The 57671-nt window shown below is 53.3% G+C and carries 39 protein-coding genes and 2 pseudogenes (1 of these 41 running past the window's edge); 33 read left to right on the top strand and 8 right to left on the bottom strand.

Going from position 1 to position 57671, the window contains the following annotated elements:
- The 4 genes from PRECH8_RS10155 to PRECH8_RS10140 form a co-directional block, all read left to right on the top strand.
- Nucleotides 1-46, top strand: the final stretch of a protein-coding gene (locus tag PRECH8_RS10155; protein WP_242457529.1) for an adenosylcobalamin-dependent ribonucleoside-diphosphate reductase. It extends 2576 nt beyond the left edge of the window; the window shows 46 of its 2622 coding nt (coding positions 2577-2622); its start codon lies beyond the left edge, outside the window; the stop codon is at nt 44-46.
- A gap of 912 nt (nt 47-958) precedes the next feature.
- A complete protein-coding gene (locus PRECH8_RS10150; RefSeq protein WP_200967003.1) occupies nt 959-2374 on the top strand; it encodes a family 43 glycosylhydrolase in 1416 nt (471 codons plus the stop codon).
- A 37-nt stretch (nt 2375-2411) separates the two neighbouring features.
- A complete protein-coding gene (locus PRECH8_RS10145; RefSeq protein ID WP_200967002.1) occupies nt 2412-3929 on the top strand; it encodes a glycoside hydrolase family 43 protein in 1518 nt (505 codons plus the stop codon).
- A gap of 120 nt (nt 3930-4049) precedes the next feature.
- Nucleotides 4050-4367, top strand: a complete 318-nt coding sequence (locus PRECH8_RS10140; RefSeq protein ID WP_200966992.1) for a hypothetical protein — start codon at nt 4050-4052, stop codon at nt 4365-4367.
- Nucleotides 4368-4438: 71 nt separating this feature from the next.
- Here the strand turns inward: PRECH8_RS10140 and PRECH8_RS10135 are convergent, their stop codons facing one another.
- Complete coding sequence (locus PRECH8_RS10135; protein WP_200966991.1) at nt 4439-4858, bottom strand: cupredoxin domain-containing protein; 420 nt, start codon at nt 4856-4858, stop codon at nt 4439-4441.
- Nucleotides 4859-5002: 144 nt separating this feature from the next.
- Here PRECH8_RS10135 and PRECH8_RS10130 point away from each other — a divergent pair, with 144 nt between their 5' ends.
- The 4 genes from PRECH8_RS10130 to PRECH8_RS10115 all read left to right on the top strand — a co-directional run bounded on the left by PRECH8_RS10130 (nt 5003) and on the right by PRECH8_RS10115 (nt 8413).
- Nucleotides 5003-5536 carry a DUF2249 domain-containing protein gene (locus PRECH8_RS10130; RefSeq protein ID WP_200966990.1) on the top strand — a complete coding sequence of 178 codons (534 nt, stop codon included), beginning with the start codon at nt 5003-5005 and terminating at the stop codon, nt 5534-5536.
- A 12-nt stretch (nt 5537-5548) separates the two neighbouring features.
- Nucleotides 5549-6796: a hypothetical protein gene (locus PRECH8_RS10125; RefSeq protein ID WP_200966989.1), complete on the top strand. Its 1248-nt coding sequence runs from the start codon at nt 5549-5551 to the stop codon at nt 6794-6796.
- Between the two features lie 77 nt (nt 6797-6873).
- A complete protein-coding gene (locus PRECH8_RS10120; protein WP_200966988.1) occupies nt 6874-7182 on the top strand; it encodes a metal-sulfur cluster assembly factor in 309 nt (102 codons plus the stop codon).
- A gap of 247 nt (nt 7183-7429) precedes the next feature.
- Nucleotides 7430-8413 carry a multicopper oxidase domain-containing protein gene (locus PRECH8_RS10115; RefSeq protein WP_242457533.1) on the top strand — a complete coding sequence of 328 codons (984 nt, stop codon included), beginning with the start codon at nt 7430-7432 and terminating at the stop codon, nt 8411-8413.
- Here PRECH8_RS10115 and PRECH8_RS10110 read toward each other — a convergent pair.
- Nucleotides 8348-8698, bottom strand: a complete 351-nt coding sequence (locus PRECH8_RS10110; RefSeq protein WP_200966986.1) for a hypothetical protein — start codon at nt 8696-8698, stop codon at nt 8348-8350. The two genes, PRECH8_RS10115 and PRECH8_RS10110, sit on opposite strands and share 66 nt — an antisense overlap.
- 541 nt (nt 8699-9239) lie before the next feature.
- On the opposite strand from PRECH8_RS10110, the gene PRECH8_RS10105 reads away from it, so the two are divergent.
- From PRECH8_RS10105 to PRECH8_RS10085, 5 genes are read left to right on the top strand one after another with little or no spacing between them, the layout of a single operon-like run.
- Complete coding sequence (locus tag PRECH8_RS10105; protein ID WP_200966985.1) at nt 9240-11273, top strand: alkaline phosphatase; 2034 nt, start codon at nt 9240-9242, stop codon at nt 11271-11273.
- 20 nt (nt 11274-11293) lie between these two features.
- Entirely contained in the window at nt 11294-12280 is a 987-nt protein-coding gene (locus PRECH8_RS10100) for a hypothetical protein (protein ID WP_200966984.1), read from the top strand.
- Entirely contained in the window at nt 12280-13095 is an 816-nt protein-coding gene (locus PRECH8_RS10095) for an ABC transporter ATP-binding protein (protein ID WP_200966983.1), read from the top strand. The genes PRECH8_RS10100 and PRECH8_RS10095 overlap by 1 nt, the downstream gene beginning before the upstream one ends.
- On the top strand, nt 13082-14293 hold the full coding sequence (locus PRECH8_RS10090) for an ABC transporter permease (protein ID WP_200966982.1): 1212 nt from the start codon (nt 13082-13084) through the stop codon (nt 14291-14293). The genes PRECH8_RS10095 and PRECH8_RS10090 overlap by 14 nt, the downstream gene beginning before the upstream one ends.
- A 58-nt stretch (nt 14294-14351) precedes the next feature.
- Nucleotides 14352-14606, top strand: a complete 255-nt coding sequence (locus PRECH8_RS10085) for an SGNH/GDSL hydrolase family protein (protein ID WP_200966981.1) — start codon at nt 14352-14354, stop codon at nt 14604-14606.
- A gap of 52 nt (nt 14607-14658) precedes the next feature.
- Here the strand turns inward: PRECH8_RS10085 and PRECH8_RS10080 are convergent, their stop codons facing one another.
- Both PRECH8_RS10080 and PRECH8_RS10075 read right to left on the bottom strand, forming a co-directional pair.
- Nucleotides 14659-15000 carry a hypothetical protein gene (locus PRECH8_RS10080; RefSeq protein WP_200966980.1) on the bottom strand — a complete coding sequence of 114 codons (342 nt, stop codon included), beginning with the start codon at nt 14998-15000 and terminating at the stop codon, nt 14659-14661.
- Between the two features lie 148 nt (nt 15001-15148).
- Entirely contained in the window at nt 15149-16363 is a 1215-nt protein-coding gene (locus PRECH8_RS10075) for a helix-turn-helix domain-containing protein (protein WP_200966979.1), read from the bottom strand.
- A gap of 273 nt (nt 16364-16636) precedes the next feature.
- Here PRECH8_RS10075 and PRECH8_RS10070 point away from each other — a divergent pair, with 273 nt between their 5' ends.
- Both PRECH8_RS10070 and PRECH8_RS10065 read left to right on the top strand, forming a co-directional pair.
- The gene (locus PRECH8_RS10070; RefSeq protein WP_200966978.1) at nt 16637-18079 is read left to right on the top strand and encodes an MFS transporter; all 1443 of its coding nucleotides are present in this window, start codon (nt 16637-16639) and stop codon (nt 18077-18079) included.
- Between the two features lie 386 nt (nt 18080-18465).
- A complete protein-coding gene (locus PRECH8_RS10065) occupies nt 18466-19635 on the top strand; it encodes an alpha/beta hydrolase (protein WP_200966977.1) in 1170 nt (389 codons plus the stop codon).
- A gap of 152 nt (nt 19636-19787) precedes the next feature.
- Here the strand turns inward: PRECH8_RS10065 and PRECH8_RS10060 are convergent, their stop codons facing one another.
- A complete protein-coding gene (locus PRECH8_RS10060) occupies nt 19788-20990 on the bottom strand; it encodes an MFS transporter (RefSeq protein ID WP_200966976.1) in 1203 nt (400 codons plus the stop codon).
- A 634-nt stretch (nt 20991-21624) separates the two neighbouring features.
- Here PRECH8_RS10060 and PRECH8_RS10055 point away from each other — a divergent pair.
- The 5 genes and pseudogenes from PRECH8_RS10055 to PRECH8_RS10035 all read left to right on the top strand — a co-directional run bounded on the left by PRECH8_RS10055 (nt 21625) and on the right by PRECH8_RS10035 (nt 29681).
- Entirely contained in the window at nt 21625-22170 is a 546-nt protein-coding gene (locus tag PRECH8_RS10055) for an NADPH-dependent FMN reductase (RefSeq protein ID WP_200966975.1), read from the top strand.
- 531 nt (nt 22171-22701) lie between these two features.
- On the top strand, nt 22702-23685 hold the full coding sequence (locus tag PRECH8_RS10050) for a transposase (RefSeq protein ID WP_200966974.1): 984 nt from the start codon (nt 22702-22704) through the stop codon (nt 23683-23685).
- A gap of 189 nt (nt 23686-23874) precedes the next feature.
- A complete protein-coding gene (locus PRECH8_RS10045) occupies nt 23875-25575 on the top strand; it encodes a thrombospondin type 3 repeat-containing protein (protein WP_242457532.1) in 1701 nt (566 codons plus the stop codon).
- A 202-nt stretch (nt 25576-25777) separates the two neighbouring features.
- Nucleotides 25778-27853, top strand: coding sequence for a beta-galactosidase (locus PRECH8_RS10040; protein ID WP_200966972.1), 2076 nt, complete (start codon nt 25778-25780; stop codon nt 27851-27853).
- A 397-nt stretch (nt 27854-28250) separates the two neighbouring features.
- Nucleotides 28251-29681, top strand: a pseudogene (locus PRECH8_RS10035) (ABC transporter substrate-binding protein).
- A gap of 72 nt (nt 29682-29753) precedes the next feature.
- Here the strand turns inward: PRECH8_RS10035 and PRECH8_RS10030 are convergent.
- Entirely contained in the window at nt 29754-30536 is a 783-nt protein-coding gene (locus PRECH8_RS10030; RefSeq protein ID WP_200966971.1) for a helix-turn-helix transcriptional regulator, read from the bottom strand.
- Nucleotides 30537-30602: 66 nt separating this feature from the next.
- On the opposite strand from PRECH8_RS10030, the gene PRECH8_RS10025 reads away from it, so the two are divergent.
- From PRECH8_RS10025 to PRECH8_RS10010, 4 genes are all read left to right on the top strand, one after another.
- A complete protein-coding gene (locus PRECH8_RS10025) occupies nt 30603-33539 on the top strand; it encodes a glycosyl hydrolase 115 family protein (protein WP_242457528.1) in 2937 nt (978 codons plus the stop codon).
- Nucleotides 33540-33748: 209 nt separating this feature from the next.
- Entirely contained in the window at nt 33749-35782 is a 2034-nt protein-coding gene (locus PRECH8_RS10020) for an alpha-glucuronidase family glycosyl hydrolase (protein WP_276569104.1), read from the top strand.
- Between the two features lie 74 nt (nt 35783-35856).
- Nucleotides 35857-36858, top strand: a complete 1002-nt coding sequence (locus tag PRECH8_RS10015; protein ID WP_200966969.1) for an endo-1,4-beta-xylanase — start codon at nt 35857-35859, stop codon at nt 36856-36858.
- A 377-nt stretch (nt 36859-37235) separates the two neighbouring features.
- Complete coding sequence (locus PRECH8_RS10010) at nt 37236-38324, top strand: hypothetical protein (protein ID WP_200966968.1); 1089 nt, start codon at nt 37236-37238, stop codon at nt 38322-38324.
- A gap of 21 nt (nt 38325-38345) precedes the next feature.
- Here the strand turns inward: PRECH8_RS10010 and PRECH8_RS10005 are convergent, their stop codons facing one another.
- Entirely contained in the window at nt 38346-39596 is a 1251-nt protein-coding gene (locus tag PRECH8_RS10005; RefSeq protein ID WP_200966967.1) for a response regulator, read from the bottom strand.
- A complete protein-coding gene (locus PRECH8_RS10000; RefSeq protein WP_207161791.1) occupies nt 39562-41331 on the bottom strand; it encodes a sensor histidine kinase in 1770 nt (589 codons plus the stop codon). Before PRECH8_RS10000 ends, PRECH8_RS10005 begins: the two co-directional genes overlap by 35 nt.
- Before the next feature lie 243 nt (nt 41332-41574).
- Between PRECH8_RS10000 and PRECH8_RS09995 the strand changes: the two genes are divergently transcribed.
- The 9 genes and pseudogenes from PRECH8_RS09995 to PRECH8_RS09960 all read left to right on the top strand — a co-directional run bounded on the left by PRECH8_RS09995 (nt 41575) and on the right by PRECH8_RS09960 (nt 57445).
- The gene (locus PRECH8_RS09995; RefSeq protein WP_242457527.1) at nt 41575-42891 is read left to right on the top strand and encodes an ABC transporter substrate-binding protein; all 1317 of its coding nucleotides are present in this window, start codon (nt 41575-41577) and stop codon (nt 42889-42891) included.
- Nucleotides 42892-42990: 99 nt separating this feature from the next.
- A complete protein-coding gene (locus PRECH8_RS09990; protein WP_200966965.1) occupies nt 42991-43869 on the top strand; it encodes a carbohydrate ABC transporter permease in 879 nt (292 codons plus the stop codon).
- Between the two features lie 13 nt (nt 43870-43882).
- Nucleotides 43883-44716 (top strand): carbohydrate ABC transporter permease, encoded by an 834-nt coding sequence (locus tag PRECH8_RS09985; protein WP_200966964.1) that lies wholly within the window; start codon nt 43883-43885, stop codon nt 44714-44716.
- A 285-nt stretch (nt 44717-45001) separates the two neighbouring features.
- Nucleotides 45002-45970, top strand: a pseudogene (locus PRECH8_RS14535) (glycoside hydrolase family 53 protein); the annotation flags it as partial.
- Nucleotides 45953-46423 carry an RICIN domain-containing protein gene (locus PRECH8_RS14530; protein ID WP_276569105.1) on the top strand — a complete coding sequence of 157 codons (471 nt, stop codon included), beginning with the start codon at nt 45953-45955 and terminating at the stop codon, nt 46421-46423. The pseudogene PRECH8_RS14535 and the gene PRECH8_RS14530, both read left to right, overlap by 18 nt.
- Nucleotides 46424-46551: 128 nt before the next feature.
- Nucleotides 46552-48852 (top strand): ABC transporter ATP-binding protein, encoded by a 2301-nt coding sequence (locus PRECH8_RS09975; RefSeq protein WP_200966962.1) that lies wholly within the window; start codon nt 46552-46554, stop codon nt 48850-48852.
- Nucleotides 48853-49335, top strand: a complete 483-nt coding sequence (locus PRECH8_RS09970) for a DUF1854 domain-containing protein (RefSeq protein ID WP_200966961.1) — start codon at nt 48853-48855, stop codon at nt 49333-49335. It begins immediately after the preceding gene.
- Between the two features lie 48 nt (nt 49336-49383).
- Nucleotides 49384-51609: an ABC transporter ATP-binding protein gene (locus tag PRECH8_RS09965; protein WP_200966960.1), complete on the top strand. Its 2226-nt coding sequence runs from the start codon at nt 49384-49386 to the stop codon at nt 51607-51609.
- A 301-nt stretch (nt 51610-51910) separates the two neighbouring features.
- Complete coding sequence (locus tag PRECH8_RS09960; protein WP_200966959.1) at nt 51911-57445, top strand: sugar-binding protein; 5535 nt, start codon at nt 51911-51913, stop codon at nt 57443-57445.
- Nucleotides 57446-57671 lie beyond the last annotated feature (226 nt).

Raw genomic sequence — 57671 nt, 5'->3', positions numbered from 1 at the left:
AGGCTGCAAGACCTGCACGAACTGCGGATACAGCAAGTGCAGCTAAGGTCATAAGTGAGCCATAAAGCATAATAGAAGCCAAAAGGGGCTGTCCAGTTTAGTCAGGAAACTGACGGATGGACGGCCCCTTTCTCTGCAGGCAGGCTGATAAAATAATTATTGCATTTTTTTGATCGAGGGTGCATAGTATATATTTTGAATTTAAGATATATAAATCGAAATCAATTGATGGAGCGCGAATTGTTTATAGGATTTATTTCATAAATAAGGTCAGTCAAACTTCCGCTATTTTGCTCCAAGCGCGGATGATGAAGAAATAGAGGAAGTGAAACTTCTTTTATTTCTCGTAGATGCGAAAAAACCATTGATTTATTGACACTATTTTAGAAATAAGGGAAATTTGGCTTACACTATTCTGCGCGATTTGAAGGGAAGCTGGAAATAGAGGAAGTTTTGCTTCCGTTATTTTGCAAGAAGCCTGCATATCATGCGAAAGCAGAGGAACCGAATGGAAGAAGCAACAAGCTTAAGGCGTTATGCTTTTGGAGAAGGGTCTCCGCCTGTGATCGCGATTGTACATCGGCCTAATCATTTGGACTGTTTCGAGCGAAGGCTGCGATTGGAGCATTCTTCCGGGGCGGTATTCCGAAGCCTCAGCAAATAAGGTCAGTCACGCTGCCATCTCCATCAAAAATCATCCAATTTCAGCTGTATATGAGGTACAATAGGGATGTCTTTGTCACAGAATCGATAGGGAGCGATCGTATGAACCCGGCACAAAGGAGTCGGAGATTCCTGTTCCGCCAACTAGCTTTTGTCGGGTTGTCCAGTCCCTTCACCTGTGATAATCTCGCTGTAGGAATCGATGATCGGAGCTAATTATGAAAGCCGTTCCAAACCTTCCGAATCATTGATAGAACAATACGATAGAAAGGATCGAGGACAGATGACGAAACAGATGAAGAAACAAGGATTCAACCCTTATCTGCCTTCTTGGGAGTACATCCCTGATGCAGAGCCTTATGTCTTTGGCGACCGTGTCTATATCTATGGGTCTCATGATCGTTTTAACGGCCATGCGTTCTGTCTGAATGATTATGTTTGCTGGTCGGCGCCGGTGGACAATCTGGCGGATTGGCGTTATGAAGGCGTGATCTATCGCAAAACCGATGACCCGCTTAACCCGGACGGCCGCATGTGCCTCTATGCACCGGATGTCACCGTGGGACCGGACGGACGTTATTACCTCTATTATGTTCTGGACAAGGTTCCAGTTGTTTCCGTTGCGGTCAGCGATACGCCTGCCGGCAAATTCGAATTCTACGGTTATGTCCGCTATCCGGACGGCACGCGGCTCGGTGAGCGGGAGGGGGATCAGCCGCAGTTTGATCCCGGCGTGCTGACCGAAGGCGACAGAACTTACCTGTATACGGGTTTCTGTGCGGTGGGCGACCGTTCCCGCAAAGGTGCTCAGGCAACGGTCCTTGGACCGGACATGCTGACGATTGTCGAGGAGCCGGTCTTTGTCCTGCCGAGTGAGCCTTACAGTGAGGGAACGGGGTTTGAAGGGCATGAGTTCTTCGAAGCACCGTCGATTCGCAAGGTTGGGGACAAGTATTACCTGATCTACTCCTCGGTGGTTATGCATGAGCTGTGCTACGCTGTAAGCGACCATCCGACGAAGGGCTTTAAGTACGGCGGCGTGATCGTCAGCAACTGCGATCTCCATATCGATACGTACAAGCCGGCGAATAAGCCGATGTATTACGGCGGCAATAACCACGGCAGCATCGTCGAGATCAATGGGCAGTGGTATATTTTCTATCACAGGCAGACGAACGGTACGCATTACAGCAGACAGGGATGCCTGGAGCCGATTGAGATCCTCGAGGACGGTTCGATTCCGCAGGTGGAGATGACTTCCTGTGGACCGAACGGAGGACCTTTGGTCGGGCGCGGGGAGTATCCAGCGTATATCGCATGCAATCTCTTCTATAAGGATGAGGAGATGTATACGGGAACTTACGGCGCCTGGATGGATGGACGATTCCCGAAGATCACCCAGGACGGCAAGGACGGCGACGAAGAGATCGGATACATCATGAATATGAGGGATTCGGCTACGGCCGGGTTCAAATATTTTGACTGCAAAGGCATCAAACAGGTGAAGATCAAGGTTCGCGGATACTGCCGTGGCGAATTCCAAGTGAAGACGGCCTGGGACGGCCCGGTGCTCGGAACGATTCCCGTGGACTTTACGAATATATGGACCGAATATACGGCGGATATCGCCATTCCGGACGGCGTCCATGCGCTGTACTTTACTTATACCGGCGAGGGCAATGCGAGTTTGGCTTCATTTACGCTGATCTGACGGCTAACATAGAAGGGAGAGCGGCAGAGTGACTGACATGATAAACGTCTATCAAAACCCGGTAATCCCGGGTTTCTTCCCGGATCCCAGCATCGTGCGGGTCGGTGAAGACTACTATCTCGTGACGAGTTCCTTTGAATATTTCCCGGCGGTGCCCATCTTCCACAGCAAGGACCTCGTCCATTGGACACAGATTGGCCATGTGCTGACGAGGAAGGAGCAGGTCGATCTGTCGACGCGGAAGAGTTCCGACGGCATCTACGCTTGCACGCTGCGGTACCACGAGGGAACCTTCTATATGATCACCACAGATGTAAGAGGGATCGGCAATTTCTATGTAACGGCTAAGGACCCCGCAGGTCCATGGTCGGATCCGATTCGCCTGCCTTACGGCGGCATCGATCCTTCACTATTCTTCGATGACGACGGCAAAGTCTATGTCACCGTGCAGAACGGCGCCGGGCTGGATTCCCATATCATCCAATATGAGATCGATATCGAAACCGGCCGTGTACTGACGGAGCCGAGACGCATCTGGGACGGGGACGGCGGCGTATGGACTGAGGGACCCCATCTGTATAAGATCAACGGCATGTATTATATCCTCAGCGCCTGCGGCGGCACCTCCTTCGACCACCGGGAGATCGCCGGCAGGAGCGACAACCCGTACGGGCCTTTCGAGCCGTGCCCGGTGCCGGTTCTCACCCATAACAAGCTGCCCGATCATCCGATCCAGTGCCTCGGACATGCGGATCTCGTAGAGGATACGAAGGGAAATTGGTGGTTGGTGTTCCTGGGGACACGGCCAGTGGATGGCCGCTACTCCGTCCTCGGCCGCGAGACCTTCCTCGCGCCGGTGACCTGGACGGAGGACGGCTGGCCGATGGTGGACAACAATGAGGGCATCGTGCAGCTGCAGATGTCCGCTGAACGCTTGCCCGTGCCGCTGACGAAGCCGCAGGGTCCTGTGAAGATCGAAATCGGCGAAGGTTTCGGACCGGAGTGGAGTGCCCTGCGCACGATGGATGAGGAGCGTTATCAGGTCGAATCGCCCGGCGTGGTGAAGCTTGTGGGCAATGAATACTCGCTGGACGATGAGGCGCCGGCGACCTTCATCGGTGTTCGCCAGCGGAGTGTGGATATGGCGTTCAGCAGCTCCCTCAATTTCGCGCCGGCACAGGATGGCGAAGAAGCGGGGATCGCTGCACGCCTGAATAATCGGGGGTACCTTGCCTTCTCGCTGAAGCGGATCGGGGCGGAGACTTACTTGCATCTAACGGTGCGAAACGGCGACGCCAAGGAGGAAGTGAAGATTCCGTGGGAAGGCGGCGCAGTAGAGCTCAAAGTGCGCTCTGATGCCAAGCGCTACACATGTGAATACTCGCGGGACGGCATCACCTGGACGGAGATGCCCGGCGAGATTCGCGCCGAATGGCTGGCGCCGGAAGTAAACGGCGGTTTCACCGGCGTCTGCGTCGGACTCTATGCTTCCGGCAATGGCAGCCAAGCGGCGGTGCCTGCACGTTTTAGCAAGGTGGTATATACGGATCTTTAGAGAAACGGCACGTTAAATGAGCAATGGGGGCTTTAGCCCCCATTATTTTTTGAAAGGTTAGATATGCAGAGCCTCAATAAGCAAACATCAATGGAGACTGGAGTGCGAGGAGGGAATAAAATGCCTTCAAGAGAAGAGAGCAGCATGCAGAAAAATACACCGCTGGCACAGGCGCAGAATTCCGTGGATCGCTTCTCCAATGCCGTCGCCGATGCCGAGACTCACCCTAATGAGACGATGATCAAGCAGGCTTATCGGACGGAAGAGAAGGTGAGAAATGCGATTGCCAACCTGCAGGATGAGGAGCATCAAGAACCTGTGGAACGGCTGAAGGAGCGCTTCGAGGAGCAGCAATTGCGCTTACAAGGAACGACGGAAGAGGAGTTTTATCAGCCCGTGATCATGGCTTGGTTATGCCGCGGAGCATGCTGTCAATAACACAAACCCCCGGCGCCCGCTGTCAACAGGGGATGCAGGGGGGATTTTGGTTTATTCGGACTTGGTCCCGTTCATTCCACGATCAACAGCCCCGTCATCTCTTCATGGCCGCTGCCGCAAATGACACCGCAGCGGAAGACGAATGATCCTTTCTTGTCGGCCACGAAGGAGACGGGGCGGCTTTTCTTCACTTCAATATTATAGCCCTCTATTTTCAACGTATGATATCCCTTCAAGTTCTCCAATGTAATCTCTACGGTATCCCCTTGTTTTACACGAATCTCTTGGATGTCAAAATGATATTTAACGGCCCGCACGGTGAATCTCTTCACTGAAGCTTTGTCGGAAACCTTGTCGGCAGCCCGGTCCGGCGTGCCTGTTTCGTTTGCTGCCTGCACTCCATGATGATCTGTCTGGATCAAGGGTTCTGTGCATCCCGCAGCAAACCATAGGAGCAGCAAAACAGCGATACACCTAATCAATCTATCCATAAGGATTCCACCTCCTAAATATTAAGCATAAGCGAGGGGAAAAAGTGAAAGTGTGATGCAGAACACAATGTCATTAGTGCAACTTGCTATACTGAGGGTGTTGTTGAGAACGATTCTCAGACCGCTGAGGAGGGGTTACGAAGGATGACGAATCAAGGAAAAATCGTGGAACTGGACGTAAGAGAGCATCTGCGCAACAAATGGGATCCCTTCAAGCTCATCATGGATCATGTGAAGGAGTTGTCCAAAGATGATCAGTTCCGGCTTCACACAACCTTTAAGCCAACACCGCTGCTTAAGGTGATGCGATTAAAAGGCTATGTCAATAAAGCAGAGAAACTTGCCGCCGACCACTGGCTCGTCACCTTCGTGCACAAGAGCCGCAGGGATCTGCTGAACATCACGGAAGATGGGGCGGCGCTGGACACGGAGGGAGCGGAAACGGATGCGGAACGTGAGCCGGAAGTGTTTGAGCTGGATAATCGAGGTTTGGAACCGCCCCATCCCATGGTCCGCACGCTGAGCAAGCTGGAGGAGGCGCGTCCCGGGGACCGCGTGATCATCCACAACGATCGGGTTCCGGTATTCCTCATCGAGGAGCTGAGCACGCTTGGATATACCTATGTGATCGAAGAGCAGCCGGATGGAAGTGCCATCGTTCAGATTACGAAGCATTAAGGTGGTGTATGGATGGTATCTCGTCTGCCGTTTTATTTTCTGCTCACGGGGCTGATCTGTTTTGCGCTTTTTCAGATCGGTACGCTCTCAGACTTTTCTGCATGGCTGTATGAGTTTTCTATGGAACCCCGTTATCCGACGGGTTGGGCCAAGGCGCATCTGCATGTTCTCGGATGGGCGACGATGATCGCGATGGGAGCGGTCTATCAGCTCGTCCCCGTAGTCCTTCAGAATCATAAGCTGTTCAGCGAGCGCTTGGGCTATATCCAGTATGGAGTCTTCACCTTTGGTTTTGCGGGGTTGATGATCGGTTTTCAGCAGATGAATGTGCTGATGATCGGCGGTTTCGCAACGATCGCCTTTCTCGGTATCCTGATCTTCGCGGGGAATATCGGGATGACTTTAGCACGCGCCAACCTGTGGAATCACGTGACGGTCAGCTGTGCGATTGCCGTTGGACATCTCGTGTTGACCGGGGTTGCCGGTATGCTGATGGGTCTGAACTTTGCCTTCGAATGGCTGGGGACCTTTCATGATCAGCTCCTGGGTGCTCATCTATGGTTTGGAGCGATCGGTTGGTTCGGTTTTCTGATCACTGGTTTCAGTTACAAACTCTTCCCCATGTTCTATCTCTCTCACGGCCATTCTGAAGTTTTGCAAAGATGGGTTATGGGTTTTCTATTTTCTGGTGTATGGATGGGGGTGATTTCCTTCCTGCTGAATGCACCTGCCTGGTCACATTGGATCGGATTGCTTTGTACTGCAGCAGGATTCACCATCTACGTATACCACCTGGGACAGATCTGCAAATCCCGGCATAAAGCCAATCCCGGTGCAGGGATCCTCTGGTCATGGCTGCTTGCGCAGGGCATCGCGGTGATCGTTGTTCTGTTAGTGATTGTAAGTGCTGTGTTTCCTGATCTCATCCTCAGCCCGCGGATGACCGCGGTGATCGGCTGGATGTATCTCTGGGGATGGGTGGGCATGACGATCATGGCATACCTGTCGAAGATCATCCCGTTTCTCTGGTGGACATATCGATACGGCAGCCGCGTTGGACAGGTTAAGATTCCAACCATGGCGGATCTGATCGATGACCGCAAGGTGAATATCCTGCTGATGGCCGTTGCGGTAAGTCTCTTTATTCTGCTGATCGGATTCGGCTGGAACCTTCCGCTCGTCCTGTCGATTGGGGGAAGTTTGCTGGCTGTGAGCGCGTTAGTCTATGTCGGCTTGCTGGCTGCAGTATTTACGAAGTAGGGCTGAACTGCTCAGCGGATGCGATCCCGTTGGGCGTTAGACGCTGCAAATTCTTACTGGAAAGTGAGGAATGGACCATGGAGAAGCACATTACTGAAGAAACCATTATCGAACTGCTTAAAGAGGTCTATGACCCGGAACTCGGGATTAATATCGTCGATCTAGGACTCATCTATGAAGTGAAGATCAATGGCGGCCATGTGTATGTACGGATGACCTTAACGACTCCCGGCTGTCCGATGCATACGGCGATCGTAGGCGGCGTCCACCGTGCATTGGAAGGCGAGCCCGGGATCCAATCCGTGGATGTGCATCTCGTATGGGAACCGCGCTGGACGCCGGATCGGATGACGCCGGAGGGAAGAGAAGCGCTTGGTTATTTTTAAGTTGATGTTGGTGCGGTCAAAAGGGATGAGGTGATCAGGAGTGAAACATTGGCATGCGTTATGGATTGCTGCGCTGAGTTTTGCAATCATCTTGGCAGGATTCTATATTCATCCGTTAGAAGAGTCGGCGGCTGCAGATCATAGTAAGATTGATGGAAGGCATCGTGGATTGCACGATGGAGTAAATGATGGGATGCATCATGAAACACACCATGGCATGATGTATGATGGGTTGCACGAAGATCATATGGGACTGGGCATGAAAGGTGAAGGGGAAGGAAACGTTGCAGGGACTGACCGCATTAACCAACCGCCTGTAGAACCAATCATTCACCGAGAGGGAAATTTCGTGTTCATTGAGATGACGGCGCAGGTGACAGATGTGGAAATCTCACGCGGTATCCTCTATAATGCATGGACCTTTAACGGAACGGTGCCGGGGCCGGTGCTTCGCGTGAAGGAAGGAGATACCCTGGTATTCACCCTTCGCAACCATGATCCGGAAAACGATCATTCGATGGACTTCCATGCCGTTCATGCTGCACCGAACCGCAAGTTCATCGATGTGGCGCCGCATGATGAACGAACGTTCACCTATACGGCTTCCAGTCCAGGCGTGTTCATGTATCACTGCGGCACGGATCCGATCCTCGAACATATCGCGAACGGAATGTACGGTACGATCATCGTCGAGCCGAAGGACGGGTATCCGTCCGATCAAGAGGTGGACCGCGAATATGTGCTTGTGCAGAGTGAATGGTATGCAGAGCACGATATGGAAGCTTTTTTGAACGGGGAACCGGAATATGTGGTGTTTAACGGCAATGATTATGGACTCAAGGAACACCCTCTGACTGCTAAAGTCGGTGACACGGTTCGCATCTATGTCAGCAACGCCGGACCCAATCACACGTCTTCCTTTCACGTCGTCGGCACGATCTTCGATCGGGTATACATCGACGGCCACCCGGATAACATGATGCATGGTATGCAGACGGTATTGCTGCCGGCCAGCGGCGGCGCCGTCGTCGAGTTTACAGTGAAGGAAGCGGGGGACTATCCGATCGTCAGCCATCAATTCAATCATGCGGCCAAAGGAGCGGTTGCGATCCTGCGGGTTACGGAAGACGACCCTGATGCGATGATTACGCACAGAAACGAGGTCTCAGCGGAGCTGATGGATGTTGGTTTCCAAAACGACGAAAACGCCACATTCGATCATGAATTCTAGATGAATGATGAATTCATTTGGATGCATGATCACGGCGGAATGGATAACTCCGCCGACATGCACGGTCACATTCGTCCAATGATGGGCGGCATGAGGACCGAGATGATGCATGAAATGATGTAAACCAGGATGCCGGCGATACCGCCGGCTTTTTTGTGAGCAATATTGATACATCGAGTCCCTTTCATCATTATCCCCTTTAGTCAGGTAGATTGGCTTGAGGAGCAAGTTGGTCTTTCCCCGTCGGTCAGGAAGGTTTGAGTTGTTTTGTGGTTGCTTATTCATCATGATCCCTCTCGTTCAGTAAGATTAGCTTTTAGGGGGATTTTCACCATGATTCCCGTAAGTCAGGAGAGATTGGGTTTGTGGTTGCTTTTCAGCATTACTCCTGTTAGTCAGGTGAAGGGTGGCAGCAGCTATGACTACCAGATCTTTTTTCCTTATGTCCAGTCTGGTGCGGTAAAGTCGGTTAGAAGGGGGTTGGCTCGGAGCTGAACCATAGGTAATGATATGAAGACCGATTCCTGAGGGAAGGGGATAATCATAAAAGAGGACCCAGGAAGAGAATATGTGCAAAACTGAGTGAAGGGGATAATCATGAAAAGGAGTCAAAAGATGAATACACACGTGGAAACGCTGCGATCCTGTTCTACATCAGCAGATCTTTATAGATCGCGGAACGCTTCTATCCATCCCAAAATATCATCTCCGCCGCATTATAAGAATTTTTTTTAGGAAAGTTTAACAAATCTATGAGCTTCATCTAACCTCCACATAACAGTCGCTTGTTACAATGCCCTAGGAATCATATGTGGAGGTGTATTCTATGAATTCGAAGCTCATGAAAACAGCATCCATCTTATTACTCACCGGGGCATTGCTGCTCGGTTCAGCAGTTGTTCCGGGCACACCAGAGACGGTATATGCGGCAGATGAAACGACAGGAAGTATCTATATAGCACCTGTGGATCGCGCGAAGTTTCTAGCAGGTGCAAGGTTTGATTTTCGCGTGGAATTAAGAGATTTAACCGCAAAACCGAATCAGGTCAGCATCACGATCAACGGCCGGCCTGCGGAGGCATTCTTCGGTCGATCCTTCGTCATCACGAATACGCATGAAGACAGCGAGGAATATACGATTCGTGACGTGATGTTTCGAAGTCCCGGTTTATACGAAGTGGAAGTCAAGGCTGGGGAACTGCAGCGCAAGATTCAATATGAAGTCATCGTCGCAGATCAGTACGGCAAAAAGGCCAAGAACGTCATCTTCTTCAATGGCGACGGGATGAGCCATGCGGTGATCACGGCGGCACGGATCTTGTCCAAAGGCATGACCGAGGGCAAATACAACGGCCTGCTCGAGATGGACATGATGGAGGCAAGAGGCGTCGTGACCACCTCCGGACTGGATTCAATAGCAACGGATTCAGCCAACAGCGCCAGCGCTTATGCGACAGGGCATAAGGGCGAGATGAATGCCCTCGGCGTCTACCCGGACAACACGCCGGATTCCCTGGATAACCCGAGGGTTGAGACGATCATCGAGATGCTGAAACGAACGAGCGGCAAGGCGACGGGCATCGTGTCCACAGCGGAACTGCAGGATGCATCGCCGGCTGCCGGCGTCGCGCATACTCGCCGCCGCGGGGACAAAGCGGAGATCGCGGAGATGTTCTATAAGGTGCAGCCGGATGTGATCCTCGGCGGCGGGTCGGCGTATTTCCTGCCGCAATCCGTCCCAGGCTCCAGCCGCAAGGATGATCAGGATTTCTTCAAACTGTTTGAAGAGGCTGGTTATCACATCGTGGAGAATCGCACGCAGCTGCTCCAAGTAGATGCCGGCAAGACGGATCGTCTCTTCGGCGTCTTCCACCTGGGCAATATGGATACGTACTACGACCGTTCGACGAACAACACGGCGGTGCTGGGCAGCTTTACGGATCAGCCGACGCTGTGGGAGATGACGCAGACGGCGATCGAGGTGCTGTCCAAGAATGAAGAAGGCTTCTTCTTGATGGTCGAAGCGGGCAGCATCGACAAGCAGCTTCACCCGCTGGATTGGGAGCGGGCGGTGATCGAAGCGATTGAGATGGATAAAGCAATCGGCGTTGCGAAGCGATTCGCTGAACAATACGGGGACACCCTGATCGTCGTCACCGCGGACCATGCCCATTCGATGAGCATCACCGGCACCTATTGGGAAGGCGATGGCAAGTCGGGCAAGGATGCGGTGCGAACTTATGCAGAAGCGGGATTCCCGACCTATGTGGACGCCGACGGTGACGGTTTCCCTGATGAGTTGGATGTGGAACGCAAGCTCGCTGTCCACTTCGCGAACCACCCCGATTACTATGAGGATTACAAGATGGATCCGGTCCCGACAACGCCGAATGTGAACGGTGAACCGAACCCGGCGAAGCTCTTAAATCCGGACGATCCGGATCGCGACCGCTTCCTGCAGATCGGGCCCATCAACGGATCGACGGGTGTGCATACGGTGGAAGATGTGCCGCTCATGGCGCATGGCACGGGATCGCAGTATTTTATTGGTGTATTGGACAATACTGAAGTGTTCTTCGCGATCGCCCATGCGATGGGGTTACAGCTCTTAGATTCGGAGACGGAGATCGGGGAACTTGTGCAATTGCGCCCCTTCGTCGAATCGCTGAACGGCACGATCACTTATAACGGCGGCAATACCGTCGAACTAAAGATCGGCCTGGGCACAGCGCGGCTTAACTTGACGAGCGGCGATGCTGTGGTGAACGGGCAGTCTCTGAATACGGACGTGAAAATTATGAACCAACGCACTTATGTCACGCCGGATTTTGCTGCGAAGCTCTTGGAATTATTGCCTTAAAGGAACGGGAGGTCAGCACCATGGCAGTACGTCAATCGGTATGCTGCATCCGGCGGCGTTCGTTAAGTCGAACGGGCCTGGTTGCTCTCCTCTTTCTCGCCGCTTGTGGTCAATCGGTTCCCCCTGGCGGGGAATCGGTTGACTCTATTTCGATGCAAGCTGCATCAGCGATGCGCAGCGCGGAAGAAGAGCGGTACATCGGCGAGGGGAGCGGCAAGGGAAACAGAGGCGGTGACCTGTACGCTGCGGCTGAGGGAACAGACGGAGAAACAGCCGAACCAACACGCGAAGATGCGGGTGAGAAAACAGGAGCGGATCTAGACGCGGTGACGGGTACAGGTACAGCGACGGGTATAGAGGCAGCGGGGGAGATAGAGACAGCGAGAGATTTAGAAGCGATGAAGGGGACAGGACCTGCAACAGGTAAAGATGCAGTGTCGGGCAAGGAACTTCGTAAAGAAATCGACAAGGGAACCGGTGAGACTGCAGGCAGTCATCCAAGTGAGGGTGAGCCGCGTGAAAAGACAGGCGAATCGAACTTGGTTACAACGGAGCGTGTGCCGCTTGGCGAACCATCTTCGAATGAATCAACGCCGGCACCTGACACGAAAAGTTCTGAGGATAATTGGGATGGGGATAACAAGTTAACTTTCGGAGAATTATATGCTTCCATCGGCGTCAGAGGCATCGAGCTGTCGGAGAAAGTAGAAGCGCTGACGGGCCAAGAGGTGGAGATGAGCGGGTATATGGCGCCGCCGCTCACGGCGGGGGTGCGCTTCTTCGTTCTGACGAAGACGCTGATGGCCGTATGCCCTTTCTGCTCGACAGACGCCGATTGGCCTGCGGATATCGTCGTTGTCTACCTTCCCGACGGCGAGGAGCTGAATCCGACGGAACATCCCGTGAAAGTGACGGGCAGACTTGATACCGGATCTTTCATCGATAAAGAGACGGGTTTCGTCAGTTTGGTGCGCATCTATGCTGATCAAGTCGAGGTGTTGAGATGATGCTGGAGCTTAGAGGGATTACAAAATCGTATCGAACCGCAGATCCGGGCGGAGATCCAGGCAGAGATACGGGCAAGCTGTTGGAAGTGCTGCATATTCAGTCGCTGACGGTGCATGAGAAGGAACGCATTGCACTGATCGGACCGAGCGGTTCCGGCAAGAGCACGCTGCTTAATATCATCGCCGGCATCATCCGCCCGACAACGGGCAGCCTTCGGCTGTACGGCGAGGAGTTAACCGATCTGGATGAGAAGCAGAGGGACCGTTTGCGAACGGAGAGCATCGGCTATATTTTTCAAAACTTCTATCTGCTCCCGGGTTTCAGCGCCTTGGAAAATGTCCTCATCGCCATGCAATTCGCCGGCAACTTGCGGGGCAAAGCACGTGAAGAACGAGCGAAGGGGCTCTTAAAGCGGGTCGGGCTGGAAGGACGCATGCATCACAAACCGCATCAATTGAGCAACGGTGAGCAGCAGCGGGTGGCGATCGCCCGCGCTCTGGCCAATCAGCCCAAGCTCGTCTTGGCCGATGAACCGACGGCGAACCTGGACGCGGCGAACGCCCTTGCGATTATCCAGCTGCTGAGCGAAATATGTTCGGAGCAAGGAGCAGCATTAATCCTCTCAACCCATGATCTGCAGTTGGTTCCTTACATGGATCGCACGGTGCAGCTCGAGGGCGGCCGATATATAGAGGAAAGCCGAGATTGCAGGGGAAGCCGGGTTAGCGGTGATAACCGTTCCAGCGGGGAAAGTCGACTTGTCGCGGGATATAGTGAGGGAATGATGGAGGGCAGCGGCGATGTCATTGGTTAGGATGGCGTGGCGAAACCTAAGCAATCGGAAATTACAGACCTTGCTCACGGTGCTCGTTATCGCTCTCGGGATTGCGATGAGCTTGAGCGTGATGATCGTCTCTTCCGGAATTAAGCAAGGTATCGCTGAAGCAAGCAAGCCTTACGGCATGCTGGTGGGCAGCAAAGGGAGTGCGAATCAGCTTGTTTTTAACACTATCTATCTCATGGATACACCGCTTGCGAATCTGCCCCTGGCCTATGTGGAAGAGCTGCAGCAGGACGAACGGGTGCAGCTGGCCGTCCCCTTCGGCTTAGGCGATCATTACCGCGGATATCGGATCGTCGGCACAACGGAGCAATTCTTCGAACTGCGTACTGCGCCGTCGGAAGAGCCGTACTTTCAAATCGCCGAGGGCCGCATCTTTCAGCAGCCCTTTGAAGCGGTGGTCGGACGGAAAGCGGCGCGGGCGACGGGGCTTGGGATCGGTGATACTTTCCTCTCCGGTCACGGTGTGATCCAAGGGATCGAAGAGGATCATTCCCATGCTGAACATCCATATACAGTGGTGGGGATTATGGAGGAGCTGAGCGCTCCCGCTGATATGGGGATCTACGTGCCGATCGAAAGCTATTGGATCAGCCACGGACAGCTTGGACCCAACGATGCGGAAGAGCCTGGGGTTACCTCTCTCCTCGTGCAGCCTGACAGCTATATGCATTTGATGCAATTGTATTCGGAGATCAACAATGGACAGATTGCACAAGCGGTGTTCCCTGGCCAAGTATTAGCGAAAGTATTTGATATGATGGGCAGCGGCGAGCAGGTGTGGGCGTATGTCAGTTACGTTGTGATGGGGATGGCGGTGCTGACGATTTTGTTGTTTCTGTATAACGCCACCTTAGAAAAAAGACGGCATATAGCCATCATGCGTGCAATCGGCGCCGGGCGTCGGCGGATCTTCTCCCTTGTTATCCTGGAGTCCGCATGGGTCGTCGCCCTCGGTTCTCTCCTCGGAATCGTGTTGACTTATGGACTCAGCTATGCTGCCTCCGTGATGATCAGCCGGAACAGCACCTTGAGTGTGATCCTCTCCTTCTCGCGGGATTACGCGGGTGTGATCGGAGTCGTATGGGCGGCAGGGCTTATCGCGGCGTTGATGCCCGCCGTCATCGCCTATCGCACGGAGATTGCCAAGCATCTTCAAGCGAGCTGGTGATGAGGACGCATGCAGTGAGTGTGTGTGTGTGGTGTGAGCGATCGGATCATACAATTTGATGATCCACAAGTCGCGGCCGGATTTCGATCGTGATCCTGAGGATTCGGCGAAGCGAAGGGAGGTCATTCAGATGACCTATGAGCGGGCGAAGGCGGCGGGGGACCGGCATGTTTATTTTATCGATGGAGAGCGCCTGTTCGGAACGGAGAACCGGGAAGCTTGCACCGTCGACGGCTGCCATCCGAATGACCTTGGTTTTATGCGGATGGCTGAGACGATCTATCCCGTGCTGCATTCGATCCTCATGAATTAGACGCAAACAAGCGGTCCTTCTCTCTGAAGGACCGCTTGTTTGCGCTAAGTGATCACCACCAAGCAAACAGAGCCGCAAGCAGGATCAGCGGAATAAAAAAGGATAACCCTGTACCGAAACCGTAATACCCGTAATATGGAGAATATGCTTTGGTCTGTGCGCGGCTGCCTTTCTTCTTCAGCTTGCGCTTCATGCCGCGAATCACCGGATCGCTGCTAAGCTTGCCGGCAACCTGCGGAGAAGGGCCGTCGCAGGTGAAGTATACATTGCCGTTTTCGATCCGATCGATCCTGGCACAGAACAAATCCCCGCCGTGAGTCATACCGATCACCGTCTTGCCGATATGGGGTTGTACGGCGTCAGCGGCTATCGGGTATGAAGCCAGACATCTCATCAAGTCATCCCCTTTCCTGGTTGTTCGTACGCAGAAGTCTTCCTCTATCCATCTTATGTACGGCGGACAGCCCGCGCCTGGACTTTCAGCCATGGCTGCGGTCCAACTTCAGCGCACGAAGGGATGAGAGGATGCTGTTAGAGTGATGTCAAGATAGTAACGAGCGATAGGTTTCTTCGATGAATTCAAGATCGGGGCTTGGAGGATAGCCGCGCGTGCGTTCATAGGCGATGATGGCCTGTTCCTCCGCCTCTTCGATTCTGCCCAGCTTGGCTAAGGTCAATGCCCGATAAGCATAGGCCGAGTATGCGCGGGCCTTATCCAGCGGATGAAGGTCCGATTGACGGCGCGGGGTTTGGATGCGGCTCAGCGCGTTCAAGGCTTCTTCATATCTCCCCAATGCATAATGAGCAATGCCGACCTGCAGCCAGTAATTCTCCTCATCGTACCTGCGAAGGTTGGTCGCCTGTTCTGCTCGCTGCAGCACTTCCTCATGGTGGCCTTCCCAATTTAGGATGCGAAGTTCCGTATGTTCTACATAGCGCAGGGATTCTTCCGACTCCGCAACCTCTGCGAACATCCTTGCCTTCTTCAGATAATCCCATAGATACTCGGTATCCCCAGTCAACATACACGATTGGGCAAGCATCCGATAGAAGTGATCCGTCAGATGGAACACCCCCTCCTCCTTCGACAACTGGAGGGCCTTCAGCATGATATCGCGGCTTTCCACGTATTGCCCAACAGCGGACAGGGACACGCTCTCGGCATAGTACAGCTGAATCTCGAACAGGATATCCCGGCTTGTCTGTTTGCTGTTGTATTCCTTCTGCAGCGAGCGGATTAGGCGAAGGCTTTCCATGTATGCTTCCTTGGTGAAGAGAAGGGCGTATCGCATGTATTTGACTTTGACGCTTTCAACGTATAAGCCGAATCGCTCATAGATCTCCACCGCTTGCTGCACAGCCTGTTCCGCTTGTTCTCCCTCAGAACCGGTGTAGAAACAAGCCGCAATATAATATTCCAGCAGCCTGGCAGCGTCAACGATTGCCGGTAAATCTTTCAGCACAGGTTTGATCCGCGCGATGACTTGCTCATAGTCCTTGGCCTTGGCGGCTTGTTCCACCTCGCGCAGGAGATCGCGAATGGGAACGGCGCTTGGTTCTTCGAGGAAGTATGCGGGATCCTGCTTCAATCTTGAAGCCAAGTACTGCAATGTACGCATTGAGGGATAGGCGCGTCCGTTCTCGATTTGGCTGAGCATGCTCTTCGTCATAAAATCTCCTGCGAGTTCCGATTGGGTAAGCCCCATGCTTTTGCGCAGGTGCCGAATTTTCTCGCCGATCGTTGTAGGATTCGTCATGTTCGTCCTTCCTTTTAATCTTCTACTTTAGACCGCTGTTGCTTGCTTATTGTTAACAGCTTCTTAGCCAGCTTCTTAGCTGAATGCAGCGTTTTCTCTAAAGTGCATCGTTAGTAAAAAGTATACCCTAATTAAACCTGCTTCGAAAAGCGTGCTGATTATTATTGCATTAAAAGTTAAGTTAAATTAAACATTTATCTTGAAAATTAGTGCGAATCATTGTACGATGAGTTTAATTAAATTAAACATTCTTGTATAGGGGAGTTAACATCAATGGATTTCAAACACACAGGTCATCGGAATATGTCGCTCTTCTTTGTCGGTAAACTGATCTCCGTGCTGGGTTCCAGCTTGTATACCTTCGTGGCGGGTTTAACGGTGCTCAAGCTGACCGGGTCAGGCGGCAATTTTGCGGTTACGTTGATATGCGGTTTCCTGCCGCGGATCTTGCTGGCGCCCTTCGCCGGTGTGATCGCTGACCGGGTGAATCGCCGTGCTCTGCTTATCGCTTCGGATCTGGCAGGAGTCTTGGTTATGCTGTTCACTAGCGCTGTACTCAGCTTGAATACCGGCAGTCTGCTGCCGATCTATCTCTCGCTTGCACTGCTGTCTGTTTGCAGCACATTCTACAGCGTGACGGTGTCCTCGTCCCTCTTGATGCTGGTGGAGCATGAGCAGATCCAGCGGGCCGGCTCGCTGAACCAGATCGCGGCGTCCACAGGTAATATCCTAGCGCCGATCGCCGGCGGCATCCTGTATGCCTTCCTTCCGCTGCCGCTCTTTACGCTGTTGAATGCAGCAGCTTTTGCTGTATCGACGGGCATGAGTGCTGCGCTCCGCTTCAAACCGCGCACCGCGAGCGCTGCGGTTGCAGCCGTTGGCAACTCTGATGGGAATGACGGGTCGGATGCAGAAGTGAAAGTCGAAGCGGGGGCGACGGTAACAGAAACGGGGACGGCGATAACAGAAGCATCGGCAGCGATCACCGATGCGGGTAGTGGAATGCTGATAAGTGACGATACGGCTGCAAAGTCAGGTTCCTTAACCCGCGCGCTTACAGCAATCAAGTCCGATCTATGGGGTGGGATCGCTTATGTCCACAGCAGACAGGCGCTCGGCACCGTGTTGAAACTCGTATTTTGGATTAACTTTTTTGTCGCGGCGCTCAGTGTGATGCTGCCTTACATTCTCGTTCAGGAGCTTGAGATGTCTTCGGAACAATTCGGCACCGTTGAATCGATGATGGCAGCAGGGATGCTGCTGATGTCTTTGATCCTAACGGTTCGCAAACAATCTACTGACCATGTTCGTCCATTAACGATCGGTTTGTATGCCTTGGGCGTGTTATTAACAGCGATTGCCTTGCCGCTGTTGATGAACTTTGGTTCGGCGGTTGTATTTGTATACTATATGGCGCTGATGCTGGTGATCGGCATCACGGTGATCTCGATCAATATTCCGCTCTCCGTATTCATGCAAACATCTACGGAAGAGGAATACCGCGGTAGGGTATTCGGATTGGTCGATACGCTGTCGGGAGCAATCGCACCGCTCGGCATGCTGATCGTCGGCTATCTTCTGGATCTGGTTCCTGCAGGGATCTTGCCCGTGGTATCCGGGATATGCGTCATGATCATCACCTCTCTCGGATCCCGCAAACTTCGCAATGCCTCACCAGCAGCGGAGGCGGGGGTGAAGAAGGCAAGTGCAGCTTAGAAGCAGCAGGGAGGATATAAGGAATAATATGATGAAGCTTCGCCCTTGGCGAGGCTTCTTTTGCATCTGGAGAAGGATAAAAGCGGCGACGCTGCTAATCGATCCTAAAATTCTTACAAACCCGGCCCGAAACGGAGTGCTATACTAGAAGTGCTATACATGAGAAAGGGCTGCTCGATCGGGTGTAGATGGTCTGTTGGTGCAGCGGATCATTCGTAAAAACGCGGAAAAGCTAAACGGGAAGTCCTAGCAGGAAGTCTGTACTGGATGTGGAATCATACAATTAGAGAGATGTAATGTCGATCGTCATGCTTCCTGCCGGATGTCGTCCGGGACTGCTTTAGGTCGACTCACGAGCGAATTCTTCTGAATGGAGGGTTAAGATAATGGGACTGAACTTTAACTTTTTGGACGATCCTAATTTTCAATATATTAGGAGCAAGCTGGAGTCCTCGCCTTATCATCTGTCGTTTCTCAACGAGCGGTTCGCCGTCGGCGATCTGGATGCATGGCGCAGCGAAGCACGTCAGTATATCCAAGAACGCTTGATGTTCTCGCCGGACCCGGTACCGCTGAATGAGGAGATCGTGGAAGAAGAGGATTTTGGCGATTACATCCGGCAGAAGGTATACTTCGACAGCTTCCCCGGCTGCCGCGTGCCCGCGTATCTGCTGATTCCGAAGAATCTGCAGGAACCGGCGCCCGCGATGATCGTGCTGCATGACCATGGGGGCATGTTGTACTGGGGCAAGGAGAAGGTCGTGGAGCACAAAGACGGGCATGAGGTACTTGAGAAATTTATCGATGAATGTTATGACGGCAAACCGCCGGCTTCGGAGTTAGCGAAGCGGGGGTATGTCACCCTGGTGATCGACTGCCTGTTCTTCGGGGAGCGCAAGCTGAAGCTGGAGGCGATCCCTGAATTCCAGGAGCGGCTGAATCAGCATGAGTTTGAATCCCCTGCTTATATTCGCGAGTACAACAATATCGAATCGCGCATCGTCGAGGGAGAGGTTTGCAAGGCGCTGATCTATTCCGGTTGGACGAGCGCGGGCCTGCGCATCCACGATGATCGACGAAGCATCGATTACCTGCTCAGCAGACCGGAAGTCGATCCGAACCGCATCGGCTGCATCGGCCTTTCCATGGGCGGTCACCGTTCCGCTTGGTTAAGTGCGATGGACGACCGCATCAAGTGCGCCGTAGTCGTCTGCTGGATGGCCCTGCATCAGGACATGGTGGAACATCGCATCTCGAATATCCACTGGATGTGGGCGGTGCCCGGCCTTCATGATGCGATGGATTATCCGGACGTCGCTGCGCTGTCCGCGCCGAAGCCGCTGATGATCATCCATGGATCGCGGGATCGGCTGTTCCCGCATCAGACGGGAGAGAAGGCGATGAAGATCATCGAGCAGGTATATGAGAAGGCGGGATGCCGCGAGCAGCTGCTGCCTAAGCTCTACGATTCCGACCATGCCTTTAACTTGGAGATGCAGGCTGATGCCTACACATGGTTGGATGAACAGATGAGCAAGTTAAAAAATAACGCGTAAGATACAGACAACAATCAGCATATCAAAAGTAAACTGACATCAGCGTACACCAAATGAAGGCAGACGAGCAAAACGAGACCAAACAGAAGCCAAACAGGCATCCGGAACGCGGACGTTCTGGATGCCTGTTCTGTAACGGGGGCATGGAGCTGTTATTTGGCTTTGGCAGGTGCCGCTGCCGCCTTCGGCTTCCTCCAGAAGAAAGTAAGGAAGATTCCAAACACCAGCACAATCGATGCAAAATAATACGGAAAATTAATATCCAAATCGAATAACATCCCGCCAAGGAGCGGTCCGAAGATATTAGCGAGGCTTGTGAACATCGAGTTCATGCCGCTTACGAAGCCCTGTTCATCGCCGGCGATGTTTGTCAGGTAGTTTGTTGCCGTCGGCCGGAACAGGTCAAAGCCGACGAACACGATGAAGGTAACAACCAAGATCCAGAAGTATGTATGGACGACGGTCATGAGGTAGACAAGCACCGCCGACAAGGCGAGGCAATACCGGATCAACTTGATCTCGCCTAAGCGGCGCAGGAGCCGATCGAAGAGCAGCACCTGTCCGATCGCTCCGAACACCGCACCGCCGGTAATGATGATGGCGATATCCCCTGGGCTGAAGTGGAACTTGTGATCGATGAATAAGCTGAAGAAGGAATCAAAAGCAGCCAGCCCGAAGGAAGCGATGAAGATCAGGATGAAGATAATAAAATATTCCGGAGCGAAGATCTTCCGCCAGCCATGTTTTACGCTGAGGCTGCCCGGCTGTGTATCTGCCGGTTGTGCAGCTTCCGCATGGGTGCGATCAGGCTCGCCAAGCACGATGATAGACAGGATCGCAGCGAGCGTGCCAAGCCCCCCGGCGAAGAAGAAGGGCACACGGGTTCCGAATTCTGCTAAGAAACCGCCGATACCGGGACCGATGATAAATCCCGTGTTAATCGCGGCGGACATGTAGCCTAAGGCCTTGGGCCGTGTGTCAATCGTTGTGATATCCGCGATGAAGGCGGTGGCAGCCGGCATGATGAAGGCCGCGCTGATGCCGCCCAGGACGCGCGAGATGAACAATTCGCCGACGCTTGTCCCCCAGCCGAAGATGAATTCCGAGATGCCGAACAGGAACAGTCCGAGGACGAGGACGGGTTTGCGCCCGAAGCGGTCCACTGCTTTTCCTGAGAGCGGGGAGACGAGGAATTGGGAGATGGCAAATGAGGCGGTCATGGTGCCGACGACGGTTCCGGAGATGCCGAGTTCATTCATAATCGTCGGCAGTACGGGGATCACGAGTCCGATCCCTAAGAAGGCGATGAAGATGTTCATCAGAAGTAAACCTAATGCGACTTTATGTGACTTCATGGTGAAAGTAAACCCCTTTGATGTATCTATGTATGTGACTATGTATGTATCCATGGATGTGTCTATGGCTGTAACGATGTGTCAGCAACATAGATATGAAGAAGATCTATACGAGTAAGTATAACACTTATGGTTCTATATCAAAAATTCGCTGACGCCGTCAATGTTGCTCCCAGGTAGAATTGGTATTGAAAGCGCATGCTTCGCATTTTACCAGAACGTTGCTTTATATCACGGATGCGCGATGGGAAGCCGTACAAGAAGAAGCATCGGAGAGTCAAATTTTTGTACAGGAGAGGATCTATCTCAGATGATCACAAGACTGCGATTATCGATTCTAGATATTGCAACGATCCATTACGGGGAGACTGCTGCGGCGAGATTTATATGCTTGGCACGAGCAACGGCGGGATGAGATAGAATTTTTTGCAGGCTTTCTTGAACATGATGGAACATGGGTAAGATCGATTACCGTAACTATTTTAGAACCCATCTTGACAATAGTCACAGTATAAAATATAATTACTAACATAAAGTAATCATCGAGCAAATTGTTCGTATTGATTGCTGGTAAAGACACAAAATCATCATAGCTTTGGCTATGGGTTAATTTCGGATTAGGAGGAAGCGCAACATGACAAAGCTAAAAATCGGTATCATCTTAGGAAGCACAAGACAGGGCCGTGTAAGCCCGCAAGTCGGTGAATGGGTGAAAGGAATCGCTGACCAGCGCGGAGACGCAGAATACGAAATCGTTGATATTGCGGATTATAACTTGCCGTTCCTCGGTACAACTGATGGAACAGATCCGGGGATTGCAAAGTGGAATGAAAAAATCAACAGCCTGGACGGTTTCATCTTCATCGTACAAGAATACAACCACAGCATTACAGGTGCTCTAAAGAACGCACTGGACCTGGCTCGCGAACCTTGGAACAACAAAGCTGCAGGGATTGTCAGCTATGGTTCGACAGGCGGTGCTCGTGCTGCGGAACATCTGCGCGGGATCCTGGGCGAATTGCTGGTAGCAGACGTACGTACCCATCCGACCCTGTCCTTGTTCACAGACTTCGAAGATATGTCCGTCTTCAAACCGCAAGAACTCCATACAGCAACTGTTAACGAGATGCTCGATCAACTGATCGCGTGGAGCCGTGCACTGAAGACAATCAGATCTTAATCAAAACAAACAGGCACTCATCTCCCTCCAGAGTATGAGCGCCTGTTTTTTATTTCACTTCTGCAAGACGGCACATACGTCTTTTTTTCGTGCGCCCTTTTTCGTTGCAATTACTTCTGTTATGTCCCTTTCATGATTATCCCCTTCACTCAGGAGCATGATTGATTGCTGCCAAGCATCGACTGTTGAATGTGGTCAAAGGGGATCGAGAAAAATTGATTAACAAAGAAACAATAAACGAAAGAAACTGTATAAATGCAGGATGGAATACTGATTGTATACTGAATGAATACCGAATGAATACCGAATGATCCGAATCGATACCGAATGAATTACTGATTGAATGCTGAGTGAACGGGATAATGACAATAGGGACGAAAGGCAAGATATTGATGCGAGAACCTGGAAAGAACCTGACTGAAGGGGGATATTCCTGATAAACCCACCAAAATATGTTGACATACGAACATTTGTTCTATATACTATAATTAGTAAAAAGGTTCGGCGGTGGTTAGGGTGCGGTTTGATTTTTTGAACTTTGATCTGGAGGAGGACGAGTTCCGCGAGCGTTTTTCCACGGAAGAAGCGTGTGAGGAGATGCTGTTTCAAGCTAGATGGCCGAAGGGCTTTCGCTGCCCGAAGTGTGGAGGCGTCCAGGCCTATTTTATCCATACACGCAGACTGTATGAATGTACCAAGTGTTATTATCAAGCTTCCTTAACCGCCGGCACCGTTTTTGAGAATACGCGTACTCCGCTTACCAAATGGTTTCTCGCCATATATATGATGTCGCGGCTGGAAGGGATCAATGCTGCGGAGCTACATCGCTTGATTCAGGTAACGTACAAGACGGCTTGGACGATGATGATGAAACTGCGACATGTGATGGGGCTTGCTGAGAACCAATGCCTGCAAGGTTCAGTGAGGTTCACCAACACAATCTATGGCCGAAACCGATTGACGCTGCATTCTGTTAGTAAATACTCTGTACTGATCGCAGCGACTGCTGAAGAAGAATGTGCAGAGAAGATTATGATGAAACGACTAGCTGACCAACAGGTTGGTTTGTTGCGGCCGCGCGAGATTCAAGCAATACATGCAAAATATTTTGATACCTCCCCACACCACGTAAAGTATCTCGGGATCCACCACCATAAACCGTTCATACGGCAGTTGAAGTCGATTGTCCTGCAAGCGCAGAACTGGATATACGGGACCTTTATTGCTATTGGCGAGAAACATTTGCATAGATATTGGGATGAGTATGTTTATCGATATAATGCTGAAAGCAGGTACCGCCCCATTTTACGAGATTATAACAGTGTACTGCTCAGGTCTTATGGAGTGCAGCCAAGGCGTTGGTTGATGCATGATGGCAAGGTGAGCGGCAATCTGTTCAAGATGCTCTTGAAGCATTGTTCAACTACCCGAACATTGACTTATAAAGACATTATTCATACACCTTCTATAGAGCATATCGTATCGGTGGATCGAGGATGGAAAACTGCTGTTTGATTGACTTGAGAAACTGATAGGCAAGATATTAAGAGCGATAACTAGATTAATAGTCAACTTAACAGCCAGATTAAGATAGAGTAATGCATATGTATTAATGCACATGTATAATTTTCACGGACTCCCAAGAATAGTACGATAGACTATTATGATCAACTTCGTGCTGTTTTTGGGGGGATGAGCATGTTGATGAAATATATCTCAGTTGTTTTCATCACGTTGCTGCTGAAAATGAACATCATAGCCATAGATTCGACCATTCTGCCATCGATGGCGTCTGCGCCTCCTATGAATCTGCCAACTTCTTGGGAATATGCATTGTTTTCAGGAAGTGAGACTCATCCATTAAGTATAACGAGCTCCTCAACTTATATCTCAGGGGATGTGTTTTCGAATCATGATATTAAGCATCGGGGGGCCAATCTGCAGGTAGACGGCCGATTGAATGCCGTGGGGCGGATTGATTCGCATCATGATCAGTTGGATGTCTGGAATCAATGGGAGGATGTTAGTCCGGAGACAGCGCCTGACTTTGGACGGGTCATTCGCCGGCTTGTATCGTTGGATGCCGAAGTTTATGATCAAAATCAGCTTTTCGAAGGCAGCGATCTGCAAGTTGAGCGGCCGATGATGATCAAAGGGGACGCTGCGTTTAAAGGAACCGAATTTGTTGGTAAGGATTATATCATCGCTTCCGGCGATATTACGTTCGATGTGACTTCTCTGGAGTCATTGGACGATGAACCTTTAGTTCTTTATTCAGAGTATGGAGATATTAAGATTCAAGCAAGTTACAGCACGATGCGCGGTATCTTGTATGCACCTAAAGGAACAGTACAGATCGATGTTTCGTCTACCTTTGAACTGGAAGGGCATATCATCGCTGATCGCATAGAGCTTAGCGGAGAGAATGTTGAGATCTATGGTTTATATGATGAGATTAGTCTTCTTAATGGGCACCATCATTTCATGGCTTGTAACGATCGATACTATGAATTGTACAGCGAAGTTCCTTTTAATGACTATAGTACTCCCTATAACACGCCAGTGGTGATGGAAATTCAGGATCTATTGTTGGAGTCCTCCATAGCAAGGAGCGAGAATATTGTTCAATCAGTGGTGCTTTGTCATGCTGCATTGGATAAGGTGGAGGAATTAAGAACAAAGCTTGAAGAGGAACAGCGCATTTTGGAGCAAATCGCAGCCGATCCGTTTGGAGACTATGACGGCGACGGGCTATTGAATGGATTTGAATTGGAGATGCTGCGCGATTATACGAATCCTATGGTCTACGATACGGATGATGACGGCATCCCAGACGGTGAAGAAGACTCGGATAAAGATGGTCTGAGCAATCTATTAGAACAAGAACTTGGCACGGATCCCGCTAATCCCGATACGGATGGGGACGGATTGCTGGACGGCAGTGAGTATCAATTAGGGACGGATCCGTTATTATCAGTTTCGGGTCAAGACGGCATCTTGGACAGCGAAAAAACCTATACCCAGACGATCGTCGGCCCTGTGCCTGATGTGAAGCTTGAGATCACAGCTGTCGGGGATATTTCTAAAGCGGTCTATATCCATGATGCGACTGATAATTTCACCATCGATCCTGAGTATTCATTTGCCGATAACGAGCATTTCGTATCTGGACTTTATGTATTTGTGGCGGAACTTCCCTATAAGCATGCTAGAATTTATCTGCCCGTTGATCGGAATAAGCTTGGTGACCGGGATATCGAGCAAGTGAAGATGGTTTATTTCGATGAGCGATTCATGACTTTCCTGCCTTTGGAGAAACAAGGAATGGATCCAGACTCAGGGATCGTATGGGGTGAGACAGATCATCTGGGGATGTTTGCTTTAGTCTATCCGCCGAATATGTGAGACAATAAGCAATGCAAGCCATTTTTCAGCTGTCAGTGTTCGTGCGCTTGTCAGTGACAGCGATTCATAACCTTGAGGTAACTCAAGGTTTTTTGTTTTGCGGAAAATCCAAATTGGAAGGATTGGAATCGTAAGCGATTTCTGATATGATTCCTATTGAAAGGACTTTATTAATTAATTGAATTAAGGAGGAGTGGTCAACATGCTGAAGCATCCGCCGATTAGCAGTAAGTTACCCGTAATGATGCACGGAGCAGACTATAACCCCGACCAGTGGCTTCATGATCCTAAAGTATTAGAAGAAGATATTCGCCTGATGAAGCTGGCAGGCTGCAATGTGATGTCCGTGGGCATCTTCGCATGGGCTGCACTGGAGCCGGAGGAAGGCAAGTTCAATTTTGAATGGCTGGATCGCGTATTGGATCGATTGTATGAGAATGGAATCTATTTCTGGCTTGCTACTCCGTCTGGAGCAAGACCGGCTTGGATGTCATATAAATACCCTGAAGTTTTAAGAGTTGGCCCGAATCGCGTGCGGAACTTGCACGGTCATCGTCATAACCACTGCTACAGCTCGCCTGTATATCGCGAGAAAACGCGGATCATGAATACGAAGCTGGCAGAACGCTATTCGAAACATCCGGGAATCCTCGGTTGGCACGTCTCTAACGAATACGGCGGGGAATGCCATTGCGATTACTGTCAAGAGGGCTTCCGCGAGTGGCTGAAGAAGAAGTACGGTACATTAGATGCTTTGAACCACGCCTGGTGGACACCGTTCTGGTCCCATACGTACACCGACTGGAGCCAGATTGAATCGCCGTCGCCGCATGGTGAAAACGCCGTACACGGGCATAACCTGGATTGGAGACGCTATGTCACCGATCGCACGATCGATTTCTGCAAACATGAGATCGCCCCTTTGAAAGCGATTAACCCGGATTTGCCGGTGACGACGAACATGATGGAAGTCATTCCATTCGACGGCCTCGACTACCGTAAGTTCGCCGATATCCTCGATGTGATCTCCTGGGATGCGTATCCGACTTGGCATGATGCGGAGTCCGATAAGAAGGAAGCGGTGAAGTTCGCCTTTAACCATGACTTGTTCCGCACGATTAAAGGAAAGCCCTTCCTGTTGATGGAGAGCACGCCGAGCTTGACGAACTGGCAGCCAGTGAGCAAGTTGAAACGCCCAGGCATGCACAAGCTGTCTTCTTTGCAAGCGGTTGCGCACGGTTCTGACTCGGTACAATACTTCCAGTGGCGCAAGAGCCGCGGTTCAAGCGAGAAATTCCATGGCGCTGTCGTCGACCATGTAGGCCATGAGCATACGCGTGTATTCCGCGATGTGGCCGAGCTTGGCGAGACGTTGGCGAATATGAAGGAGATCGTCGGTACTTCAACACCTGCTGAAGTTGCCGTACTGTTTGACTGGGATAACCGCTGGGCGATCAATGATGCCCAAGGCCCGCGCAATATGGGAATCCATTATGAGCGCACGGTGCTTGAACACTATGCTGCATTGTGGCAGTATGGCGTACCGGTGGATATCATCGGGATAGAAGATGATATCTCCAAGTACAAAGTGATCTCCGCGCCGATGCTGTACATGTGCAGCGAAGAAACTGGGAGAAAACTCGAGCAGTTTGTTGAGAACGGCGGTACGCTTGTCGGCACCTATTGGTCCGGTGTTGTTGATGAGACGGATCTTTGTCATCTCGGCGGCTTCCCGGGTCCGCTTCGCCGTACGCTAGGGATCTGGGCGGAAGAGATCGAGGGGCTGTATCCGCATGATAAGAACGGTCTTGTCATGAATGAAGGCAACCGCCTGGGGCTGACCGGCGTCTATGAAACGCATGAGATCTGCGAGCTTGCCCATGCAGAAACGGCGCAGGTGCTCGGCGTTTATGAGGGCGATTTCTATGCTGGATGTCCGGCGCTCACGGTCAATGAACTCGGCAAGGGCCGCGCTTATTACATGGCAACTCGCCTGAAGAGCGACTTCCTGGATGCATTCTACAGGAAGGTTGTTGACGAAGCGGGCGTGAAGCGCGTGCTGAATGCGGATCTGCCCGAGGGAGTGACCGCGCAAGTGCGCACAGACGGCGAGCGGGATTACGTATTCGTCATGAACTTCAGCGGTGCAGAGCAGCGGGTGAAACTGGATGGTTCGGATTATGCGGATTTCGAAACAGGACAATCAGCAGGAGAGGAACTTCTGCTGAATGTGAACGGGATCAAGATCTTGGTACGCCCCAGCCGTTACAGCGGCTAGTGCATTCTAGATACCAGATAGACAGCGGATAGATACCAGATCACTTATAGTGAGGCTGTTAAGCCTAATGTAATGCTATTAAGCCGGAATCGTACCGATGGTACGAAGCCGGCTTTTGTAGCAGATCTAGGCGTAATGACGATCAAGCGGCTCTTTTGTCCCAGGATACGGTTGCAGACGGAAAAATGTTAAATATATACAAACGCTTGTCTGACGCGTGAACCATAAAAATGCCCCTCAAATTATACCTTACAAACTATAGATCATAACCTTAGGGATTATAGAATATTTCGAAAATATTTAATTTTCACAAATTATATTGAAAACCTCCATGGTGACTTTTGCATTGCCCACATATAATTTTTCCTGAGGTCATCAATCTGATAGATGACAGATCATGATTAGCCATGAAAACGCTACATGGATGGATGTAGCCAGTTTGAGGGGGAGTGCAAATATGCGGATTCGCAGGATGATGTTCATGCTTCTCTGCAGCTTGTTATTGGTCTTCTTGGCTGCCTGCGCAGGAGGCGCGAATACCGGAGGCAGCGATGCAGATGTCCCGGTGCCTTCAAATGACAGCGCTAACAATTCTGGACCGGATGCGAGCGCCGGTGAAGACAAGGACGATGAGATGGATTTTGACATGGGCGGGCGCGTCATCAAGCTGGTCTCTTGGTATGACGAATCCATTCAAGGGGACAGCCCGGACGGCATCCAGATGCTTGAGAACCTGAATAGGCTTAAAGAAAAACACAATTTCGAAGTTGATTACGTCATCGTGGATTACCAAGAGTACCGAGATAAGGTGACCGCCTCACTGATCGCCGGAGAACCGCTCGGGGATATCATCCGGATGCCTCGTCCGTGGATGATCCCGTCCTTGACGAGCCAGGATCTGTTCTGGCCGCTCGATGAATATGTGAAAAATGAAAATGCTTTTGTCCTGCAGTACACGGAGGAATTCTCGTAGTACAACGGCAGGGGGTACGGGTTTCGCATCGGCATCAGCGGAGCGGCTTCAGGAATTATCTATAACCGCACCTTGATGAATGAACTCGGATTGGACCCGCTGCAAAATTATGTGGATACGGACACGTGGAATTGGGATACGTTCATCGAGGTGGCGAAGCAGGCAAACCGCGACACGGACAACGACGGCAAGATCGATATGTGGGGACTGGCGACCAACGATCTTTTGGTGCGGGCGTTAGCCTCTAACGAAGCCGCCCTGTTCCATGAAGGCAAGCAAACCCTTGAAGATCCTAAGACCCTGGAAGTTCTGAACTTCATCCACAGGCTGGCTGTTGAGCAAGTAGCCAGACCAACGGAGGGCGGGGACTGGACGGAACCGAAACAGTTCTTCATCCAAGGCAATACGCTGATGTACCCCGGCCACGACTACGAGATGGAAGATCTGATGAATGAGATGCCGGAGTATGACCTCGGTTTCCTGCCGTTCCCGAAGGGACCGAGCGCCACGATGTACCATTCGCATAATACGATTCCGAACTATTACGCCATTCCAAGAGCCGTAGAGAATCCGGAGCAGCTCGTGTATATCTGGGAGAAAATCTACGACATCGAATCCATCTATGACTATCCCCATCAAGCCTCGTTCGAAAGGATCTTCTCCAACGAAGACGATATCAACAACGCAAGGCGGGCTGTCGAAAGCTTCAAGGTGATCGAGCAGATCGATTACTATCCGTCCTTGCCTTACTATGAGTTCCTAGGCGAACTGCGCGACGGCGTATCGGTATCGACGCTGATCGAAAAGTACAAAGCGCCGTTCCAAGCTGCCGTTGACGAGGTATGGGGGCAATAAGACCGGTCAATAAGACCGCCGCAGCATGGGATCGCATTCACAAAGATCCCAGGGGGACGATCCGTCCCCCTGTTAATATTTTCTGGCCGCTGACGGCGGATACCCTTTCATGGCTTTGAAGAGATTGCTGAAATAAGAGATATCATAGAATCCGCAGCGTTCCGCTGTTTCGGTAACGGTAAAACCTCCCGATGAGAGCATCATCTCCGCGTTGTTGATGCGAATTCGGTTCAGGTACTCTTTGAAGGTGGAACCGGTGTATTGCTTGAATAACTTACCTAAGTATACTGGATGCAGATCTACCATCTCAGCCAGATCTTTGATCGTGATATTCTCTGAATAATGATCGGCGATATAAGAGGTGATCTTCTTAATGCGCGGATCCGTATGGGCATCAGACATACGGTAGTAGTTGCTGAGCAGGCGGGCGATGATCACTTCGAAGATGCCCCGCGCCTGGATTTGATAGAAGGGCTGTTGATTCATCCAGACCTGTTTGAATTCGCGAATATAATCCAGAATCTCTTTGGAGATGAGATTCTTGTTCACAACTTGTAAAGGAAGGGGGATATGATTGTTCGGTTCTGCCCAGTGGAAATTAAAGGGGTAGGCCACCATCGGCGACTCTTGAAAGGTGTATGCCTCCCTGGTAGAACCGCTTGGTATATAGATCACGTCCCCGGCTTCTACGATGTACTCAACACCGTTGACGATGTAGCAAGCCTTGCCGCCGACCACGAAGGTTAAGTCATGAAAGTTGTTCAGACGTCTCTCGATCACCCAGTCTGGATAGCAGCGGCGTTCGGCGAACAAGAAGACATAGGGGACCAAGTATTGATATTTCTCGGTATTCATAGCATCACCCCGCTATTTTTATCATAAACGGTTATGCAAAAAAGACAACACAAAGGAGGAAACGGAGTGGAACATAGGACACACGAACAGACAAGCAAAGGGATTTTCCCTCTGGTACAGAAAGGGCTGGCAGCAAGAATCTATATCGACCCCGAGGGCCGGGATTATGACGGAATGAGCTTGGTTGCTGCATCCTTTGCCGGAGATGTTGAGCTGATCACCGGCATCAGGCCCGTCATCGTGACGGATGCCAAGGAGCTGAGCAAGATTGCGGTGATCGCCGGATCCCTTGGCAATAACCGATTGATCGATGCTTTGGCGGCAGAAGGACGGATCGATGCTGCAGCGATCCAGGGCAAACGGGAAACGTATATGATTCGCCCGTTGGAACACCCGTTTGAGGGCGTGGAGCAAGCGATCGTCATCGCGGGCAGCGACAAACGGGGCACCTTCTATGGGATCTATCACTTGTCCGAAATGATCGGTGTAAGTCCTTGGGTCTATTGGGGAGATGTGGTACCGAAGAAACGGCGGGATATCCTGCTGCCGATGGAGCAGCTGCAGGTGACCTCGAAGGAACCGTCGATTCGTTATCGGGGATTTTTTATCAATGATGAATGGCCTTCCTTCGGTACATGGACGAACAACCGTTTCGGCGGTTTTAACGAGGATATGTACCGATATGTGTTCGAACTGCTTCTCCGCCTGAAGGGCAATTATCTGTGGCCGGCGATGTGGAGCGCGGTCTTCAGTGAAGACGGCAAGCGTCATCCGCTCGCCAATGCCGAACTGGCCCATGCCTACGGCATCATCATGGGCACCTCCCACCATGAGCCGATGTTCCGCGCCGGGGAAGAGTGGGGGAAGGTGTATCGTCAGTATACGGACCGCTATGATTGGGACTTCGGGAAGAACCGGGAGGCGATTACACGCTTCTGGGAAGACGGTGTGAAGCGCAATCGCGAGTTTGAGAGCATCATCACCTTGGGAATGCGGGGCGAAAGGGACTCGGCCCTGGGCGGCACCGTCGAGGAGAATATCGAGAGACTCAAGGACATCATCCTGACGCAGAAGGAGATCCTGCGTAAGCACGGTTTGCAAGATGCGCCGCAGACGCTGGTCATCTATAAGGAAGTAGAGAAATTCTGGCACGGCACAGAGGATGTTCCCGGACTGAAGGACTGGGATGTCTTAGATGATGTGATCATCATGCTGTCCGATGATAATTTCGGCAATGTACGCACGCTGCCAAGGGCGGAGGATCGCGATCGCCCCGCGGGCTGGGGGCTGTATTATCACTTCGATTATCACGGGGGCCCCGTATCCTATGAATGGGTCAACACGATTCCGCTTCAGAAGATTTGGGAACAGATGACGATGGCCTATGATTACGGAATCCGGGAGCTGTGGATCGTCAATGTCGGCGATCTGAAACCGATGGAGCTGCCGCTTTCGTATTTTATGGACCTTGCTTATGACTATGATACATGGGGCGCCCAGGGACTGAATCGAACGAAAGAATATACGCGCAGGTGGTGCCGCCAGCAATTCGGCCATGCAGTTGAAGATCAGGAAACCTTGGACGGCATCGCCAAGGTGCTGACCGGCTATACGCGGATGAATGGCAACCGCAAGCCCGAGGTGACTTATCCGGATACCTACAGCTTGCACGTTGACCGCGAGGCGGAGCGCGAGCTGGCGCGAGCCATCCAGTTGGAGCGGGAAGCGGAGCAGCATTATCAGAGGATGCCCGTATCGCTTCGGGATGCTTATTATCAGCTGGTGTATTATCCCGCGGTTGCCTCGGCGAATGTGAAGAAGATGCAGATCTATGCCGCCTATAACCGGAAGTATGCGCACCGCGAGCTGCCCAGCACGCTCGCCAACCGCTATGCCGGATATGTGGAACAGGCGATCGCCAGGGACATCGAGCTGCAGGACGAGTACAACTATCTGTTGTCCAACGGCAAGTGGCGGGGCATGATGTCCTCGCCGCACGTCGGCTACGTCCGATGGAATGCCGAAGGTTGGAGTTACCCGCAAGTGAGCAGGGTGCAGCCCAAGCCGGGCTCGCGGATGATCGTTGATGTCCAGGGACAGGAGGAAGGGTTTGCTGAAGGGACAGCAGCGCTCCCTGCGTTCACGAACTTGATGAAAGAAGTGCGGACGCTCACGGTCAGTAACGAGGGTGCGGATCCCTTTCCATGCACCATCGAGGCGGATGTGGATTGGCTGGTCATCGCGGAGCAAACGGAGCCGATCCCAAGGGAAGGCAGCCTCTCCGGCTCGAATAAGTGGCAGGGCACGGTGCATGACGGCATCATGATCGAAGCGGCTGTGGATTGGGACCGCCTGACGGAAAGTGCCGAGGGCACGCTGACGATCAAAGGCGCCGGGCAGCAGGTAGAGGTGCGGGTACAGGCCGAGCTCATCGATGTGCACGGCATACCTGAGGGGACGTTCATCGAGACCGGCGGGATCGTCTCGATTGAAGCCGAGCATACCGTGCGCCGTGCTGCCGTGCCGCAGGCAGAGTGGAAGGTGATCGAAGGGTACGGCCGGACCTTGTCCTCCCTCAAGATGTTCCCGACGACGGTGTCCTTTCCGCGGCCGGAGGAGGCTCCTTATCTGGAGTATCGCATCTGGGTGAAGGAGGATGGGGATTACACGCTGACCGCGTACACGGCACCGACCAACAACTTATTCGCGGACAGCCGACTGCGCTATGCGGTCTCCTTCGACGGCGAAGAGCCGGTCATGGCGGATACGCTGCCGGAAGACTTCGTTGCCGGTGAATCGTCTTCGTGGGGGCGCGGCGTACTGGAGAACATCCATCTCTCAACCACCGCGCATAGGCTGTCAGCAGGGCTCCATACCTTGCGTTTCTACGGCCTGGACGCCGGTTTGGTCTTGCAGAAGCTTGTTCTATCTAAGGTTCCGCTTCCTTATTCCTATTACGGACCGGTTGAGAGTTATCGCATCCCTTGCTCGAATCCAAGATAAATCTTTAATAAATACAAATCATCTCTAGTTAATCTATGGGCAATTTGAGGTTCGTCATATACAATTATTGAATACAGATGTTGTAGAAAACATCTCTGATTATCACAACTTCGATTATCGGGGGATGCAAATTGACGACAAACAACAAAGCAGGAATCAGAAACAGTGTTGGCAGCGAGCGTTATGCAAGTACAGCATATCAGGCGTGGTTGAGATATGAGAAGCTGCCTGCTGAACTGGCAGAAGCATATGTTCAGCTGTGCAGCAAGATTTATGCAGCGGGGAATGTCGCAGAAGATCCCGTGCTGCGTTCGGCGCAGGAGGAATTGCTGGAAGGACTCCAAGCGATGCTCGGGCAGCAGCCTGAACTGACGGACACAGCAGGGGATGCAGCACTCCTCGCCGGCACCCTGGACGAGCCGGAGATTGCCGGATTGATTGATAAGGATGAAGCTGCGAAGGTTGATGAAGAAGGCTATCTGCTTCATACGGTAATATCCGGCGGCAGCCGCAAACTCGTGATTGCAGGGACGACAAGCAAAGGCGTGCTGTACGGGGTGTTCCATTTCTTGCGAATCCTGCAGACGAGAGGGCGGATCGATAACCTGTCGGTGATTGAGAATCCAGCGAACAAACTTCGCATGATCAACCACTGGGATAACATGGACGGCAGCATCGAGCGCGGCTATGCCGGAGAATCGATCTTCTACCGCGATCATGCCTTTATCGAAGACTTAAGCCGTATTCGCGATTACGCAAGGCTGATGGCAGCTGTGCAGCTGAATGCCGTAGTGATCAACAACGTCAATGTCCATGAGACGGAGACGAAGCTGATCACGAAGGAATTCCTGCCGCAGGTGGCGCGCGTTGCAGAAGTGTTCAGGGCGTATGGGATTCGCCTCTACCTCAGCATCAACTTCGCGGCGCCGATCCAGGCCGGAGGGCTTGAGACCGCTGATCCCCTCGATCCGCAGGTGAGACGTTGGTGGCAGGATCGCGCGAAGGAGATCTATGAGCATGTTCCGGACTTCGGCGGCTTCTTGGTGAAAGCGGATTCCGAGCATCGTCCGGGGCCATTCACCTATGGACGCGATCATGCCGACGGCGCGAATATGCTGGCCGAAGCCTTGGAGCCCTACGGCGGCATCGTCATCTGGCGCTGCTTCGTCTATAACTGCATGCAGGACTGGCGGGACCGCTCGACGGATCGTGCGAAGGCGGCCTATGATCACTTCCGACCGCTGGACGGCCGTTTTCATGAGCGCGTCATCCTGCAGATTAAGAACGGGCCGATGGATTTCCAAGTGCGGGAGCCGGTATCCCCGCTGTTCGGCGGCTTGACGCGCACGAATCAGATGCTGGAACTGCAGATCACCCAGGAATATACGGGGCAGCAGATCCATCTCTGCTATCTTGTTCCGCAGTGGAAGGAAGTCGTCGACTTTGACACCTATGCGGCTGGAGAAGGATCGACAGTGGCGCGGACGGTCTCCGGCGAGCTGTTCAATCGCCCGCTCGGCGGTTTCGCGGGGGTGGCGAACATCGGCAATGATGAGAACTGGACGGGGCATCTGTTGGCTCAGGCGAATTTCTACGGTTACGGCCGCCTTGCTTGGAAGCCGACGCTCACGTCAGAGGAGATCACCGATGAATGGGTGAGGATCACCTTCGGCCATGATCCGCAGGTGGTGGAGACGATCAGCCGCATGCTGCTGGAGTCTTGGTCCATCTATGAGAACTATACAGCGCCGCTCGGCGTCGGCTGGATGGTGAACCCGGGTCATCACTACGGCCCGAATGTGGACGGCTATGAGTATTCACGCTGGGGAACTTATCACTTCGCAGACTGCCATGGCATCGGCGTCGACCGCACGGTGAAGACGGGAACAGGCTATACAGCACAGTACCATGAGCCGCATGCTTCCCGTTATGAATCGCTGGAGGAATGCCCGGATGAGCTGCTGCTATTCTTCCATCATGTTCCTTATACCCATGTGCTGCATTCCGGGAAGACCGTCATCCAGCATATCTACGATACCCACTTCGAGGGAGTTGAACAGGCAGCAGAATTGGTGGAGAGATGGCGCAGCCTTGAAGGGAAGATCGATGCGGAGCGCTACGAAAGCGTGCTGGAACGGCTGTTGGAGCAAGCGGAACATGCCAAGGAGTGGCGGGATGTAATCAATACCTACTTCTATCGCAAATCCGGTATTGCGGATCAACACGGCCGCAAGATCTATTAATAGGTCTGAGGGTTACAGATCAGGTTTAATAGATGGCTTTATAGAAGGATATATCCATAAGGGAGGGTCTGTTCATGACCAGCAATTCACAGTCCATTCCTAAGCTCCGTGAGGTGTTTAAGAACCATTTCTTAATCGGAGCTGCAGTGAATCCCATCACCTTGAAGCGCGAAGAAGAGCTGATCAAGTTTCACTTTAACAGCTTGACAGCGGAGAATGAGATGAAGTTCGAACGCCTGCAGCCGGAGGAGGGCAAGTTTACTTTCCAGCATGCTGACGAGCTTATGGACTTTGCCGCCGCGAACGGCTTGAAGGTACGCGGACACACGTTGGTCTGGCATAACCAGACGCCGCGCTGGGTATTCGAGGACGGCCGCGGCGGACAGGCGGATCGGGATACGCTGTTTGCTCGGATGAAAGCCCATATCGACACCGTTGTCGGCCGTTACAAAGGGCTGATCTATGCATGGGATGTTGTCAATGAAGCGATCTCGGACAAGGGGGAAGAACTGCTTCGGCCCTCTCCGTGGCTTGAGATCGGGGGCGAGGAGTTCATCGCGCGGGCTTTCCAATACGCCCATGAGGCGGATCCGGATGCACTTCTGTTCTACAACGATTACAACGAATCCGATCCGGTGAAGCGAGAGAAGATCTATACACTGGTGAAGTCCCTATTGGACCGCGATGTGCCGATCCACGGCGTGGGCCTGCAGGCGCACTGGAATATTGAATCCCCGTCGCTGGATGACATCCGCGCGGCGATCGAACGCTATGCCAGCTTAGGTCTCAAACTCCATATCACGGAGCTGGATATGTCCGTTTTCATGCATGATGACAAGCGCACGGACCTCAAAGCGCCGACGGAGCAGATGCTGGAGAAGCAGGCTGAGCGGTATAGGCAGATCTTCGATCTTTTCAAAGAGTACAAAGGGCATATCACTTCCGTCACTTTCTGGGGAGTGGCGGACAACTACACGTGGCTGGATAACTTCCCGGTGCGCGGACGCAAGAACTGGCCTCTCGTGTTCGATCTCGAAGGCAAGCCGAAGCAGTCCTTCTGGGAGATCGTTGGCTAGGCTTCCGGGTTCATGCTAGTACTTATATGATGCATGTCATTGGGGCTGTCCAATAAGTCAGTGAAAACTGACCAATGGACAGCCTCTTTATGTATGGTATGAACATGCTGGCGAGGAGATTTGGTGCGTGAGACGACAGAAGTTGTCGACCCAGGATGCGCGGAGGCGTCGCAGGCGTGCGAGACGACAGAAGTTGTCGACTCAGGATGCGCGAAGGCGTCGCAGGCGTGCGAGACGACAGAAGTTGTCGACTCAGGATGCGAGGAGGCGTCATAGTCGTGTAAGACGAGGACAGCCCCAATATTTTTGTTGCAGTTTGTCGTTATCTAGTATAATAGGGGGTGTATGGATGTAGTGGGAGGAACAAGGAGAGGAAGATGAAGTCGATAAAAGTGATGTTGATCCGATTGCTGATTTTATTAGGTATTAGTATCATAGCGGCCGGCTGCACGGAGCAGCAAGAAGCCTATCTCGAGGTATTTGCTCCAGAGGAAGATGCGGTGGTCGGTGATGAGTTTGTGATCTCGGGTGTTCTTCATCATGCAGATCATCCTTATTTTATTTATTTTGCAGAAGACGGACATACGTACCTAGGGGAAGGGATCATCTATACGGATGAGCAGGGGCATTTTGAAAGCAGGATTGAGCTTCGACAGCCGCCGATTCATCATCAGGTGATGCTGTATTTCTATCTGGATGATGACGGAGACGGCAAATATAAGATGGATGATCCGCGGACGAAGATAGGACAGCTTCTATTGCGATATGACAAGCAAGATTCCGATCGAGAAGAAAAGCACCAGCTGCTCGACCAAGATCTCATGATGTTCGTGAGAGAGCAGATCTTTGAGGCTGCAACGGTCCTCAGAGAAGATTGGCGGATGAGTTGGGATGAGTTCGCGAAAGCGGAGCTTCCGATGCTGGTTCTTGATGATGTTCATCTGGCCGCCTGGCTAAGCGATGCCGTCGGTGGCTCGGTTTTCACCGTATTTGGCCGTGAGGAAGACCGGCTGGAGCTTGTCTTCACGGATCTGCTCGGCCGGGATATCTATCATGTTGGACTTCACGAGGGATTTCATAAGGGCCCGCTGGTCACCGTGGATGTTTATGTTCCCGCCGATACGGGTGTGATGCAAAGGCATACGGTGATGTATCTGTTGAGTGGAGCGCAGACTAAGCGGGTATGGGAGCTGGAGACAGCCAATACCTCCGCAAGGGAAACGGAAGAGGGAATCATTGAGCGGCGGCGAACGCTATCCTATACCCTGCCTCCATCCTTCATGCAGCCTGACAGCGAGCCGGTGATCTATGTACACGGCAAGGAGGAAGAGAGGATCATCTCGGATGCAGGAACCAAGATCATCGAGGAGAAGTTCCTGCAACTTACCTATCACTGGGATGAGACTGAGGGGCGTTTTGTGAACATAGTGGAGCAGAGCCGGATCCTTGATATCCCGATGAAATAAAAGCGGCACGAACCAACATCGTCAGCCGGGCGTGTTGGTCAGTGCCGTTGTTTGTTGTGCGCTTAAAGCTGGCGCACTCCGTCTCGTCTGTCGGTATTCCGTGGGGGTGAGTCCTGTCATCTGTTTGAACCAGCGGCTGAAGTGCTTGAAGTTATGAATGCCGACCTTCTCCGAGATGACATGGGCCTTGAGATCCGTTGTCTCCAGGAGCAGGCAGGCCCGCTCGAGGCGGATCTTATAGATGAACTCGATCAGGCTGCAACCCGTCTCCTTCTTGAACATGAGACTGAAATGGCTGCGGCTCATCCCCGCATGCTCTGCGATCTCCGCTGTGCTGGGTCCTTCCGCCAAGCGGTCCTCGATATATTCGATTGCCGTCAGCACGGCATCGGATTCGAGGCGTGCCGGAATAAGATACTTCAGCTCAATCTTGCGATATTGGCGGAGCCGCAGCCAGTTCTGCAGCACCTCCTCCAGCCGGCGGGCAGGACGGCAGCGCCAGACGAGGCTGGGAACGCGCTGCTTAGCTGCGATCAAGCGGCTCTCGAGGAGCGGCCAGAGCTCCGCTGTGCTTGCGGCGATGCGCTGGCCCGTTGTGTCCAGGAAGGACAGCAGCATCGCCGGCTGCCAAGCAGGCAGGAGTTCTGCATCATCGGCAAGGACATGCTGTTCGTGTTCGGCGGTGATCAAGGCGATATCGATCCACTTGCCCTCTGCATCCGGCCACCATTCCTTCACCCGGGCGAGCAGCCGCTGCTCGTCCTCCGGGTGGCGGCGGGTGAGCCACCGCCTCCACAGCGCCGTGAGCGAGGCAGTGGAAGCGGCGCCTGAGTGTTCTGGCAGTCCCGTTCCACGATGATGCCGAACGGCCTCTTCCTGCTGCTGCTTCTGCACTTCATGGGCGATCGAGCTGAGGTATTCGTGCATCTCATCATGGTCCAAGGACGTCTTGAGCACGTAACCGGCTGCCCCTACGCGGATGCCTTCTTGCGCATAGGTGAATTCACCGTGGCAGCTCAAGAACAGGATCTTGCAGTGCGGATCGCGCCTGCGAATCTCCTTGGCCAGCGCGATTCCGTCCATGCGCGGCATGACGATGTCGGTGATGATGACCTCCGGCTGCAGCCGTTCATAGAGGTCCAGCGCCGCCTCACCGTTCGCGGCTTCTCCTGCGACCTGCATGCCATAGCGCGCCCAGTCGATGGTCGAGCGCAGGCCCTGCCTGACGAGCAGCTCATCATCCACGATCAGGACGTTGATCGGCTTGTCCATGTCCATCCTCCTTCCTAAGCGGCCAGCGGATCGTTACCTTGCTGCCGCGGCCGGGTTCGGAGTGCAGTTGGAATTCGCAACTCTCTCCGAAGTGCAGCTTAAACCGACCGGCTACGTTGGCTAATCCCAGACCGCCTCGTCTGGCGACGTGCTGATCATGACCGCCCTCTTGTGTGCCCCCTTGTCTGCCCTCCTGAGCACCGCTTGGCAGCCGTCCATCACCGCTCCATAATGCAGCGGGGAAGCCGGCGCCGTCATCCACCAGCTCCAGCCTCACCCAATCCTTACCGTCCCTCGCGATCTCCAACTGAATCCTGCCTGCACCGTCGGTGAAGGCGTGGAAGAAGATGTTCTCGAACAGGGGCTGCAGGCTCATCCGCGGGATCAGCCCGTCCTCCAAGTCTTCCTCGATCTTCGTTTCACAGGTGAACACCGCTCCAAAGCGGCTCCGTTGAATCTCCAGGAAATGCTCGATCGTCTCGAGCTCCTTGCGGATCGTCACCAGCGGTTCCGTGATGTTGAGATTGTTCTGCAGCATGGCCGTCAGATGGTAGAGCATCCGCGGCACATCGCGGTCGCCGGCGAGCCTTGCTTTCCATTGGATGCTGTTCAGCGTATTGAAGAGCAGATGCGGGTTGATCTGGTATTGCAGGGCGCTGAGCTCCGCCTCCTTCTTCGCCTGTTCCTTGCGTTCGATATCTTGGATCAGCATATGGATCTGTTCGCTCATCGTATTGAACCGCTTCTCCAGCTGCCCGATCTCGTCCGCCGCGCTGACTTCGATCTTCGTATCCATGCGTCCTAAGCCGAAATCCCGCATCGATTGGTTCAGCCGCTTCAAGCGGCGGGAGACGAGGGATGCGAAGACGATGGCCGCAAGCAGCGAGAGGATGAAGGACAGGGCAGCGAAGAACGCTGTGTTCTGCAGGATGACGGAAGAGGAGCGGTTAAACACGGCATAGGGCAGGTTCGCACGGATTTTCCAGCCGGTGGTCTTCAGCTGAGTCGTCCAGACGATGTCATCATCCTGGGGGACGCGGCCGCTGCCTGTCTGATAGACGATGCGGTCAAAGGCATCGGTGATCGTCAGACTTGCTCCAGTATCCTCTTCGAAGCTTCGGAAGATCTCGAGGATCGGTTCTGCCCGCACATCGACGAGCAGCCAGCTGTCCGCGGGTACGTTATATTTTTCGTCCAAAGGGATGACCAGGCTGATCGCTGTTCCCGGCGAGATGCTGTAGGGATTGTAGTAATCGATATCGTGGAAGCTGCTCCAATACCTTCGCTTAGTAAGCGTATTCATGCTTTGCCACCAGTCGCTCTTGATCAAGTTCTCATATTGCAGCAGATTGCTGCCGTAGATCTTCCCGGACTGCGTGATGATATTCGTTGAGATGATCGATGGGAAGCTGTGGTTGAGCATGTTCAGCACCTGTCCGATCTCCCGCTCGCGCTCGAGTTCGGCATATGACACAGGATCCTGCCCCGTAAGCGGCGCCGTCTGGGGATCGGCGAGATAAGCGATCACACTGGCTGCGACGAGGTTCATCTGTTGGAATCGCTCATCCATCAAGATCCTCATCTGTTCCACGGCATGTTCACCGTAACGGCCGAACTGGGCCTGCACGAAGTGCGAGGATTGAAGATAAGAGGACAGGCCGAGCAGCAGCACCGGGATGAAGGCACTAATAGCAAAATAAATCAATAACTTCCACCGCAAGCTTATCACTTTCATCTAACTCTCATCGCAACCTCCGTACACTCCCCCTTTTAGTCTATAACATACCCGTCTTCGAGGAAGACGGCAAGATGAAGTCCGGCGAACCGAACAAGTTGGTGACAAAACCGAACAAAAACCACCCATCGAACTTCCAGCGTACAAATCGACGACAAAATCAAACAACTCTTGTATGTAAAAACGCTTACAAAAACATTACCATGGAGATGAACAAAGTTCAATTTATAGGGGGAAAGTCCATTGAAACGGAAGATTATCCTGCTTGTGCTGCTGGCTCTGATGCTCATCATCAGCGCGTGCAGCGGCGACGGCAGCAAATCGACGTCGAATCAAAGAACGAATGGGGAGGGCCGGGAGAAAGTAAAGATCATCGTCTGGGTATGGGACAGCGCCAAGACGGCCCTGGACTTGAATATGGAGGCGTTTGAGAAGGAGTATCCGCATATCGAAGTGGAGTACCAGATCAACGGCACCGATGATGTCTTCAACAAATTCCTCGTGGCCAGCACTTCCGGGGATGCGGTGCCCGATGTGATCGCCGTGCAGTCCAGCCAGCTCTCGCGTCTCGTCGAGGTAGGCTCCCTGTTGGATATCACGGACCGGGTCGAGCCGTACCGCGACAAGATGAATGCCTTCAAATGGCCGGATACGGAGAAGGACGGACGCATCTATGCGATGCCCTGGGACAGCGGTCCCGTCGTGATGTTCTACCGCAAGGACATTTTCGAACAAGCGGGGCTGCCCAGCGAGCCGCATGAGGTTGGAGAGCTGATCCAAACCTTCGAGGACTATTATGAAGCCGCCAAGATCATCAAGGAGAAAACCGGCGTCTACATGTACAGCGATTCGCAGACGGCCTCCAACAACCGCTTCTTCGAGACGATCATGTGGCAGCGCGGTCTGTGGTACTTCGATGAAGAGGGCAATGTGACGCTGAATACGCCGGAAGTGGTGGAGATCGGCGAGTATCTGAAGAAGTTCATGGAAGAAGGGCTCGTCTATGATGCGGAGCCGTGGAGCGATTCGTGGCTGAACGGGCTGAAGGACAACGTAGCGACGATCGTCGGTGCCTCGTGGTTCGACGGGGTGTTGTCCGGACAGGTCGCGCCGGATTACGCCGGCAAGTGGGCCGTTGCGAAGATGCCGAAATGGTCGCTGGATGACCCGTACAGCAGTGCGAACGACGGCGGTTCGAACATGGCGATTAACAAGAATTCCAAATACCCGGAAGAGGCATGGGCCTTCGTGGAATTCATGCTCGGCCGGGCGGAATCCCAGTTGAACATGACAGTGGACGGCGGGTTGTTCGCCTCTTACGAACCGATCTATGAGGACGAACGCTTCCAGCAGCCATCCGAATACTTCGGCGGCCAGGATATCCGCAGCATCTTCGCCGAGGCGGTGACGGAGATCTATCCGCAGTCCTACACCGCGAACTTCCCTATGGCGAATCAGATCATGACGAATGCCTTCGCCAAGGTGTTCTTGAACAATGTTTCCGTCGAACAAGCCTTCGCGGAAGCGGAGCAAGAGATCAAGGACAAATTGATTCAATAAAGGTTACAACAAAGGGTGCAGCAGGTACAGTAAAGGCACAGCCGGTTGAACGGGGGATCGCGCAGGATCCCCCGACTAACTTACAGGAGTGAAGTTACGATGTTCGGACGCAGATGGCAGTTCCAATACAAAGCAGCTCCCTATGTGCTCATCCTGCCGTTCTTTCTGTCATTCTTCCTGTTCTCCTTCATCCCGCTCATCTTCTCCTTCTATACCAGCATGACGCGCTGGAACGGGTTCGAAGACAGAGAGTTCGTGGGACTGATGAACTTCCAACGGCTGCTGGCGGACCAATTGTTCTGGAAGACGCTGTGGAACAGCGTCATCATCTTCGTGCTGCATGTGCCGCTGATGTTGTTCTTAGCTCTCACCTTAGCGGTGCTCTTGAACCGGCCTCTGATGCGGGCCAAGGGGTTCTACCGCACCTCGATCTTCCTGCCGAATGTGATCAACGTCGTGGCGATCGTCTTCGTCTTCTCTCTGCTGTTTAACAAACAAGACGGTCTCGTCAACACGCTGCTGCTCAGCGCCGGGTTCATCCAGGAGCCGATCGGCTGGCTGGAGACGGAGTTCTGGTCACGGGTATCCGTAGCGCTGATGGTCTTGTACCGCTGGACGGGGTACAACATGATCTTGTTCCTCGCAGGGCTGCAGACGATTCCGCGCGAGCTGTATGAATCGGCGTATGTGGACGGAGCAAATGGTGTGCAGGCTTTCTGGCGCATCACGCTGCCGAATATGCGGCGCATCTTCTTGTTCTGCTCCGTGCTGTCCACGATCGGCACCTTTGCGCTGTTCACGGAACCCTACGTGCTCACGAACGGCGGGCCGCTGTATGCGACGATGACGCCGATCCTCTATCTGTACCAGGAAGCCTTCATGAACCTAAGCTTCGGCTATGCCTCAGCGATCGCGGTTGCTTTTTTCTTCATCATGATGCTGCTTACGATCTTGCAGCTTCGCGTCTTCAAGGATTAGGGGGATTTATGAGATGAGAAGATTAGGACCACGCGCTGTAAGCAGTGCGCTTGTACACGTTCTGTTCATCACGATGACCTTACTGCTCTTGTTCCCGCTGTACTGGATGATGAGCTCTTCGCTCAAGGACAAGAGCGAGATCTTCGTCAAACCGCCGGTGTGGATCCCGCAGGTCCTGCAGTGGAACAACTTCACCGAACTGTTCACAAGCTACGGGTACGGGCGAATTCTGTGGAACAGCATCTTCGCTGCCGGCATGTACACCCTCGGGGCGCTCACCTTCTTGACGATGGCGGGATTCGCCTTTGCCAAGTATACCTTCAGAGGGAAGAACATCCTGTTCCTGTTCGTGCTCGCTTCCCTGATGATCCCCATCGAGACCTCGGTCATCCCGCTGTACATGATGTATCGGGAGATCGGCCTGGTTAACAACCTGTGGGGAGTCATCCTGCCGGGGATGGCGAAGGCCTTCGGCGTCTTCTTCATGCGCCAATATTGTGCGGACTTCCACGATGAGATCCTGGAAGCGGGGCGCATCGACGGCTGCAGCGAACTGGGCATGTTCGCGCGCCTCGTCGTTCCGAATCTCAAACCGGCCTTCGCTTCCCTCGGTATCATCTTCTTCGTGGAACAGTGGAACAACTTCTTCTGGCCGTCGATTGTCCTGCGCAGTATGGATCAGATGACGATCTCCGTGGCGATCAAGGCCTTGGACAGCGGCGTGCGCACGCCCTATCATCTGGTGATGTCGGCGTCCACTTTAAGCGTGCTTCCGCTGATCGCCGTTGTGCTGATCTTCCAGAAACCATTCATCTCAGGCTTGATGGATGGGGCGGTGAAGGGATGAGCTGAGATGCCGCTGAGTGTGAAGAGTCTTAAGAGAAGAGTTGATCGTAAGAGTGAACAGAAGGATATCGGGCAGGAGAATCGCACCCTGGTTGATCATTCGATCTGCCGTAAGGGAGATGTGCGATGCTCCTGCTTTCTTCGGTGTCCAGAGGAAAGGAGGTGAGGAGCGGGACCAAGGAGATGGACAGGAAGCGGTGAGAGCTGTACGAATATGAAGGAGGGATGAAGGATGCGAAGATTAAGACTGTGGGTTTCACTGCTGGGCATCTTCGGATTGTGGCTGATGCAGGTGCCGCCGAGGGAGGTTGAAGCCGCTCCGGCCTTCGCCAAAGGAGCCGATATCAGCTGGATCCTCGGTTTGGAGGCGCAGGGGTATACGTTCAAAGATCGCAATGGACAGACGCGGGATGTCATCGACATCCTGAAGAACGATTACCAGATGAATGCGATCCGCATCCGCGTATGGGTGAATCCGTCCGAGGACTATATGAACGGCTATATGAACAAGGATCGGGCGGCGGATCTGGCCGTGCGCGCGAAGAACGCGGGGATGGCGGTGATGCTGACGCTGCATTACAGCGATTCCTGGGCGGATCCCGGCAAGCAGAACAAACCGGCGGCCTGGCGCAATTACAGCTTCCAAGAACTGATGGATGCGGTGTGGGCTCATACCGTCGATGTGATGAACACGATGCAGGCCAGAGGGGTGACGCCGGATTGGGTGCAGATCGGCAATGAGACCAACGATGGAATGCTGTGGCCGGAGGGCCGGGCTTCGACGAATATGAGAAATTATGCGTGGCTGGTGAACACGGGGCACAATGCGGTCAAATCCGTCAGCAGCAGCACGAAGACGATCGTCCACCTGTCCAATGGCTGGGATACCGCGTTGTATGAATGGAATATCGGCGGCCTCATCGACAATGGTGCAAACTTCGATATGGTGGCGATGTCCCTGTATCCGGAACCGCACAACTGGAGTACGATCAACAGCCAAGCAGAAACAACAATGAACCGCATCACCCAGTTGTACGGCAAGGAAGTCATCGTCTCGGAGATCGGCATGTACTACAATTACCCGAATGAGGCCAAGGCCTTTATCGCCGATATCATCAGCAAGACGCAGAGCGCCGGCGGCAAGGGGGTCTTCTACTGGGAGCCCGCAAGTCCTCCCGGGTACAATGACAATTATCAGAAAGGCGCATGGTATGCGAACGGCATGCCGACAGGAGCGCTGGACGGTTTTGTATCCGGCGGTTCGGATGGCGGTCTGAATCCCCATGCTTATTACAAACTCGTTAACCGCAACAGCGGCAAGGTGCTCGATGTGTTCGAGCGCAGCACAGCGGACGGCGCAGCCATCGTCCAATGGAGCGACAACGACGGCTGGAACCAGCACTGGCAGTTCGTCGATACCGGCGGCGGCTGGTACAAGATCGTCAATCGCTTAAGCGGCAAACTCATCGATGTCGAAGGGCGGTCGACGGCAGACGGTGCGCCGAATATTCAGTGGACGGATAACGGCGGCTGGAACCAGCATTGGCGGCTCATCGATGCCGGCGGCGGCTGGTACAAGATCGAGAACCGCTCAAGCGGCAAGCTGATCGATATCGAAGCCCGCTCGACGGCGGACGGCGCGCCGAGCATCCAGTGGACGGACAACGGCGGCTGGAATCAGCAGTGGCAGCTGGTTCAGGTGCAGTGATAAAGGTCAAAAATAAGCAATAAAGTACAAAAAAGCACCTAGTAAACAGAGCGCAAACTTGTTAAGATCAAGCCAAATATAAAATTAGGGCACGTGTTTCGAGGTGCCTTTTTTGTTTGAGGGGGACTATGGAGCGATTACCTGATGATCTGAGGACGTTATGGACGGCTCAGGGCTTGTCCTTGGAGGAGGTCGTGCAGTGGCTGCTCTGCGACCGCATGCCCGGCACAAGCGGCTTCACCATCAGCTATGCCGTGCTGTCGCGCCGCGGCTTGTACTTCTTCCGCCCAAGATCGCGGCAAGCGATGCGGGAGAAGCGGTTTAAGGGTTACATTCTGCACAAAAAAGAAACCGTTTACAAACAAGAGGAGCTGAAAGCCGAGGACTATGAGACGGACTTTCGGCCGCTGGAGGAGATCGAACGCTTAAGCGTCGTCAATCTGGTCGCCTCCGGCATGCTTGTCATGCAAGAACGTGGTTCAGAAGAGCGCATGGCCGGCATCTTCACGAACGGTCATATGGAACCTGCGTCCAAACTTGTATCCGCTTTCGAGAAATTGAAGCAGGGCAAGGAGACGGGGATTCAGGAAGATGAGCGCAAGGAGGCCGCTTGTCCGACCTGCGGTATGCTGTATCCTGAGCGGGGACGCAAGGTTTGCCCGCGCTGTATGAAGAAACACGCGATCTTCGGCCGCTTGCTGCGGCTGGCCGGCAGATATAAAGGGACGATCGCGCTGATCATCGTGTTCATGCTGCTCAACTCCCTGACCAGCCTGATCATCCCGTACTTAAGCGGCACGGTGCTGTTCGACCAGGCGCTTGGCGGCACCGGGCGGTTCGCCGGACAGATCGGTCTGGTCATCCTGTTGATTATCTTGTGCCGCACGCTGGCGCTAGCCTTCGGGGTTGTCTTCGGCATCCAGACAGCGAAGCTGGCGGCGAATGTCGGCTTTGATCTGAAGTCCGATGTTTTCGCTTCGCTGCAGCGGCTGTCCCTGGCTTTCTTCCAGAAGCGGCAGACGGGCCAGCTGATGACGAGGGTGAACAATGACGCAGCCGATGTGCAGTATTTCTTCACCGACGGCATCCCCTATTTCATCGTCAATACGATGAACATCATCGGCATCGCGGCGATCCTCTTCACCTTGAACTGGCAATTGACCCTGCTCTGCCTCATGCCGCTGCCGCTGATGATCTTCATCATGCGCACGGTGTTCCCCAGGCTGTGGAGATTGTCCTGGCGGAGACACCGCCGCATCAGCGCGATGAATGCGATGATCAGCGATTCGATGCGCGGCGCGCGGGTGGTGAAGGCCTTCGGCAAGGAATATCAAGAAGTCGAGCGCTTCTCCCGCAGCAGCCGCTATTACGCCCGTGCGGAGCAGCGGTTCAATAAGATGGGCAGCACCGTTTTCCCGACGCTGAACATGATCATCCAAGCTGGGGGGATCATCCTCTGGGCTTTCGGCGGCTGGCAGGTGATCCAGGGGAACTTCACCTTCGGGCTGATCATGTCTTTCCTGCACTATCTGACGATGCTGTACAATCCCATCCAATTCATGAACAATATCGTGGGCTGGTGGTCCAACTGCATGTCCGCCGCGCAGCGCATCTTCGAGATCCAAGATGCGGTGCCGGACATCCAGGAGAAGGAGGACGCCGTGCGCCGCGAGACAATCGAAGGCGAGATCCGCGCCATCCATGTCACCTTCGGATACGAACCGAACCGGCCGGTGCTGAAGAATGTCTCGCTCCACGTCAAACCGGGGCAGATGATCGGCGTCGTGGGCCGCTCCGGCGCCGGCAAATCGACGTTGGTGAACCTCATCTCGCGTCTCTATGATCCGGACGAAGGCAGGATCACCATCGACGGCATCGATGTGCGGGACCTGAGCTTCGATACGCTGCGCCGAAACATCGGCATCGTCTCGCAGGAAGTGTTCGTGTTCATGGGGACGATCGCCGAGAACATCGCCTATGCCAAACCCGATTGCACCCTCGAGGAGATCGTCCAGGCAGCGAAGATCGCCAATGCCCATGATTTCATCTCGAATCTGCCAGACGGCTATGATACCTACGTCGGCGCGGGGGGCTACATCTTGTCGGGCGGAGAGAAGCAGCGGCTCTCCATCGCACGTGCTGTGCTTCACAACCCGCGGATCCTGATCCTCGATGAAGCGACGGCTTCCCTGGATACTGAGACGGAGCTCGAGATCCAGGATGCCCTGGAGAAGCTGATGAAAGGGCGGACGACGATCGCCATCGCTCATCGTCTGTCCACGCTTCGCAATGCCGATTACCTCGTCGTCATCGAACAGGGCGAAGTGGCGGAAGCCGGCACCCACGAGGAGTTAATGGAGCTAAATGGGATCTATGCCGGTCTGGTTCGCAAGCACGATGAGGCGCTGAAGATGAGAGAGGTGATCTAGATGGAGCTGATTTATCTAACCCAGGACAATGCGCAGTTCTGGGAGACGGAAGGGCATCTACTGGCTGTGCGCGTGCAGGAAGAGGAATATCCCGTTGTCTATCTCCATTGTTCCTTCCCCCATACGAGCAAGGAGGAATACATATCGGTGCGCACGAGCGAGAATGCCGAGGTTGGGCTGATCCGCTGTCTCTCCGCGTTCCCGGAAGAGACGGCGGAACTCCTGAGGAAGCATATGCGTCTGAGGTACTTCGCTCCATCGATAGAGCGCATCTTGGAGATCAAAGAGGAGTTCGGTTACTCCTTCTGGAGTGTAGAGACGTCGGCGGGCCTCTGCCGCTTCACCGTCGGCAGGGGTACCAATGTTCGTATGGTGAGCAGCAAGAAGGTGCTGATCACCGATGTGGACGGCAACCGTTTCCAGATCGAAGACATCAGCAATTTAAGCGCCAAGGAATACCGCATGCTGGAGATGTTCTTGTAGTATCGCATGCTGGGGATGTTCTTGCAGACGCTTAAAGAAGGTGGGCTTATGAATCTGAACTACCCATTGCCCGAGCTGGACCGTGAAGCTGCGGTGCAGGTGCTTGGGGATCGAATCGATTATGCGGTGCCTGCGGACCTGACCCTTGCAGGCAGGAGGAGCGAAGGCTTCTTCGTCATCGGAGGGGAGCGATGGGCTTATGTCGAGAATGGGAACGTGCGGGAGTGGCAGGAGATCCGCGCGGCGAAGGATTACAAGGTCATCACCCTCGTCGGCAATGCCGTGCTTGAAGCGGAAGAGCAGGGGGAGAAGCGGATCATCGTGCGGCTGACGATGCAGCATGCGGCCCGATATGCTTATATCGCGAAGGTGCTGAACGATCTGGCTGCCGGCGGCCCCGTTCGCATCTACAACGACGAGCCGGAACCGGTGTGTGAGAAATGCGGCGGTCCGCTTGTTCCCGGTACGCGGCATTGCCGGCAGTGCGTCAGCAAGACGGAGGCGCTCCTCAAGCTGCTTGGCGCTGCCAAGGGCTATTGGCGCAAGCTACTCTTAGCCTTTGCCCTCTTGATCATGGGTTCGGCGCTGTCGCTGCTGGGTCCGTATTTTGAGAAAATGCTCGTTGACGGTGCGCTGCAGCCGCCGGCGGGCCTTAGCCCCGATATGACGATGTTCGCGGCCGGCATCGCCGGTCTCATCATCGTGCTCATCGGCGGGCATGTGCTGATGATCCTCCGCGGGCGTCTCATGACCATCGTGAGCTCGAGCATCTCCTCCGACCTGAGGCATATGGTGTTCAGCCGGATGCAGCAGCTTTCCCTCGGTTTCCTGACCTCGCAGCGGGCGGGGGACCTGATGAACCGGATCACCAGGGACACGGAGCGCATCCGCCATCTCATCCAGGAGATCTTCACAACGGCGATCCTGCAGGTCATCATCCTGACGTCGGTGTGCGTGCTCCTGTTTACGCTGGAATGGCGCCTGGCCCTGCTCGTCCTGCTGCCGGCGCCGCTGGTGTCCTATCTGCAGGTGGCGATCTGGCGGAAGGTGCTGCGCAGGTTGTTCCACTATCAGTTCCGCATCCATGACCATGCGAACTCCTTCCTTCACGATGTGCTCGGCGGTATCCGCGTCGTCAAGTCCTTCGGCAAGGAAGAGCGGGAGATCCGAAGATTCCGTGAGTACAACAGCAGCTTCGCCCAGGCTTCCTTCCGCAGCGAGAAGGTGTACAGCTACTTGGCGCCGATCTCCCACTATCTCATCCAGTTCGGCAGTTATCTCGTGCTGATGGCGGGCAGCTACATGATCACGCGAGGCGAATTCACCCTCGGACAGCTTGTCCAGTTCAGCAGCTATTCGATGATGGTCTACGGTCCGCTGCAGTGGATGATGAACATGCCGCGCTGGATCGCCAACGCGTTGATCGCCGTAGACCGGGTGTTCTCGGTGATCGATGAGAAGCCGGAGGTCGTCGACCGGGAGCACGCCGTAAGCCACGACATTAAGGGGCGGATCCGCTTCGAGAACGTCACCTTCGGCTACCGCTCCTACGAACCGGTGCTGCATGAGATCAACCTCGAGATCAAACCCGGAGAGATGATCGGTCTCGTCGGTCACTCCGGTTCCGGCAAGTCGACGATGATCAACCTCATCTCCCGTTTCTATGATGTGAACGAGGGCCGGATTACGATCGACGGCATCGATATCCGCGATATCAAGCAGGAGGAGCTGCGCAGTCAGATCGGCGTCGTGCTGCAGGAGACCTTCCTCTTCAGCGGCACGATCCTGGACAACATTCGCTACTCGAAGCCGAATGCGACCTTGGAGGAGGTGATCCGCGCGGCGAAGACGGCCAATGCGCATGATTTTATCGTGAACCTGCCGGACGGTTATGACACGCGGCTTGAGGAGAACGGCAGCAATCTCTCCGGCGGGGAGCGGCAGCGGCTGGCGATCGCACGGGCGATCCTGAGCGATCCGCGCATCTTGATCCTCGATGAAGCGACGGCCTCCCTTGATATCGACACGGAAGCGGCGATCCAGGAGGCGCTGCGGCGCGTAACGAAGGGGCGGACGACGATCGCCATCGCCCACCGGTTGTCGACGCTGCGGCATGCGACGCGGCTGATCGTGCTGGAGAAGGGGCGGATCGTGGAAGTCGGCACGCACAATGAACTCCTTGAGCGAAAGGGCATCTATTATAAACTGGTCACCGCGCAGCGGAGCATGGCCAAGCCGAAGCCGACAGAGCCGGCGGCCTCTTCGAAGGCGTAATCGTTCCTGCGGACCGCAAAGCCGCCTGATCAGGCGGCTTTACTCATGCCTGCACGGCGCTGCGGCAGCGAGAATCGCCTGAAAACCGGACAAGAACACCCGCAAGGTTTCTGTGCGGTCTTTTTTCTAAGGTTTATTTTTGTAAATTATCCAAAGTATGCTATACCATAATTTGTAGGGTAAAAATCTTTTAATTAATACAGTGAAAGTCATGTGCATATATCTTGGTAAGGGGGGTGGTCCGCAATCAAACCATGTTTCTGACAACGTGCACGCACACGACAAAAAGGAGGGATCATTGATGACAAAACGAATTCGCAAACTTCTCTCGTTTTTCTGCTGCTTGCTCATGCTGGCGCCGCTGATGCCAGTCAGTGCTGCTGTTGGTACGGACAACATCGAGAGCGCAGAGGAGGATGACATGCCTACCGCCATGTACGGTACACCTGAGCTCGGATCCAACGATCCGCTGTGGTCTAAGACGAAGGAGTATCCCATTAATAAAAGCACGGTTCCCGATGACCCAAGACCCCATGCCACAGGCACCGTCAAAATTCTCTGGGATGACGACTACGTATATGCCCGCGTCATTGTAGAGGACAGCAATTTGTATCTGGGCCCTGGTGCGGATCATACCTTTGACAGCGTAGAGTTTTTCGTCGGCCCGGGATCCAGCGGCTCCAACCAATGGCGTGTCAGTGCAACGGGTGTGTTATCAGGACAGTCCCATACGGACAGAGCTGCGTGGACTGAGATCACGGATACAGGATACATCGTGGAGATGAGAATCCCCAAACGCGACGTGATCTTGGAGCCGGGGGGCAAGCTTACCTTTGAAGTGAACATCAACAACTCGACGGAAAAAGGCGGGGATCGCTATGAAGTCGTATCCGCCTTCGGGGAGCCGGATACAGGTTTCACCAGCGATGCTTCCTTTAGAGACAGCGTCAAGCTCATTGAAGCCGAAGAAGCGGACCCCAGACATTCCGTCATCATCTCGACGGGTACAGGCGGCATCATCAAGCCGAACCCGCCCGGCAATGTGATGCGAGCTGTTTACGGCACTGACCTTACCTTTACCGTGATCCCTGATCTCGGCAAGATCGTGGATGTCATCACGGTGGACGGCGAAGCGGTGATTCCAGCCGACGATAACACGTTCTCCTTGACGGTCAGCGCTGACCATCGCATCGACGTGACCTTCCAAGATGACCCAACCGCCGATCAGATTCCGTTCATCGTATGGAACGACAACTTTGCCAGAGGCGAGTATACAACAGCTGTCATCATCGACTTGGGTGAAGGACGGGAAGCGCTGGGCTCCGCACTTCATCCGGATTTGTTTATTGTATCCGCCAGAAATACGACCTTAGACGGTGATACGGTGGTCTTTGAAGGAGAGCGTAAAATCTCCCGAGTATACGCCAATGACGAACCGAACGTACGCGGTTATCTCGGGGAAGAAAGCCCTTCGCCGGATTATCAAGAGGGACTGGAAAGCGGTCGTTACATCGTCGTTGAGCTTGAGTTCTATACAGAAGTCGGCGGCAATACAACCCTGGACGGCAGTAACTCAACCCTGCAAAATTACCACATCGTGCAAACGGGCGATATTGTGCTGACGGAAGGCGAACCGATCAAGAACGCCGTCTTTAAACAAGAAAAGGTGGTCAATCGCATCCTTGATAAGTTCACACCCCATAACTATGAGTCGGTCAATTACGCACTCTACCTTCATAAGGACGAAGACGGCCAAGAGATGCAAGGATTACCGCTCTTTGTCTATACTCACGGAATGTCACGCGGCGGCACCCAGGCACATATCGACCAGAAAGCATCGATGAAGTCCGCCAACGGTTCCGTTGCCCTTATGAAGAAAATGGGAGAAAATCCCGACAAATATGCCAGCCATATTCTGAATATTTCCTATATTGGCACTTCTACTCCAGATACAGGTGATGTGAAGAAAGTCATCGACGATTTAGTTGCAAGCGGATTCGTCGATCCCAACCGCATCTATGCGTCGGGCTTTTCATGGGGCGGCGCATATACGAACACCCTGGTCAATACTTATCCCGGCTTCTTCGCAGCAGCTGCACCATTGGCCCCAGTATTCGGCTCACCGGCAGCGAGCGAAAACGAAGCCCATAGAGATCTGGCCTACTGGATCTTTGTAAATGCTCATAACGTTGGCATCTATCAGACGAATCTTGATGATTTCATAGCTAAGAATATGCCGAAAATGACCAATGCAAGAGCTTCTCGATTTGAGAGCAATGAGGCGCTTACCTGGCCGTACAATCAATATGATCAGCCGACTCAGAGACCAGATCCGGACAAAACCCCTCCCCTGCTTGACTATATCGCGCACGAAGTAGAAGCAGCCGTGCTTTATAACCGGATTACGATGGAGAACCCGTTTACCGGGGAGACCTGGAGCATCGCTCCAACAGCACAGTCCCCGAACTTGCCGGACTGGAACAATGACTATACCGACATCTTCGATTGGATGTTCTCGCAGAATAAAGCAGGCGTGCCCGCTGAGGATGGTCCGACCGCCATGTACGGTACTCCTGAGCTCGGATCCAACGATCCGCTGTGGTCTAAGACGAAGGAGTATCCCATTAATAAAAGCACGGTTCCCGATGATCCAAGACCCCGTGCGACAGGCACCGTCAAGATCCTCTGGGATGATGACTACGTGTATGCCCGCGTCGTTGTCGAGGACAGCAATCTGTATGTGGGACCTGGTCTTGATCACACGTACGACAGCGTAGAGTTTTTCGTCGGCCGGGGATCCAGCGGCTCCAACCAATGGCGGGTCAGTGCAACGGGCGTATTCTCAGGACAGTCCCATACGGACAGAGCTGCATGGACTGAAATCACGGGCACCGGATACATCGTGGAGATGAGAATCCCCAAACGCGACGTGATCTTGGAGCCGGGCGGCAAGCTGACCTTCGAAGTGAACATCAACAACTCGACGGAAAACGGTGCGGACCGCTATGAAGTCGTTTCCGCTTTCGGTGAACCGGATGCGGGCTTTAACAGCGATGCTTCCTTTAGAAACAGTGTGAAGCTCATCGAAGCCGAAGAAGCGGATCCCAGACATTCCGTCATCATCTCGACGGATATAGGCGGCACCATCTTGCCTAAAGTTCCCGGCAATGTGATGAGAAGGGAAAGCGGCGAGACGATCACCTTTACCGTGATTCCTGATCACGGCAAGATCGTGGATGCCGTAACGGTGGACGGCGAAGCTGTGGCCTTAGCCGACGATAACACGTTCTCCTTAACGGTCAGCGCCGATCATCACATCGACGTGACCTTCCAAGATGACCCAACCGCCGATCAGATTCCGTTCATCGTATGGAACGACAACTTTGCCAGAGGCGAGTATACAACAGCTGTCATCATCGACTTGGGCGAAGGACGGGAAGCGCTGGGCTCCGCACTTCATCCGGATTTGTTTACTGTGTCCGCCAGAAACACGACCTTAGACGGTAATACAGTGGTCTTCGAAGGTGAACGCACCATCTCTAGAGTATACGCCAATGACGAACCGAATGTACGCGGTTATCTTGGGAAAGTAAGCCCTTCGCCGGATTATCAGGAAGGATTGGAAAGCGGCCGTTACATCGTCGTTGAGCTTGAGTTCTATACCGAAGTCGGCGGCAATACAACCCTGGACGGCAGCAACTCAACCCTGCAAAATTACCACATCGTGCTAAACGGCGATATTGTGCTGACGGAAGGCGAACCGATCGCGAACGCCGTCTTTAAACAAGAAAAGGTGGTCAATCCCATCCTTGACAAATTCACACCCCATTCGAACGATGCGGTCCATTATGCGCTCTACCTTCACAAGGATGAAGACGGCAATGAAATACATGGATTGCCGCTGTATGTCTATACCCATGGCTTCTCACGCGGCGGCACGCAGGCACATATCGACCAGAAAGCATCGATGAAGTCCGCGAACGGTTCGGTTGCCCTCATGAAGAAAATGGAGGAGAATCCCGACAAATATGCCAGCCATATTCTGAACATTTCGTACAGCAACGGCTCTGCTCCACATGTAAGCGATATTAAGGCTATTATCGATGACCTGATTGACCGCGGATTGGCAGACCCGAACCGCATCTATGTATCTGGTTTTTCGATGGGCGGCGGGGTTACGACCAACTTGATCCACACCTACCCTGGTTTCTTCGCGGCAGCTGCACCTTTGGGGATTTCCTCCGGCTGGCCGAATGCGAAGGAAAACGAAGCCCACAAAGACCTGGCTTATTGGCTCTTCGTGAACAAGTATGATTCCGGAGCAGAGAATGTCGACAAAATGATTGAAGACATCGCGGAACTGACCAATGCAAGAGCTTCACGATTTGAGAGCAATGAGGCGCTGACCTGGCCGTACAATCAATATGATCAGCCGAGTCAGAGACCAGATCCGAACAGCGACCCTCCTCTGCTGCGCTATATCGCTCATGAAGTAGAAGCGGCGGTGCTTTACAATCAGATTACGATGGATAATCCGTTTACCGGGGAGATCTGGAGCATCGCTCCGATCATCCAGTCCCCGAATTTGCCGGAATGGAACAATGACTATACCGACATCTTCGATTGGATGTTCTCGCAGAGTAAACCAGGCATGCCTGATGCTCCGCGGAACTTAACGGCATCGGCAGGCGACGGCAAGGTCACCTTGAAATGGAGTGCTCCGGCAAGTGACGGCGGTAAAGAGATCCTGGGCTACAAAGTCTGGTACGGTGACAGGACACCGGTTACGGTGGATGCATCAACATACGAATATACCTTCACCGGATTAACCAACAATCAAGAATATATCTTCAAAGTCGCTGCCTTCAACGAGAAGGGTGACAGTGCGGCGGCAAGTGTGACGGCAACGCCGAAGAGAAGGAGCGGCGGTCCGGTTGTGATCATCCCAGGAAGAGGTGATGGCGGCTCTGCCGCAGATCCGGACACCGGTACCGACGAGGGAAGGCCGCAGCCAACCTACACCCTGAATACGCCGGAAGATCAGCCGGCTGTCACGGATCAAAACGGCAACATGACCCTCCCGGACGGCGGCGAGATTGTGACCGCGGGCGGAACGAAAATACAGGTTCCAGCTGGTACGACGATAGACACCAGCGGTAAGGTCGTCTTAGGTTCGGGCGGCGCAGCGGTTCGCTTAGACAGCGGTTTATCGCTTAGCATCCGAGAAGGCGCAGAGCTTGTGTTTACTGAGGAAACTGCACTGGGCTTCACCGTCGTGTCGGGCAATCCATTCCACGATGTCAACGATCACGCCTGGTTCTACAGCTATGTGAACGCCGCTTACGCCTTCGGTCTGTTCGACGGTACATCGTCTGGAACGTTCTCGCCGGGGCTCCTGATGACGAGGGCCATGTTCTTACAGATACTAGCGAATCTTGAGAACATCGATCCATCCGACTACCCGCAATCCCGCTTCAGCGACGTAACCGACGGACAATGGTACACAGCAGCAGTAGAATGGGCGGCACAAAACGGGATCGTAACCGGCATCAGTGCGGATCGCTTCGATCCTCATGCATCGCTGACGCGCGAACAGATGCTGGTGATCCTGTACCGTTACATGAACTACAAGGGCTATGAGATACCGCCCAGCCAAGCGGAGTCCTTCGCGGATGAAAGCGAGATCAGTGTCTGGGCATTGGGGGCCGTTAAGGCGCTGCGAGGCGTCAATATCGTAACAGGCAAGAGCGGCAACGTCTTCGACCCCAAAGGCACTGCGTCCCGTGCCGAAGCGGCAGCTGTCTTTGTAAGACTCATCGAATATCTGGCGAAGTAGAAGTATAAGTATAAGTGAAACATACGGACCCTTCCGGCTGGATACGATCCTGCTGGAAGGGTCTGTTTGCTTAATTCTGCCCGCTTCTCCCGTGCCAATAGGGCTGCCCAGAGTATCGCTGATCAGAGGTTTGGGCGTGCTGGCCATGGGAAGAATGAAGCTGATTGGATTGCAGATTAGATTGCAGATTAGATTGCTGATTAGGTTGCACATTAGATTGCACATT

Source organism: Insulibacter thermoxylanivorax (assembly GCF_015472005.1).
Lineage (GTDB): Bacteria > Bacillota > Bacilli > Paenibacillales > DA-C8 > Insulibacter > Insulibacter thermoxylanivorax.
The sequence above is the reverse complement of the archived record's forward strand: the minus strand, read 5'-3'. Positions and strand labels throughout refer to the sequence as shown.

Bases quoted from the DNA above. Each gene is read 5' to 3' on its own strand.
- PRECH8_RS10150 (WP_200967003.1), top strand. From the start codon at position 959: ATGAAGAAACAAGGATTCAACCCTTATCTGCCTTCTTGGGAGTACATC.
- PRECH8_RS10145 (WP_200967002.1), top strand. From the start codon at position 2,412: ATGATAAACGTCTATCAAAACCCGGTAATCCCGGGTTTCTTCCCGGAT.
- PRECH8_RS10140 (WP_200966992.1), top strand. From the start codon at position 4,050: ATGCCTTCAAGAGAAGAGAGCAGCATGCAGAAAAATACACCGCTGGCA.
- PRECH8_RS10135 (WP_200966991.1), bottom strand. From the start codon at position 4,858: ATGGATAGATTGATTAGGTGTATCGCTGTTTTGCTGCTCCTATGGTTT.
- PRECH8_RS10130 (WP_200966990.1), top strand. From the start codon at position 5,003: ATGACGAATCAAGGAAAAATCGTGGAACTGGACGTAAGAGAGCATCTG.
- PRECH8_RS10125 (WP_200966989.1), top strand. From the start codon at position 5,549: ATGGTATCTCGTCTGCCGTTTTATTTTCTGCTCACGGGGCTGATCTGT.
- PRECH8_RS10120 (WP_200966988.1), top strand. From the start codon at position 6,874: ATGGAGAAGCACATTACTGAAGAAACCATTATCGAACTGCTTAAAGAG.
- PRECH8_RS10115 (WP_242457533.1), top strand. From the start codon at position 7,430: ATGGGACTGGGCATGAAAGGTGAAGGGGAAGGAAACGTTGCAGGGACT.
- PRECH8_RS10110 (WP_200966986.1), bottom strand. From the start codon at position 8,698: ATGAATAAGCAACCACAAAACAACTCAAACCTTCCTGACCGACGGGGA.
- PRECH8_RS10105 (WP_200966985.1), top strand. From the start codon at position 9,240: ATGAATTCGAAGCTCATGAAAACAGCATCCATCTTATTACTCACCGGG.
- PRECH8_RS10100 (WP_200966984.1), top strand. From the start codon at position 11,294: ATGGCAGTACGTCAATCGGTATGCTGCATCCGGCGGCGTTCGTTAAGT.
- PRECH8_RS10095 (WP_200966983.1), top strand. From the start codon at position 12,280: ATGCTGGAGCTTAGAGGGATTACAAAATCGTATCGAACCGCAGATCCG.
- PRECH8_RS10090 (WP_200966982.1), top strand. From the start codon at position 13,082: ATGTCATTGGTTAGGATGGCGTGGCGAAACCTAAGCAATCGGAAATTA.
- PRECH8_RS10085 (WP_200966981.1), top strand. From the start codon at position 14,352: ATGATCCACAAGTCGCGGCCGGATTTCGATCGTGATCCTGAGGATTCG.
- PRECH8_RS10080 (WP_200966980.1), bottom strand. From the start codon at position 15,000: ATGAGATGTCTGGCTTCATACCCGATAGCCGCTGACGCCGTACAACCC.
- PRECH8_RS10075 (WP_200966979.1), bottom strand. From the start codon at position 16,363: ATGACGAATCCTACAACGATCGGCGAGAAAATTCGGCACCTGCGCAAA.
- PRECH8_RS10070 (WP_200966978.1), top strand. From the start codon at position 16,637: ATGGATTTCAAACACACAGGTCATCGGAATATGTCGCTCTTCTTTGTC.
- PRECH8_RS10065 (WP_200966977.1), top strand. From the start codon at position 18,466: ATGGGACTGAACTTTAACTTTTTGGACGATCCTAATTTTCAATATATT.
- PRECH8_RS10060 (WP_200966976.1), bottom strand. From the start codon at position 20,990: ATGAAGTCACATAAAGTCGCATTAGGTTTACTTCTGATGAACATCTTC.
- PRECH8_RS10055 (WP_200966975.1), top strand. From the start codon at position 21,625: ATGACAAAGCTAAAAATCGGTATCATCTTAGGAAGCACAAGACAGGGC.
- PRECH8_RS10045 (WP_242457532.1), top strand. From the start codon at position 23,875: ATGAAATATATCTCAGTTGTTTTCATCACGTTGCTGCTGAAAATGAAC.
- PRECH8_RS10040 (WP_200966972.1), top strand. From the start codon at position 25,778: ATGCTGAAGCATCCGCCGATTAGCAGTAAGTTACCCGTAATGATGCAC.
- PRECH8_RS10030 (WP_200966971.1), bottom strand. From the start codon at position 30,536: ATGAATACCGAGAAATATCAATACTTGGTCCCCTATGTCTTCTTGTTC.
- PRECH8_RS10015 (WP_200966969.1), top strand. From the start codon at position 35,857: ATGACCAGCAATTCACAGTCCATTCCTAAGCTCCGTGAGGTGTTTAAG.
- PRECH8_RS10010 (WP_200966968.1), top strand. From the start codon at position 37,236: ATGAAGTCGATAAAAGTGATGTTGATCCGATTGCTGATTTTATTAGGT.
- PRECH8_RS10005 (WP_200966967.1), bottom strand. From the start codon at position 39,596: ATGGACAAGCCGATCAACGTCCTGATCGTGGATGATGAGCTGCTCGTC.
- PRECH8_RS10000 (WP_207161791.1), bottom strand. From the start codon at position 41,331: ATGAAAGTGATAAGCTTGCGGTGGAAGTTATTGATTTATTTTGCTATT.
- PRECH8_RS09990 (WP_200966965.1), top strand. From the start codon at position 42,991: ATGTTCGGACGCAGATGGCAGTTCCAATACAAAGCAGCTCCCTATGTG.
- PRECH8_RS09985 (WP_200966964.1), top strand. From the start codon at position 43,883: ATGAGAAGATTAGGACCACGCGCTGTAAGCAGTGCGCTTGTACACGTT.
- PRECH8_RS09975 (WP_200966962.1), top strand. From the start codon at position 46,552: ATGGAGCGATTACCTGATGATCTGAGGACGTTATGGACGGCTCAGGGC.
- PRECH8_RS09970 (WP_200966961.1), top strand. From the start codon at position 48,853: ATGGAGCTGATTTATCTAACCCAGGACAATGCGCAGTTCTGGGAGACG.
- PRECH8_RS09965 (WP_200966960.1), top strand. From the start codon at position 49,384: ATGAATCTGAACTACCCATTGCCCGAGCTGGACCGTGAAGCTGCGGTG.
- PRECH8_RS09960 (WP_200966959.1), top strand. From the start codon at position 51,911: ATGACAAAACGAATTCGCAAACTTCTCTCGTTTTTCTGCTGCTTGCTC.